This is a genomic window from Micromonospora sp. NPDC005686, assembly GCF_042871665.1.
In the GTDB taxonomy this organism is placed as follows: Bacteria; Actinomycetota; Actinomycetes; order Mycobacteriales; family Micromonosporaceae; genus Micromonospora.
Genome location: NZ_JBIAIY010000004.1, coordinates 288,482 through 342,654, shown reverse-complemented (window position 1 = coordinate 342,654; position 54,173 = coordinate 288,482). Strand labels below are relative to the sequence as shown.

Sequence of the window (54,173 nt, the reverse complement as noted above, 5' to 3'; positions counted from 1 at the left end):
GCGACCACTCGTCCGCGTCGTCGATCGGCGGCGGCGGCGTGTCGTACGACCGGCGCCAGAGCATGAACTGCTCCTCGCCGTACTCGTCGAGGGTCTGCTTCTTGTTCTTGCCCTGCAGGGCGCCGTAGTGACGCTCGTTGAGCCGCCACGACCGGCGCACCGCGATCCAGTGCCGGTCGGCGGCGTTCAGCGCCAGCTCGGCGGTGCGGATCGCCCGGCGCAGCAGGCTCGTGTGCACCACGTCCGGCAGCAGGTCGTGCTCGCGCAGCAGCTCGCCGCCGCGCCGCGCCTCGGTCTCCCCCTTGGCGGTCAGGTCGACATCGACCCAGCCGGTGAAGAGGTTCTTGGCGTTCCAGTCGCTCTCGCCGTGCCGCAGCAGGACCAGCGTCCCGACGGTGGGCCCCTCGCTCGCAGTCATGCCGATCATCCTGCCGTACTCGGGCGAGGGGCACGCGGCGACCTGTGGTGACGACCACCACGTGGAAACCCGGTGACCTCACCTCCGGCCCAGCACTAGGTTGTAAGGCATCTTACAGAGGTCGGTCATTACCAATCGGGGGCGTCGGGATGCGGACGGTACGGGGCTGGTTCCAGGACACGGCGGGTGGCCTGCCACGGACGTTCTGGTACCTCTGGGCCGGCTCGCTGATCAACCGCCTCGGCTCGTTCGTGCTGATCTTCCTGGCCATCTACCTGACCCAGGAACGCGGCTTCTCCGCCTCCCAGGCCGGCCTGGTGATCGGCCTCTGGGGTGCCGGTGGCGCGGTCGGCACCACAGTCGGCGGCACCCTGACCGACCGCTGGGGCCGGCGGCCCACACTGCTCACCGCGCACGTCGGCGCGGCCGGCATGATGGTCACGCTGGGCTTCGCCCGCCCGCTGTGGGCGGTGGCGGTGGGCGCGCTGCTGCTCGGCACGTTCGCCGAGGCGGCCCGCCCGGCGTTCGGCGCGATGATGGTCGACGTGGTGCCGGACAAGGACCGGCTGCGCGCCTTCTCGCTGAACTACTGGGCCATCAACCTCGGATTCGCCTGCGCCGCGGTGCTCGCCGGCTTCACCGCCCAGGGCAGCTATCTGCTGTTGTTCCTGGTCAACGCAACCACCACGCTGGTGACAGCGCTGATCATCTTCGCCAAGGTCGGCGAGACCCGCGGGCCGGTCACCGTGCTCCCGACCAAGGGGATGAACGCGCCGGCCGGCGCGCTGCGCACCATCCTCGCCGACCGGGTGTTCCTCGGCTTCGTCGCGCTCAACCTGCTCGCCGCGCTCGTCTTCCTCCAGCACATCTCGATGCTGCCGATCGCGATGGGCGACTCCGGGCTCAGCCCGGCCACGTACGGCTCGGTGATCGCGCTCAACGGCGTGCTCATCGTGTTCGGCCAGTTGTTCGTACCCCGGCTCATCAAGGGCCGCAGCCGCTCGCACGTGCTGGCGCTCGCGGCGCTCGTGATGGGTGCCGGGTTCGGGCTCACCGCGTTCGCCGACACGGTCTGGCTCTACGGCCTGACCGTGCTGATCTGGACCGTCGGCGAGATGCTCAACTCGCCGTCGAACGCCACCCTGATCGCGGAACTGTCCCCGGCCGCGCTGCGCGGCCGCTACCAGGGCGTCTTCTCGCTGTCCTGGCAGCTCGCCGGCGCCGCCGCGCCGATCCTCGGCGGCCTGGTCCGCGAGAACGCCGGCAACAGCGCGCTCTGGCTCGGCTGCGCCGGCATCGGCGTCGTGGCGGCGGTCGCCCACCTCGTCTCCGGCCCGGCCCGGGAACGCCGCGCGGTAGCGCTGCGCGCCGTGGGCACGCCGGTCGCGCCGGTCAGCGTCACCGCCCCGGCGCCCGAGGCGGCCGAGGCCGCGGCGACCGGACCCGCCGAGCCGGTCCGCGCCGGTTCCTGAGTACGCCCCGACGCGACCGCCCCGAGGCGGATGGATACGGTACGGGAAGGAACCGTAAGGAAACGTTCCTGGAGGAACGTGTGCCCGGCCTGCGGCGGTGGTGGGACGACACAGCCTGGAACACCTCGGCGAGCGGCACTGGCGGGTGGTGGGCGCGCTGGGCCTGCTGGCCGCCGCCGGGCACCTGCTCGCCGGGCCGGGCCGGGAACGGCGTGTCGCCGCGCTACGGGCGGCGGCTGCGGAGCCGGTCGGCGTCACCGACTGAACGGGCTCGGGGAGACAACGGCAGAGCGCCCACCCCGACCTCCGTCGAGATGGGCGCTCCTACCGTACGCCCGGCGGCGGCGGGCGACACTCACCCCCGTAAGCGTCGCCCGCTCGCGCCGCCGGTTCCACGGGTGGCACCGTCCCCCAACGGTGTGCTCCACCCGATCTTCGCATCTCGCCTGCGCGGACCTGATCGATCCACCGCTCCCCCGAACGGAAACAAGCGTGACGCGGTGCAATAAAGTTAGTTCGCCCGGATTCCGGATTCAACCCAGATCGCTGTCTTGCCCGTCACAGCGCCCTGTCGGAAACCCGCCTGACCCTGTTGTCGTCCCTGGAGTGGCAAACACGGCGTTCCCGTCCGCCATTCCCGTAAACCTCAGCCGTCCTCGCGATTCGGGTTCTCGGTCCGGAAGAAGTTGCTCTGCCGGCCGTCCCGCATCTGCTCCTGATAGATCAGGTTCAGCCGCCGCAGGTCGAACGTGCGGAACCAGTCGTCCCAGCTGATCTCGCGGATCCGGCTGCTCTCCCGGTAACCGGGGATGTTGAACGTGAGCACCCCGGGCCGGCCCTCGCGCTCGGTACCGGGGATGGTGGCGGGCTTCGCGCCCCGCGCCCGCGCCCAGCGCTGGATCACCTCGTGGTTGCGGGTGACCAGGCTCCGGCCCGGACGCTCCGGCCGGTCCGCGAGCGACGTGATGAGCTGCGACGATCCGATCGACCGGCTGGACGCCGGGCCACGGGTCGGCGCTGCCTGCGCCCGGGCGGACGACGCCTTCCGAGCCGGAGCCGCCTTCGCCCGCGACGGAGCCGCCTTCGCCCGAGCGGGCGCGGCCTTCGCACGGGAGGATGCGGCAGTGGCGCGGCCGGGTGCCGCCTTCGCGCGGGACGGGGCAGCCTTCGCGCGGGACGTCGTCGCCCGCGACGAGGTCGCCTTGGCCCGTGCCGGGGTCGCCTTGGCCCGGGCGGGTGCCGCCTTGCGCGTACCTGACGCCTTGGCCCTGGCACCCGTGGCGCGTGCGGCCGGCGCGGCCTTGGCCGGCGACGTGGCGCCCCGGCGGGCCGACGTGGTCCGCTTCGCCGCAGTGGTCTTCTTGGCGGCGGTGCTCTTGCGGGTCGCCGACGGCCGGCCGGCCGGGCCGGTGCTCCGCCGGGAGGCGCCGCCCTCCCCGCGCATGGTCCGCGCCAGGGTCTTCACCAGTTCCGGCTTCCGCAGCGCGGAGATCCCGGAGACCCCGCGCCGCTTGAGCTGGCTGCGGAGGTCGTCGACCTTCATCCGGGAGATCGCCGACTCCGACACCCTCGGGGTGTTCGGCGTCTGATTGCCGGTTTGCCGCTTGGTCCGGGTCGCAGTCGTGCCGCGACCTGAGCTGTTGCGCTGAGCCATGGGACACGCTCCTCGACAGTCCGTCCTCGGCCCGCGGTGGGTCCCAGTGCTCCGCACCGCGCGGGGCGGCATACCCGTCAGGAGGGCTCCGAACCTCCGGCGGACGAACCGGCAGTCGCGGAGGGCTCGAAGAGGTGCGCGAACGCGGCCAGGTTCGCCGTCGACTCGCCGCGCTTGACCCGCCACTCCCACTCCCGGCGGATGGCGGTGCCGAAGCCGATCTCCAGCATGCTGTCGAACGACTCGTCGGCGTACGTCAGCACGGAACCGAGCAGCCGGTCCAGCTCGTCGGCGTCGACCCCGGCCAGGTTGACCCGCCCGGTCAGGTAGACGTCGCCGACCGAGTCGATGGAGAACGAGACGCCGTACATGCGGGCGTTGCGCTGGAGCAGCCAGGCCCACAGCTCCTCGCGGCGCTCGTCGGGCTGGCGCATCACGAACGCCTCGACCCGCAGCGCGTGCTCACCCACGATCAGGTTGCAGATCGTCTTGAGCTTGTGCGTGCCGGGCAGCGTCACCGCGTACGACGCCTCGCCCGTGGACTCCCACTCCAGCTCACGCTCCGCGCAGACGGACTCGATCAGCGCGGCGACCTCACTCCTGCGACTCATCGCACCCACTCTACGACCGGCGGACCGGGGCCGCCCGGTGGCCGGCGGGTCACCAGGAGCACAGCAGGGCCGGGTCGCCGCACCGCCGCGCCAGCCGGGCCCGGTGCTCGGTGATCGCCTCCCCGTAGACCGCGAGCAGGCCGGAGGCGGTGCGCTGCCAGGAGAAGTCCCGGGCGTGCCGTTCGGCGCCCCGGCCCAGCGCGGCACGGCGTACCGAATCGGGCAGCAGGCGGGCCAGCGCCCGGGCCCAGTCGACCGGGTCGTGCCCGTCGATGAGCACGCCGCTGACGCCGTCGCGCACCGCGGTGACCAGGCCGCCCACGGCGGCGGCCAGCACCGGCGTGCCGCACGCCTGGGCCTCCAGCGCGACCAGCCCGAACGATTCGTTGTGCGACGGCACCGCGACCAGGTCGGCGGCACGGTAGAGGGCGGGCAGGTCCGCGCCGGTCTGCGGCGGGAGGAAACGCACCCGGTCGGCGATGCCGAGCGCGTGCGCCAGTTCGATCAGGGCGGTGGGCCGGTCCAGGCCGCTGCCGCTCGGCCCGCCGCAGATCACCACGGTCAGCTCGTCGGCCAGCGCCGGGTCCCGCTCGCGCAACGCGGCGGCGGCGCGGACCAGCACGTCCGGCGCCTTGAGTGGCTGGATCCGGCCGACGAACGCGACCACGTACCCGTCGGTCGGCAGGCCGAGCCGGCGGCGCGCGGCCCGGGTCGCGGCGTCCCGGTCGCCGGTCGCGGGGCGGAACCGGTCCAGGTCGACGCCGGGCTCCACGACCGCCACCCGGTCCGGGGCGGCCGCGTACCGGTCGAGCAGGTCGCGCGCCTCCACCCGGGTGTTGGCGACCAGCCGGTCCGCCTCGGTGACCACCTGTTCCTCGCCGATCACCCGCGCCTTCGGCTCGGGACGGTCCCCGGCGGCGAGGCGGGCGTTCTTGACCTTGGCCAGGGTGTGCGCGGTGTGCACCAGCGGTACGCCCCAGCGCTCCTTGGCCAGCCAGCCGACCTGCCCGGAGAGCCAGTAGTGCGAGTGGATCAGGTCGTAGTGGCCCGGCGGGCGGGCGGCCTCGGCCCGCAGCACCCCGGCGGTGAAGGCGCAGAGCTGACCCGGCAGCTCCTCCTTGGTCAGCCCTTCCAGCGGCCCGGCGGTGACGTGCCGGACGGACACGCCGGGCACCACCTCGACCACCGGGGGCAGGTCACCGGCGGTGGCCCGGGTGAAGATCTCCACCTCGACGTCGGCCTCGGCCAGCCGCCGGGCCACCTCCAGGATGTAGACGTTCATGCCGCCCGCGTCGCCCGTGCCGGGCTGGTGCAGCGGCGACGTGTGCACCGACAGGGTGGCGATACGGCGGGGCCGCGGCCACGGAAGGGCACCTCGCTGACGACCGACACCGGTGTGCAAATCCGCCACGTCCGCTCCCTCTGTCACGGTTGATGCCGTCCCGCACGACCGGCGCTTCTCGGTCAACCCGTGTGCCGGATGTCATCTTCCCCATCGGGGTACGGAAATGCTTTCCGCCGGGTCCCGGGCGTGACGGACCTCATCCCCCGGCCCGGCCCGGCGACGGGAGACAATGACCGGATGACTTCAGTCGCCATCGTCACCGGGGCGTCCAGCGGCATCGGCGCGGCCACCGCCCGCCGGCTCGCCGCCGAGGGTTTCCATGTGCTGGCCGCCGCCCGGCGTACCGACCGGCTGGCCGCGCTGGTCGCCGAGATCGAGGCGGCCGGCGGCGCGGCTACAGCGGTGGCCTGCGACGTGACCTCGGACGAGTCGGTGGCCGGCCTGGCCGCCGCCGCCGAGGCCGCGCCCGGGCCGGTCACGCTGCTGGTGAACAACGCCGGCGGCGCGCGCGGCCTGGACCCGGTCGAGTCCGCCGACGTGGACGACTGGCAATGGATGTACGACGTGAACGTGCTCGGCACGCTGCGCGTCACCAAGGCGCTGCTCCCGGCGCTGGAGCGCTCCGGCACCGGCACGGTCGTCATCGTCAGCTCCACCGCCGGGCACGTGGTCTACGAGGGCGGCGGCGGCTACACGGCCGCCAAGCACGCGCAGACCGCGATCGCCGGCACGCTCCGGCTGGAACTGTGCGGCCGGCCGGTCCGGGTGGTCGAGATCGACCCCGGCATGGTGAAGACCGAGGAGTTCGGCCTGGTCCGCTTCGGCGGCGACGCCGACCGGGCCGAGGCGGTGTACGCCGGAGTCGCCGAGCCGCTCGTGGCCGACGACGTGGCCGACTGCGTCGCCTGGTGCGCGACCCGCCCCCACCACGTCAACATCGACCGGCTCGTGGTCCGCCCGCTGGCTCAGGCCGCGCAGCACAAGGTGCACCGGACGTCGTGAAGCGCGAGGAGTGAGCCGGTCTTGCGAGCCCCGCAGTCGCTGACCCGGAGGCACTGATGGAGCGTCCGCTCGGCGTGGCCACCCGGGGCACCACCAACCCCAACCGGCTCCGGCGGGTGGACAACTGGATCGTCGAGACCTGCGGCGACGCGCTGCGCGCCGCCGCCGACCCGCTCGTGGTGGACCTGGGCTACGGCGCCACCCCGGTCACCCCGGTCGAGTTGCGGGCCCGTCTCGCGGCCGGGGTCCGCGCCGACGTGCGGGTGGTCGGCCTGGAGATCGATCCGGTACGCGTCGCCGACGCCCGTCCCGCCGCCGACCCACCGGGGCTGACGTTCGCCCGGGGCGGCTTCGAGCTGGCCGGACTGCGTCCCGCGCTGGTCCGGGCGTTCAACGTCCTGCGTCAGTACGACGAGAGCGAGGTGGCCGACGCCTGGCGTACCGTCACCGGGCGGCTCGCGCCAGGCGGGCTGCTGGTCGAGGGCACCTGCGACGAGCTGGGGCGGCTCGGCTCGTGGGTGCTGCTGGACGCCGGCGGCCCGCGCACGCTCACCCTGTCGGCGAAACCGGCCACGCTGGAGAGCCCGGCGACGCTCGCCGAGCGGCTGCCCAAGGCGCTGATCCACCGCAACGTGCCGGGTGAACGCATCCACGACCTGATCGAGGCGCTGGAACACGCCTGGCGCTCGGCCGCCGGTTACGCCCCGTTCGGCCCTCGCCAGCGCTGGCTGCGTACGGCCGCGGCGGTGAAGGAGGCGGGCTGGCCGATCCAGGACACCCCCCGCACCTGGCGTCACGGCTACCTGACCCTCCCCTGGCCCGCCGTATCCCCCCGCTGACGTTGATCTTGCACTTGCTGCCCCGGCAAAGCGGGCGAATCATCCGCGCCGAGGGCCGAAAGCGCAAGATCGCCGGGGTGGTGGGTGAGCGGGTCAGATTGTGCAGTTTATGAGGACTGGTTCGGGGTGCAGGGGCACGCCGAAGCGGGACTGCACGCCGTCGCGGATTTCCCGGGCCAGCGCCACCAGCGCGGCAGTGCTTGCGGTGCCGGAGCGGTTGGTGAGCGCCAGCGTGTGCTTGCTGGAGATGGCGACGCCCTCCGGGCCCGCGTACCCCTTGCCGAACCCGGCCTTGTCGATCAGCCACGCCGCGCTGAGCTTCACCGTGCCGTCGGCGCCCGGCCAGTGCGGCGGCTGCCCCAGGTCGGCGGCACGTTCCCGTACCTGCTCGAACGCCTCAAGCGGCAGCACCGGGTTGGTGAAGAACGAGCCCACCGACCAGGTGTCCGGGTCGGCCGGGTCGAGCACCATGCCCTTGCCGGCGCGCAGCTCGCGCACGGTGGCCCGGGCGTCGGCGAGCGGCACCCGGTCGCCCACCTCGACGCCGAGCGCCCGGGCCAGTTCGGCGTAGCGGACCGGGCCGGAGAGCGGGGACCGGGTGAGCCGGAAGTCGACGGTGAGCACCACCCAGCGGTCGCTGTACTTGAAGATGCTGCCCCGATAGGCGAACCCGCAGTCCGCCGCGGCGATCCGCACCACCTCGCGGCGAGTGCGGTCGTACGCCTCGACGGCGACGATCGTCTCGGCGACCTCCTGGCCGTAGGCGCCGACGTTCTGGATCGGGGTGGCGCCGGCCGACCCGGGGATGCCGGAGAGGCACTCCAGCCCGGACCAGCCGCGTTCGACGGTGGCGGCGACGAGGTCGTCCCACGGCTCGCCGGCTTGCACACGTACCGTGACGGTGTCGCCGTCCTCGGCGACGGTCTGGAACCCCCGGGAGCGGACGAGCACGACGGTGCCGGGGAAGCCCTGATCGCCGATCACGACGTTGCTGCCGCCCGCCAGGACCAGCACCGCCTGTTCACGGGCTTCCGCTTCCTGCACCTTCAGTACGATCTGGGCGGCATCCCCGGCGACCTCAAGCCGCCCGGCGGGGCCGCCGAGCCGGAGCGTGGTGTAGCGCGCCAGGGTGGCCGGATCGGTCGGGTCGCCGGCAGTCGCCGGTTCGGCGTAGACGTCTGACACGCCTTTCACCCTAGGCTGAGGGGTAGCCGGAGCACCCACTGGTGGCCCGGTCACCCCCGGGAGGATGGCGATGAGCAGACTGCACCACACGAAGGACTTCTGGATCGGCGCGCTGCGCGCGGAGGGCCCCGCCTTCGCCACGGCGGTGACGGAGGCTCCGCCCGAGACACCCGTGCTGTCCTGTCCCGGCTGGACGGTCACCGACCTCGCTCATCACCTGACCCGCGCTTACCTGTGGGTGGGCACCGTGCTGACCGCCGGCGGGACGACCCGCCCGGAGCGGCACGACCCGGAGCCGCCCGCGGGCCTGACCGCGGCGCAGTGGTACACGCGGGAGTACGAGCGGGTCAGCGCGCTGCTGGAGGCGACGGATCCGGAGGCGCCGGCCTGGAACTTCGCGCCCCAGCCGAAGAAGGCGGCCTTCTGGCCGCGCCGGGTCGCGCACGAGACCGCCGTGCACCGCTGGGACGCCCAGCTCGCGATCGGTGCGGGTGATCCGATCGAGGCGAAGCTCGCGGCCGACGGGGTGAGCGAGGTGCTGGACACCTGGCTGCCGGCGGGACGGCGCGTGCAGCCCGGGCAGTGGCACGGCGTGGTGCATCTCAGCGCGACCGACGCCGCGCAGGAGTGGTACCTGCGGTTGCGGGGCGAGGGGGTCGCGCTGCTGGACACCGCGACGATCCTCGACCACGACGACCACCGGGCGCGGGCGCAGGTGTCCGGCACGGCGAGCGATCTGCTGCTGGCGTTGATGGGCCGGATCAGCTTCGACGCGCTGGACGTGGCGGGTGATCCCGCCCTGCTGGGCGGCCTGCGGGCCGGCTGACGAGGGGCACCCGGCGGAGAGGGGCGGCGACCGCCCCTCTCCTTCTTTTTCACAACCGCTGAGAGCGCTCTCTTGACAAGGTCCACGGGGCTCCCCCACGCTGTCGTGAGAGCGCTCTCTTGGTTCCGGAACCGCCCTCCACCACCCGATACGACGACCCGAGAGGTCAGGACAGCCATGCTCACCTTCACGCGCCGCCGCCTGGCGGCGGTGGCCCTGGTCGCCGCCACCGCGTTGCTCGGCACCACCGCCTGCGGCGGCGACGACGACGCCGCCGCCGACGGGCCGATAACGCTCACCGTCGATGTCTTCGGCCAGTTCGGTTACGCCGATCTCTACCAGGAGTACATGGCCAGCCACTCCGGCGTGAAGATCGTCGAGCGCGGCACCGGCGGCAACCTCGACGAGTACTCGCCGAAGCTCACCCAGTGGCTCGCCGCGGGCAAGGGCGCCGGTGACGTGGTCGCCATCGAGGAGGGCCTGCTCGTCGAGTACAAGGCCAACCCGCAGAACTTCGTCAACCTGCTCGACCACGGCGCGGCCGACCTGAAGGGCAACTTCCTCGACTGGAAGTGGAACCAGGGGCTCACCGCCGACGGCAAGCAGCTCATCGGCCTCGGCACCGACGTCGGCGGCATGGCCATGTGCTATCGCAAGGACCTGTTCGCCAAGGCCGGCCTGCCCACCGACCGGGAGGCGGTGTCCAAGCTCTGGCCCACCTGGCAGGACTACATCAAGGTCGGCGAGCAGTTCACCGCGAAGAAGACGGGTGCGGCGTTCCTGGACGCCGCGACGAACACGTTCAACACCATCCTGCTCCAGACCGCCGGTAACAGCAGCGGCTACAGCTACTACGACACCGGCAACAACCTGGTCGTGGGCGGCAACCCGGCGGTGAAGCAGGCGTACGACACCACGATGGACATCATCGACTCCGGGCTCTCCGGCAAGTACGGCTCCTGGTCCGAGGAGTGGGTGTCGGCGTTCAAGCAGTCGAAGTTCGCCACCATCGCCTGCCCGGCCTGGATGACCGGCGTCATCGAGGGCAACGCGGGTGCCGCCGCCAAGGGCAAGTGGGACATCGCCCAGATCCCCGGCAACGGCGGCAACTGGGGCGGCTCGTTCCTCGCCGTGCCGAAGCAGAGCAAGCACCAGGCCGAGGCGATCGAGCTGGCCAAGTTCCTGACCAGCGCCAAGGGTCAGATCGGCGCGTTCAAGGCGAAGGGTCCCCTGCCCTCTTCGCCGCAGGCGCTGGAGGACCCGGCGATCGTCGACTCGAAGAACGCCTACTTCTCCGAGGCGCCCGTCGGCAAGATCTTCGCCACCGGCGCCAAGAGCCTGAAGCCGGTCTACATGGGACCGAAGAACCAGGCCGTACGCACCGAGGTGGAGAACGCCGTCCGCAGCGTGGAGCTGGGCAAGCGCTCCCCGGAGCAGGGCTGGACCGACGCGGTCGCCAACGCCGAGAAGGCCGCCGCCAAGTAACCCGAGCAGCGCGTGCGGGCGGCCACCCGGCCACGGGGGCCGCCCGCACGGCGGAAAGGAGTCCCGGGTCATGGCCGTCCAGCTCGACGCCCGCCCGCCGGTCGCACCGGCACCCCGACCCACCCGTCCCGGCCTGGGCAACCGGCTCAGCCGGCTCGACACCAAGTACTCGCCGTACCTGTTCGTCGCCCCGTTCTTCCTGCTGTTCGGCGTCTTCGGGGCCTATCCACTGGCATACACGTTCTGGGTCTCGCTGCACGACTGGGACCTGCTCGGCGCCGAACACCCGTTCATCGGCTTCGACAACTACACCCAACTGCTCGCCGACACGGACTTCTGGCACTCGGTGGTGAACACGCTGGGCATCTTCGTGATCTCCACGGTCCCCCAGTTGCTCGCCGCGCTCTGGCTGGCCAACCTGCTCAACCGGCAGTTGCGGGCCCGTACGACCTGGCGGATGGCGGTGCTGATCCCGAACGTCACCTCGACCGCCGCCGTGGCGATCGTGTTCGCGGTGCTGTTCGGCCGCGAGTTCGGCATGATCAACTGGCTGCTCGACCACATCGGGATCAACGCGATCGACTGGAAGGCGAACCGGTTCGCCGCCTGGATCGCCATCTCGACAATGGTCGACTGGCGCTGGACCGGCTACAACGCGCTGATCTTCCTGGCCGCCATGCAGGCCATCCCCCGCGACCTGTACGAGTCGGCGGCGATCGACGGCGCCGGCCGGGCCCGGCAGTTCTGGTCCATCACCGTGCCGCTGCTCAAGCCGACGATCATCTTCGCGGTCATCATCTCCACCATCGGCGGCCTCCAGCTCTTCACCGAGCCGCGCATGTTCAACTCCGGCACCAACGCGATCCGCGGCGGGCCGCTGCGGGAGTCCCAGACGGTGACCATGTACATGTTCGAGAACGCCTTCGCGCCGCACTACAACTTCGGCTACGGCTCGGCCGTCGCCTGGCTGCTGTTCGCGTTGATCGCCGTGGTCGCGGCGATAAACGTCCTGCTCCTGCGCCGGCTCGGCGGCGGCTCCCGCAAGGAGGTCTCCCGATGACCCGCCTCTGGTCGGCAAGCCGGCTCACCTATCTGGCGCTGATGCTCTCGGCCGTCCTGTCGATCTTCCCGATCTACTGGATGTTCGTGGTCGCCAGCCGCACCAGCGACACGATGGGACAGGTGCCGCCGCCGCTCACGCCCGGCGGCAACCTCGGCGCCAACATCGCCCGGCTGTTCGACAACACCGACGCGTACTTCCTGACCGGTCTGATCAACTCGGCGATCGTGGCCACCACCGTGACGATCTCGGTGGTGTTCTTCTCCACCCTGGCCGGGTTCGCGTTCGCCAAGCTGCGCTTCCGTGGCCGCAACGCGCTGCTGCTGGTCATCGTCGCCACCATGATGGTGCCCACCCAGCTCGGCGTGATCCCGCTCTACCTGCTGATGACGAAGCTGAACTGGAACGACCGGCTGCCCGCCGTCATCGTGCCGGCGCTGGTCACCGGCTTCGGCGTGTTCATGATGCGCCAGTACGCCGGCCAGGCGGTCAGCACCGAACTGATCGAGGCGGCCCGGATGGACGGCTGCAACACGGTGCGGATCTACTGGAACGTGGTGCTGCCCGCGCTGCGCCCGGCCGCCGCCGTACTCGGCCTGCTCACGTTCATGACCACCTGGAACGACTTCCTGTGGCCGTACGCGGTGCTCAACGACCCGGAGAACCCGACCGTGCAACTGTCGCTGCGGGCCCTCTCCGACGGCTACTACCAGGACATGTCGCAGGTGTTCACCGGCACGGCCATCGCCACGCTGCCGCTGCTGCTGGTATTCATCGTTTTCGGCCGCCAGATCATCGGCGGAATCATGGAAGGTGCGGTCAAGGCGTGAGCGCGAACAGCGAGCTGCGATTCCCGGACGGCTTCGTCTGGGGGGCGGCCACCGCCGCGTACCAGATCGAGGGCGCCGCCCGCGACGACGGCCGCGGCCCGTCGATCTGGGACACCTTCAGCCGCACGCCCGGCGCGGTGCACGCCGGCCACACCGGCGACGTGGCCTGCGACCACTACCACAGGTACGCCGAGGACGTCGCGCTGATGGCCGATCTGGGGCTGCGCGCGTACCGGTTCTCGGTGTCCTGGCCGCGCGTGCGACCCGACGGCACCGGCCCGGTCGAGCCGCGCGGGCTGGACTTCTACGACCGGCTCACCGACACGCTGCTGGACGCCGGCATCGACCCGATCGTCACGCTCTACCACTGGGACCTGCCGCAGGCGTTGGAGGACCGGGGCGGCTGGACCGTCCGGGAGACCGCCGAACACTTCGTCGAGTACGCGCTGGCCGTGCACGGCCGCCTCGGCGACCGCATCCGCACCTGGACCACACTCAACGAACCGTGGTGCTCGGCCTACCTCGGGTACGGCTGCGGGCTGCACGCCCCGGGCCGGCGCGACGCCGGGGACGCCTTCCGGGCCGTACACCATCTGCTGCTCGGCCACGGCCTGGCGGCGCGGGCGTTGCGCGCGGCCGGCGCACAGACCCTCGGGATCACGCTCAACCTGGCCGACGTGCAACCCGCCGACCCCGCCAGCGCGGCCGACGCCGAGGCGGTACGACTGGTGGACGGCCTGCACAACCGGATCTTCCTGGACCCGCTGACCGGCGGCGGCTACCCGGAGGACATGCGGGCGCACCTGAGCCGGTTCACCACGCCGGACTTCATCCGCGACGGCGACGAGAAGGCGATCGCCGCGCCGCTGGACCTGCTCGGCCTGAACTACTACGCGCCGACCTATGTGGCCGGGCGGGCCGACGGCGCGGGCAGCGAGGTGTACCCGGGCACCGCCGGGGCGGTCGAGGTCCTCCCGGCGGCCGGACCGCTCACCGACATGGGTTGGGCGATCGAACCCGACGGGCTCACCCGGCTGCTGGAACGGGTGGCCGCCGACCACCCCGGGCTACCGCTAATGATCACCGAGAATGGCGGGGCGTTCCCGGACACCGACCGCGACGAACAGGGCCGGGTGGCCGACGCCGACCGGACCGCATACCTCGACGGGCACCTGCGTGCCGCGCACCGGGCCCTCGCCCGCGGAGTGGACCTGCGCGGCTATCTCGTATGGTCGTTGCTGGACAACTTCGAATGGGCCGAGGGTTACCGGAAGCGGTTCGGGATCGTCCACGTCGACTACCTGACCCAGCGGCGCACACCCAAGCGCAGCGCACGCTGGTACCAGGAGGTGATCGCCCGGAACGGGCTGTGACGAAATGGTGGGAACGGGGATGACGACGGCACAACGGCCGACCCTGGAGGCGGTGGCCCGGCGGGCCGGCGTGTCCCGGGCCACGGTCTCCCGGGTGGTGAACGGCTCGACCACGGTGGCCGAGCCGATCCGGCTGGCGGTGCGCCGCGCGGTCGAGGAACTCGGGTACGTCCCGAACCTGGCCGCGCGCAGCCTGGTCACCCAGCGGACCGACTCGGTGGCGCTGGTGCTGCCCGAGGCGGCCACCCGGGTCTTCTCCGACGACCAGGTCTTCCCGGGCATCATCCGGGGCGCGGCGCAGGAGTTGGAGGCGGCGGACAAGCAGCTCGTGCTGATGCTCGCCGGCTCACCGGCGGGGCACGACCGGGTCGAGCGGTACACCACCGGCCGGCACGTCGACGGGGTGCTGTTCGCCTCGCTGCACGGCGAGGACCCGCTGCCCGGCCGGCTGGCCCGCCTCGGCATCCCGGTGGTGTGCAGCGGACGGCCGCTGGACGGCGCCGAGGTGCCGTACGTCGATGTGGACCACGAGGGCGGGGTCAGCGCGGCGGTGCAACACCTGGTCTCGGTCGGGCGACGGCGGATCGCCACCATCGCCGGGCCGCAGGACATGGTCGCCGGCATCGAGCGGCTGATCGGCTACCGCGCCGCGCTCGCCGCCGCCGGGCTGCCCGAGCTGGTCGCGTACGGCGACTTCACCCGCGAGTCCGGCACCGCGGCGATGCGTGAGCTGCTCGCCGCCGACCCGCAGCTGGACGCCGTGTTCGCCGCCTCCGACCTGATGGCGCACGCCGCGCTGCGCACGTTGCGGGAGGCCGGCCGGCGGGTGCCCGACGACGTGGCGGTGATCGGGTTCGACGACATCGAGACGGCCGCGTACACCGAGCCGCCGCTGACCACGGTGCGCCAGCCGATAGTGGAACTGGGCCGATCGATGACCCGGCAGCTGCTGCGGATGGCGGCGGGCGAGCGGATCGAGCCGGCGCTGCTGCTCCCGACCGAACTGGTGCGGCGCGAGTCCGCGTAAGGAGGGGCCCCCTGTTAACGCATTCCGCATAACAGGGAGCCTTTTTCATCCTGCGTAGCGGTCCGCTTCGACGTGGTGCAGGGGCGAGGATGGCCTGCGTGATCGCGGTGGCTCGGCGGGGGCAGCAGCGCGGCTTGGCTAGGATTTTCCAGGTTTTGACGGTGGCGTTGGCGCGTTCACCGCGGGCGCGGATACGCGCGTGTGAGCGGTTGACCGCTTTCTGCCGACGGGACAGTTTCGGCCGGTGGCGGTGGCGTTTGAACGGGGTCCTGATGCTGCCGCGGGCGCCTTGGTATGCCTTGTCGGCGAAGGTCATCACGTTGGCGCTGCTCAGCGTGTCGATGATCTGGTGGGTGCGGGCAGCGGTCAGGTCATGGGTGGAACCGGGCAGGGCTGCGGACACCCGGATCAGCCGACCTGCTGGGTCGGCGATGACCTGCAGGTTCACGCCGTGGCGCCGGTGTTTCCCGGAGTAGTAGGGCTTCTGGTCGGTGACCCGGTCGACCGGGATCAGGGTGCCGTCGAGGATTGCGTACGCCAGAACGCGGATCCTGGCCATCGCGGTGTTCAGGTCATCGGCGGTCGCGGCGAGCAGGTCGACGGCCTCGCGCACGTACCGCCAGGCGGTGGCGATGCTGATCTGGAACCCCCAGGCCAGACGGGCGTAGGTGTCGCCGTTGCGCAGATGGGCCAGGGCGAGCAGGGCCTGCCGGCCGGGATCGAGGCGACGCCATCGTGATCGGTGCTGGTCGCGGTGGCGGCGGATGAGGTCGGAGAGGTGGTTCAGGGTTCGGGTGGACAGCGGAATCGCGGCAGGGTAAGACAGCACAGCGAGGCTCCCGGTTGGGGCATCGGATCTTGGTCGACTGCTGTCTTACCGGGAGCCTCGCCCCATGTCCACATCAGACCAAAGCCTTCCGCGACCTGCATCGCCACGATGAAAATGCCTCAAGGTAGACGTGAACCAATTGCAAGGAAGAGTAGCAGATCAGGAATCAGCGGATTCGCTGGTGAATGTCGGCCTACCAGAGCAGTTGGGTACGAGATTTTTCTCAGCGCGATCCACCGACGACTCATCACCAAAGGAGAAGGCACCCGGGAGCGCGGACGATCCGAGGTCATAGAAGTGGACGACATGTTTTCCCTCGGACCAGGACCGAATGCGGGGATCATCCTCCTCGACGGAGCCACAGGCACCGTCCACTCATGGATGGAGGGGACGCGCAAGGCTCATCAACAGCAAGCTGGACATATTCGTCGAATTCCTCCGCCGCATCCAGCTTGAGATCAACTCATTCGAGGAACAGGGCGGGCCCGAAGAAGAGCGAACAGATGGGTACGTGCAGCGCCTGCTGCGAGAAATCCAAGAGGTCGATCCGGAACCGTTTCCGCAGGCACGGAGCTCTTGGGAAACAATCTTGAAGGCCATCTTCGTGTAACCCGAGGCTTGCCTACAGGACGCTCGGCCTACACGTCGATCCTGCGGCGAAGATCGGTGGGGTACAGCGAGCCGGCTTCCAAGGGCATCTTCCTCGGTGAGGCCTACGTGAAACCCATGACGCCCACACCCGATTCTGAGCCGCTGCCGACGCTGGCATTGGACCTCTACATCCCTCCGTACGTTGCGAATGCGGGCATCAGGGGCGTCGGAACCGCCACGTTCAGGCTCGCCATCGAACACTTTACGACCGAGCACCGGGCCGTGGCCGACGATCGTTTACCCTTGGCCGATACGCCTCGAAGGAGCTCGGCCGCGGGCCCATCTCGGACAACCTCAGGGCATATGTCACCACCCGGCGGGACACCGCAACCCAGAGAAGGCAGCAATGGCGATTTGGACCTATCGGCGCGCGACGGAGATCCAGGCTTTCGATGGAAACCATCGATTTATATTCCGACTCAACCTGGCCGAGCCACTCTGGCCAGCGGTGCGTGACCGCCTGCGCGACACCCCTCTACTCCCTGAGTCGAGCAGGGGCAGCTGCTCCGATCAGATAATTGACGAGACCGGCATGGAAGCGCTTCTGGTCACGCTGGAACCGCTGTTGATTCAGTATCGCGACCGCAGCCTGTCGCGCGGGCGGCGCGGCACCTTTCGGAAGATCGCCGTCGTCGTTTCAGGTACGCAGTTGTGGCTCGATCCGAGAAGCTCGGAGGACGTCGAACTGCAACGATTGAACGCGCTGGTCGTTGCTATCCGTGAAACCGCCAAGTCGGCACCACCGCTGCACGCCCTCGTCATGCCGAACCTGGATGCCATCGCCTTCCGCCTTGCCACCATATTGCGAAACGATGTGACTGAGGCGACGCGAGATGATCTGCGGTCGCTGCTGCGGCAACGCCTCGACGAACTGCACAGTAGCGCCGATCACGAGGATGTCAGGAAATCTCGCGCCCGCGACATTGAACTCGCCCGCAGCCAGGCTGCCGTCGACGACACCGTCGCCTTCCTCGCGCAATGGCGCTTGATCGATGAGTCGCCGACTGGCGCCATCAGCGCGGCAGATAAGCTCCGCCACATTCTGATCTGAGATCAGCTCCTGAACTGTTGTCCGGCTTCGATTAGACCTTGGCCTGCTTGAGCCAAGCCTCCACTTCTTACCTGCGTCGTTGCCGGCGTTTCTTCTGTCACGCAGCGGTAGTCCACACCCGATCCTTGCCTTGATTTTGGGGATCTGGAACACCTTGGTATTTCTGTATTAGACCTGCTGAGAGAAGAGATCTCTCGTCCACCGGAAGATGAGCATTGTGCTGCGTTGGAGGCCCGTGCCGAGGCGCTGGCGAACCTGCGCGACGCCGAGCCCGACCACGAGCGTTCGGTCTGGACACAGAGATCAGCCTTCCCCATGGCTCAGGTGCGGCTTCTGCGCAGCAACTCCTCGATCAGGTCGACGAACCCCTTTGCGCGGTCGAGTGATTCATCGTCGATCGCGTCCGTGCCCCATGCCCGTTCCTTGTCTGCTTCTGCCTCCAAGCTCTCGAAAATGTCCGTGAAATACTCGTGCAGGACAGTTAACAAGGAACTTCCGAGGGAAATGAGGGCGGATCTGACATCCAGCGAGGCGGGGACGCGGTAAGTCACGCCGGGGACTCCGTGGACCGTATGGCGGCCGGCCGCGAGTTCACTCATCCGGTAGCAGACCAGGACGTCGCCGTGCCGGGCTTCCCTCCTGGTCAGGAAGGCCAGCGGAAACAGGTCCGAGTCGCGACGGAAGAGTTCCTTCTCGATGCTGTCCGACCCGGTCGGTTCGCGCGGTATCTCGATGCTGCCCGGACGTGGGATCAGTCGCCACGGCTGGATGGGGAATCGGATGGATGGCGCGCGTGTCCTGAGTTCGGAGTCGGCGATGATGAAGATCTCATCGGGCAGGTCGACGCCGTAGCATTGACGCAGGGCTTCGCCAGGGGGGGCACCCTGATCGTAAAGCATTTGTGCCTGTGTGGCGATGGCGGTGTAGGTGTCACGTCGTTCGGCTGCCATGGTTATTGTCCCGGGTCCTCGGCAATGATCTGGTCAGGATGGAACTCAACTTGCTCCAGGTTTCTTGGGACCTTGCTGAGGCGACCTACTTGGCGTACGTGGTGCGTAGGTCCCCGCCTCCGCCCGGCTTGTCCTGGGCGAGCCGGGCAAAGGAGTGGTCGATGATTCCACGGTTGGAAGGCTGTGAGATCTTCGGCTGCGTACCAGGAGAGGCCTTCCGAGCCCTTTGCGATCCGGTCCTTGCCATTCTCGGCGGTGGCGTGTCTGGTGCCCTTTGCCGGCCGTGGCGCGGACACTTCAGTCGTTGCCGCTCTCAACAATGTGGAGTGTCATCCGGCCGCCGCGGTGAGCGCCACCGGCGGGAGCAAGGGCAGCCTCGAGCTCGGCACGGCTGACCACCTGGCCTTGGACTTCTGGATCGCCGACTTGGTGGAGCTCGCTTCCGAATCGGAAGCCGTGCAGACGGTCCACGCCGGTTTGGCCGAGTGTGGCATCGATGTCGAGGCCGCCTGTACAAGGCCAACCCGGCGATCGTCTGTCGTGGATTGAGAGTGGGTTGCGAAAAGCATCACCGGTCCCACGGCGGAACCGGATTCTTCCAGTTGGTGCAAAGCCCTCTCTCGCTGCACTGATCGAGGACGTGATCGACCTGCGGTAGATCTTCCGGAAGATCTAGTTCGCCCAGGTCCAAGACGGTCATTCCCTGGAAAGCCGGGATGCTCAGTGCGCGTAAGGTTTGACCAAGATTGAGCGAGGCTTCGTCGATCTGAGTGCCGTAAGGGGTGCCGGCGATGACGAGCACGCGCTCGCGTGTCCGTTCCCAGGCGTCATCTTCGTCCTCGAAGGTAATGTCGTAGGCATAGCTTCCATGCGGGCCGGGAGAATGTGTTCCAGCGTCCTCGGGATCTGCTTTCAGGTCAGTTTGAACCTCGACGGCCCAGGTTAGTGTCAGTCGATCCTGCCAGTTGGCGGCGTGTGGATAATCCGAAAAGTATGTAGTCCTGTGCCGGTTGACGCACCAGTCGGTGACCTGCGTGTCGGGATGCGCGAGATCGGCCAGGAAATGAGTCATGCAGTCTGCGCTTCCTTCGTGCAGTTGAGTTAATCCAGCCGTTGTGACATAGAATCTGCAGTGCAGATTGCCCTGTACTGTTTCCCACTGAGGAAACCACAGTTTGAAGCTGAGTGGGCCGAGGTCCGGCGTCGTCGCGTCGGAGTTGGATTTCGCGGTCATGGTAGATCTCCCGGTCCTCTCGCTGGTGGTCGATGGCTGGCCGTCCACGATTGCTTGACATATCCGCCAGGTGTGGACTGTGGGTGCGCGTTCCTGGGCAGAGATTCCAGTTGGATCCCGGGTGAGGGCCGGCTGGGTTCCAGCTCGATCTTTCGGCGTTCAACTTGCCTCTGAGCCATTTTCATCGTGGCGGTGCAGGTAACGGGCGGTGTGGGAGGCCGGTGTCTATGCAGGGACGAGGCTCCCGGTAAGACAGCAATCGGCCAAGATCAGATGCCTCAACCGGGAGCCTCGCTGTGCTGTCTTACCCTGCCGCGATTCCGTTGTCCACCCGCAGCCTGAACCACCTCGCCCGCCCTCATCCGAACCCGCCGCCAGCAGCGACGGTCCCGGTGGCGACGCCTCGACCCCGGCCGGCAAGCCCTGCTCGCCCTGGCCCACCTGCGCAACGGCGACACCCTGACCTGCCTGGCCACCGGATTCGAGATCAGCGTCACGACCGCCTGGCGTGATGTCCGCGAGGCCATCGACCTGCCCGCCGCGACCGCCGGCGACCTGGCCACGGCCATGACCAGGATCCGGCTGCTCGCCTACGCAATCCTCGACGGCACCCTGATCCCGATCGACCGGGTCGCCAACCAGAAGCCGTACTACTCCGGAAAACACAAACGTCACGGAGTCAACGTGCAGGTCATCGCCGACGCAGCCGGGCGTCTCGTCTGGGCCTCGGCCGCGCTGCCCGCCTCGACGCACGACCTGAACGCCGCCCGCACCCACGGCATCATCGACGCCCTGACCAACGCCGACGTGATGACCTTCGCGGACAAGGGCTATCAAGGCGCCCGCGGCAGCGCGCGCACCCCGTTCAAGCGACGCCGCTTCCGGCCGAAGCTGTCACGCCGGCAGAAGGCCGTCAACCGCGCCCACACGAAGATCCGCGCCCGCGGCGAACGCGCCATCGCCACACTGGAAGACCTGGAAAATCCTGACAAAGCTGCGCTGCTGCCCACGCCGAGCGAGCGGCATCGTGCGGGCCATCCTCGTCCTGCACCACGTCGAAGCCAACCGATACGCAGGATGAAAATGGCTCAGGGGGCCCCTCTTAACCACCCGCCGCGCGTTAACCGGTCGCGGAGCGGCCGACGCGAGGGCTAGGGTCCGCCGGATGAGTGAAGCCACGATCCGTCCCGCCCGTGCCCAGGACGCGCCCGCCGCGGTGGCGTTGCGTGCGCTCGTCTATCCGTACCTGGTGCGCGGCGTCGTGTCGACCCGCCGCATGATCGCCGAACCGCCGCCCGGTGAGGGCTGGGCCGGCTGGGTCGCCGAGGCGGACGGGCAGATCGTCGGCTGGGTGTCGGCGTTCCGCAACACGCAGACCTCCACACCGGGCGTGGGTGAGATCGCCCTGCTGCACGTGCATCCGGAGCACCGCCGCCAAGGCGCCGGCACCGCGCTGTTCGACACCGCGCTCGGTCACCTGCGGACCCTCGGGACCACCCAGGTGCTCATCCACGCGCGTACCGAGTCGCTGCCGTTCGCGCAACGGCACGGCTTCACCCCCAGCCGGGAAATGCGCTACTCCGCGCTGGACCTGGACCCCGCCCCGCCGATGCCCGAACCGCCGCCGGGCGTACGGCTGCGGGCGATCGCCGGGCTCGACGCGCACCAGGTGCACCGGGTCGACGCGGAGGCGTCCCGGGACGAGCCGGGGGACGTGCCGACGGACTCCCTCGACTTCGAGCTGTGGCGGCACGAGTGCTGGGACAACCCGGGGCTGGACCGCAAGGCCAGCACGGTCGCCGAGGTGGGCGGCGAACTCGTGGCGTTGAGCCTGGTGAAGCGGGACGGGGACCGGATGTGGTCGGACTTCACCGGCACCCTGCCCGCCTACCGAGGGCGAGGGCTGGCCCGGCTGACCAAGCAGGCCGCACTGCACGTCGCCGCGCGGCGTGGGGTGCGGACCGCGTACACCTCCAACGACGAGGCGAACGCGCCGATGCTGGCGATCAACGAGCGGCTCGGCTACCGGCCGGTGGACAGCCAGTGGTCGTGCCGGCGCACGCTCACCTGAGCCCGGCGGCCACCCGCACCGCCGTGGCGTACGTGTCGGCGCCGAACAGCACCAGCCGGGCCTCGGTGACGTGCGCCGGCGTGGCCGCGTGCAGCACGGTGAGCGCCTGCGCCACCGCGTCCTCGACCGGCCAGCCGTAGATCCCGGCGGAGATCAGCGGGAACGCGATCCCGGTCGCGCCCAGCCCGTCGGCGACGCGCAGGCCGTTGGCGTAGCAGTCGCGCAGCAGCGCGGACCGGTCCTCGCGCGGCGAGAAGACCGGGCCGACAGTGTGCACCACCCAGCGGGCGGGCAGGTTGCCGGCGGTGGTGGCGACGGCCTGGCCGGTGGGCAGCCCGCGCCCGTAGCGGGAGGCGCGCAACGCCCGGCACTCCTCCAGGATCGCCGGACCGCCGCGCCGGTGGATCGCTCCGTCCACTCCCCCGCCGCCGAGCAGCGACGAATTGGCGGCGTTGACTATCGCGTCGACCTGCTGCGCGGTGATGTCCCCCTCGATCAGCACGGTGTCCATGTCAGCTCTCCTCGATCGGCTGGCCGAGCGAGCGGCGGGCCAGCAGGGCGGCCCCGGCGACGGCGGCCGGCATGACCAGCACCGCGCCGAGCGGGATCAGGAAACACAGGAAGACCGCCACCCCGAACCCCAGCGCGGTCGCCCGGTCGGCGCGCAGCCGCACCCGCCGGTCCGGCAGCCGCATCCCCCGCCGGTAGAACGGCGCGCCGACCAGCTCCAGCGCCAGGAGCCAGCCGCCCACCAGGGCGCCGACCACCGGCACCACCGTCTGCCCCACCACCGGGATGAAACCGGCCGCGAACAGCGGTACGCCGATCAGCGCGGACAGCGCCACCAGGCGCAGCGAGTCGGCGAGGCTGCGTCGCAGCGAGGACCAGAACGGCACGTCCACCGCACCGGGGGTGCCGCCGAGCCGGTCCTCGACCCGCTCCGAGATGGCCTCGTAGAACGGGTCACCGATGACCAGCGTGACGGCGGTGAACGTGAGCACCCCGACCAGCCCGGCGACCCCGACCACCGCCAGCCCGGCGGCGCCCCGCAGCAGGCCGCGCCAGGGCGACGACCAGTCGTCGGCGAACGGGGTCAGCCAGCCCGCCAGGTCGTCGACGAAGTAGAGCAGCGTGGCGAACAGGGCGACGTAGAGCGCGCCGGTGATCAGCGCCGGGATCACGCCGAGCAGCATCAGCTTCGGGCTGCGGACGTACATGCCGAAGCCGCGCAGCAGCAGCCCGGCGCCGCCGAGGAAGCGGGTGGCCGCGCCGGTGACGGGCGCGACGGTACGGGAGGCGTTCACGACGGCACAGCCTAATCTGCCGGTGCACCACAATGGGCCTGTGCGTGCGTCCCGGCTGATCTCGCTTGTGCTGCTGCTCCAGTCCCGGGAGACGATGACCGCCGCCGAGCTGGCCCGCGAGCTGGAAGTCTCCGAGCGCACCGTCTACCGCGACGTGCTGGCGCTCTCCGCCGCCGGTGTCCCGGTGTACGCCGACCGGGGCCGGGCCGGCGGCTACCGGCTGCTGGGCGGCTACCGGACCCGGTTGACCGGGTTGAGCCGGGACGAGGCCGAGGCGCTGTTCCTGGCCGGGCTGCCCGGTCCGGCCGGGGACATGGGGCTTGCCGACTCGGTGGCCGCCGCCGAGCTGAAGGTGCTCGCCGCGCTGCCGCCGAGCCTGCGGGACGCGCCCGCGCGCACCGGGCAGCGGTTCCACCTGGATGTGCCCGGCTGGTTCCGGGAGACCGCGCCGCCGCCGGCACTGGCCGAGTTGGCCCGGGCGGTCTGGCGGGACCGGATGGTCGAGCTGCGCTACCGGCGCGGGGACCGGGAGGTGACCCGCACGCTGGCGCCGTACGGGCTGGTGCTGAAGAACGGGGTCTGGTACCTGGTCGGCCGGGTCGGCGACGCCTGGCGGACGTACCGGGCGGACCGGGTGGTGGCGGTCGAGGTGAGCGCCGACGGCTTCGACCGGGACGAGGGTTTCGACCTCGGGGCGTACTGGCGGGGGCAGGCCGGCGCGTTTCTGCGGGAGCTGCTGCGGGAGCGGGTGACGGTGCGGCTCGGCCCGGCCGGGCTGCGGGCGCTGCAGCGCCTGGTGGACGCGCCGTTCGTCTACACCGAGGCCGTCGACGCGGCCGGGCCGCCGGACGAGCAGGGGCGGCTGGTGCTGCGACTGCCGGTCGAGTCGGTGGACGTGGCGTACAGCCAGTTGCTGGCGCTCGGCCCGGAGGTGGAGGTGCTGGCGCCGCCGCAGCTGCGGGCTCGCTTCGCCGAGGCGGCCCGCCGCGCGGCGGCGCTCTACACCGAACCGTCGAAGGACGCCGGTCAGCGGTAGCCGGCGTCGTCGGCCGGTTTGCCCGGCTTGACCACCTCCTCGTAGTAGCGGGCCCAGTGCGGGCGGGTGCCGTCGATGTCGGTGAAGCCGTACACCTGGGCCAGGCCGCCGCTGTCGAGGGACTGCCCGTTCCAGCGGGCCCGGTCCGGGTCGGCGGCCAGAGCGGCGACCGCGCGCCCGACGAACGCCGGCGTCTCCGACATGACGAAGTGCGGCTCGGTCTTCGCGCCGTCGCGCCAGGTGGCCTCGGTGACGCCGTAGTGTTCGAGCATCGCCTCCGAGCGCAGCCAGCCGGGCGTGAGCGCGACAGCTGTGCAGCCGTGCGGGGCCAACTCGTGCGCCTGGCTGAAGCCGAGCCGGTTCACCGACACCTTCGCCAGGTCGTAGAAGACCGACAGGCGGTACTCGCTGTCGTTGTGCTCCTTGGTGCCGTCGCCGACCTCGACGACCAGCCCGCCCGGGTTGCGGATCAGCAGCGGCAGCGCGAAGTGGCTGGTGATGATGTGCGTGTCGACTGCCAGCCGCAGCGTGCGGAACCCGGCGTCGAGCGGCTGCTCCCAGACCGGCTTCTCCCAGGTGATCAGCGGGTCCGCGCCCCAGACGTCGTTCACGAGCACGTCGAGGCGGCCCTGCTCGGCGTCGATCCGCTCGACCAGGGCGCGTACCTGTTCGGGGTCGAGGTGGTCGACCGCGACGGCGATCCCGGTGCCCCCGGCGGCGGTGACCAGCTCGGCGGTCTCCTCGATGGTCTCCGGCCGGTCCATCTCGGAGCGGCGCTCCCGGGTAGTGCGGCCGGTGGCGTAGACGGTGGCTCCGGCGGCGCCGAGCTGCACGGCGATCTGCCGGCCGGCGCCCCGGGTCGCGCCCGCGACGAGCGCGACAGTTCCGGTCAGTGGTGAGTTCATGGGATCACCGTGTAACAGATACCTGACAGCGGAAGTCCGGTTTCCCGGGAGACCCGGATGGGCGATCATCACCGGTATGCACCTGCTGCTGTCCGGGATCGTCGGCTCGGTCGCGTACGGGCTGGCCGGTCCCGGCTCGGACACCGACCGGCTCGGCGTGTTCGCCGCGCCCACGGTCGCGTTCCACGGCCTGCGCCCGCCCCGCGAGTCGGTCGTGACCACCGAGCCGGACGTCACCCTGCACGAGGCCCGCAAGTACGCGCTGCTGGCGCTGAGCGGCAACCCGACAGCCACCGAGCTGATGTGGCTGCCCGACGACTGCTACGAGACGCGTACCGCATTCGGCGAGGAGCTGATCGCCATCCGGTCGGCGTTCCTCAGCGCGCCCCGGGTCCGCGACGCCTACCTCGGGTACGCCGCGCAGCAGTTCCGCAGGCTCGCCGCCACCCCGACGGACACCGGTGGGCGACGGCGCTCGGCGAAGCACGCCCGGCACCTGGCCCGGCTGCTGCACCAGGGCCGGGCGCTGTACGCCACGGGCGTGCTGGAGATCCGCCTCGCCGACCCGGACTGGTTCCGCGCGTTCGGCGAACGGGTCGCCGGAGGCGCGCTGGACGATGCGCAGGCCCTGGTGGCGGACGCCGAGGCCGAGTTCGACCGGATCCGCTCGCCGCTGCCGGAGCGCCCGGACGAGAAGACAGTGGAACGCTGGCTGCTCGCCGTCCGGGCCGCTCACCTGCCGCGGTGACCGGACGGGTCAGTCCGCCAGGCGCACGCGTACCCGGCGGTTGGCCCGCCCCTTGCTCTCCACCTTGACCACCTGGACCTTGCCGATCTGGGCGGTGGAGGCGACGTGCGTGCCGCCGTCGGCCTGCACGTCCAGCCCGACGATGTCGACGATCCGCACCTCCTGCTCCTCCGGCGGGATCAGGTTCGACTGGGTACGGATGATGTCCGGCAGCGCGAGCGCCTCGGCGCGCGGCAGCACCCGCACGGCGACCGACCGGTCGGCGGCCACCTCGGCGTTCACCAGCTCCTCGATGCGGGCCTTGAAGTCCGGCGGCACCTCGGGCAGGTTGAAGTCCATCCGGGCCTCGCCCGGCTCCATGTTGCCGCCGGTGACGAGCGCGCCGAAGTCACGGAACACCACGCCGCAGAGCACGTGCAGCCCGGAGTGGGTACGCATCAGCATGGTCCGGCGGGCGTCCTCCACCGCGCCGGTGACCTCGGTGCCGACCGGCGGCACCGGGTCGCCCTCGGCCGGGATCAGCCACAGGTCGTCGCCCTTGCGGGTGCCGACGATGCGGGTCTGTACGCCCTGCCAGAGCAGCACCCCGTGATCCGGCGGCTGCCCGCCGCCACCGGGGTAGAACGCGGACCGGTCCAGCACGATGCCCTGCTCGGGATCGGCCGCCAGCACCCGGCACGTCCACTCGCGCAGGGTCGGGTCGGCGAGGTCGAGCCGGTGCGTACGGCCGTGGTGTGTGACGCCCATGGACGGCGACGTTACCCGTTCAGGAACTCCGAGACGCGCCCCCGCAGGTCGGCGCGTTCGGTCCAGAGCACACCGGGCCGGTCGTACACGTGCAGTGTGGCGTTGGGCAGCGCGGCGGCCAGCCGTTCGGCGACGGCGACCGGGTGCAGGTCGTCGTCGGCGGCGGCGATGACCAGCGCCGGCGCGGTGACCGCGGCGAGCGACCCGGCGTCGTCGAGCGGGGCCTGCCCGGGCAGGTCGGCCAGACCCGGCGCGAGCCCGTCGCGCAGCAACTGGTCGAGCCGCTGCCGCAGATAGGCCCAGCCGGCGGGCGTGTTGCGCACCGACGGCGGCAGTTCCAGCGACACCACGTCGGCGAGCGCCGAGGCGTCACCCTCGGCCACCGCGTCGAGCAGGCCGGTGAGCCGGGCCCGCGCCACCTCGCCACGCGGCGTGTCCAGCACGGCGGGCAGGAAGAAGACGAGCCGCTCGAAGCGTTCCGGGCTCTCGGCGAGCAGCCGGCAGAGCGCGCCCGCTCCGAGGCTGGCGCCGAACGCCCTGGTCGCGCCGCCCAGGTCCGAGATCGCACGCAGGTCACGAGCGAGATCCAGATAGCTCCACGGGCCGGGCGGGGAGTCGGAGCGGCCGTGCCCACGGAACTGGAAGAAGATGCGCCGACCGGCGACGCCGCTGCCGAACGGACGGGTGGTGGCGATGCCGTTGCCCAGCCCGTGCGCGAACACGGTGACCGGCTCACCGGTGCCGGTGACCAGGCGCTCCAGGCTCACGCCGTGCGGCGTCGCGACCAGCTCCGTCTCCGGCTCCGGCAGCGCGGGCCGCCCGGTCCGGGGCGCGCCGGGACCCGGCCCCCAGGTGCGGGGACCGCCGTCCGGCGGCGGGGGCCAGCGGAAACCTCTCACCAGGACCCTCGGCCGTCGTGCAGGTCCCGCAGGCCGGGCCGCACGTCGAGCAGGTAGATGAGACCGGCCGCGATACCGATCAGTCCGAAGAGGCTGATCGGGCCGAAGCCGAGCAGGGTCAACAGCAGGCAGACCGCCAGGATGGCGACCCAGCCGCCCTTGGGCAGCGTGCCGATCGCGGCGAATCCGTCGCCGCGCTGGGTGACCGCGTGCACCAGCGCCACTCCCTGAACGACCAGGGCGAAGACGAGCAGGATCAGCTGGATCACGTCTTGGACTGCGAACGCGAAAATCGGCGCGGCGATGGCCATGGGGGCAAGCTTATGCCGAGACCCCGGAAACGTCCGACAAGACGTTGTCCGGGGTCCCGCTGGTGCGACGGATCACTCGGCGGCCGGGCGGGTCCGCTTCGTGGTCTTCGGCAGCTTCGCCGCCGGGGTGGCCGGCTTCGCGGCGGTCGTCTTGGTGGCGGCCTTGGTCGCGGTCGCCTTGGTGGCGCGGGTCCGCTTCACCGCGGCCGGCTTGGCGGCCACCGCCTCGGCCACCTCAGCCGGGCTGGGCACCTCGGCCGGCGCGGTGGCGGCCGGCTTCGGGGCCACGTCGGCCTTGCCGGCGGTGTCGGCCTTGCCGGCGGTGTCGGCCTTCGTCGCGGCGTCGGCCTTCACGGCCACGTCGATGCCGGTGGCCTCGGTGGCCTCGATGTCGGCGTTCACCGTGTCGGCGGCCTCCAGCACCCCGGCGCCGACGACCCGCTCGCCGCGGGCGACCAGCTCGGCGTACGCGGCCAGGGCGCGCTCCTGCGCGGCGTACGCACCGGCCACCACGACGGCGGCGTTGCGGGTGGCGGCCTCGCGCAGCTTCTCGATGTGCGCCGCCTCGCGCAGCTTCTCCAGGTTGGCGGCCCCGCGGAGCTGGTCGAGGTCGGTCGCGACGGCCCGCTCGCGCAGCCCGGTGGCGGTCTCGTTGGCCGTCTTCAGCGTCTCGGTGGCCTTCTGGCGCAGCTCGAAGCCGGTGACGACGGCCTTGCCGCCGAGGTCGGCGACGACCCGGGTGCCGAGGCCGCTGACCACGGTGGGCAGCTTGCGCAGCTGTTCCAGGGCCAGCTCACCGGCGCCGGCGGCGGCGTAGAGGGGTGCGGGGATGCGGTTGGTCTTCGGCTGGGTGGTCATGACTGCTCCTCTTCGGCCGCACCGGCGGCCTTCCGGGCCGCCCGGCGGGCGGTCGTGTGCTCAGGGGCGGCGGTGGTCGGGGCCGGCGCGGCGCCCGCTTCGGTGACGGCCACCGATTCGAGGACCGCCTCGGTCGGGGTGCCCGCCGGCGTGACCAGACCGGTGGCGGCCGCCGCGACCGTCGCCGGGGCCTCCGGCGCGCTGGCCGCCTCGGTGTTCGCGGCCGCCTCCGTCGCGGTGGCCTTCTCGCCCGGCTCGGCCGTGGTGGCCGCCTCGGACGCCGTAACCGCCTCGGACGCCGTGGCCGCCTCGGTCGCCTCGGCCAGGCGGGCGTTCTCGCGCCGGAACGTCTCGTAGATCTGGGTGAGCGACTGCTTCTGCGCCATGGTCAGCTCGGGGTCGACGGCGATCGCCGCGAGCACACCCTGGCCCTCCTTGTCGTCGAGCAGCCCGGCGCGCAGGTACATCGCCGGGGTGGAGACACGAAGCGCGCTGGCGAGCTGCTGGAGCACCTCAGCACTCGGCTTGCGCAGCCCGCGCTCGATCTGGCTCAGGTAGGGATTGCTGACGCCGGCCTGCTCGGCGAGCTGACGCAGTGAGATCTTCGCGTTGCGCCGCAGGTCGCGAATGAACCCGCCGACATCGGGAAGGTCCTTGCTGGTGGCCATGACTCAACGCTAGCTCGCGCTGCTAACTGCTGCAAGCAAAACGCTAGCCAGAGTTAGCAGGGTCACCAGAGGCGGGTTGCGGGGCCCATGTCCGGTCCGTACCGTTCTCATCCGTGACCAAGATCGATATCAACGGCGCCCAGCTCGCGTACGACGAGAGCGGCAGCGGCACCGCCGTGGTGCTGCTGCACGCCGGCATCGCCGACCGGCGGATGTGGCGCGAGCAGGTCCCGGCGCTCGCTCAGCGGCACCGGGCGCTCGCCCTGGACCTGCGCGGCTACGGCGAGTCGGAGCTGCCGCCCGCGCCGTTCGCCCACCACGACGACGTGATCGGACTGCTCGATGCGCTGGGCATCGAGCGGGCCGCGCTCGTCGGCTGCTCGTTCGGCGGCCGGGTCGCCGTGGACGCCGCGCTCGCCCACCCGGAGCGGGTTTCGGCGCTGGCCCTGTTCGGCGCCGCGATCTCCGGCCATGAGTGGTCCGAGGAGACCGAGCAGCTCTGGGAGGAGCTGGTCGGGGACGTGGACCCGGAGGACCTCACCGCCACCGCCGCCGGGGAGGTGCGCTTCTGGGTGGTCGGCCCGACCCGCCGCCCGGAGGACGTCGGCCCGGAGCTGATCCGGTTCGCCGAGGAGATGGACCGCCGGGCGCTCGCCGCCGAGCAGGCGCTGAGCGCGATCGAGGTGGGCGAGCTGGACCCGCCGGCCATCGACCGGCTGGGCGAGCTGCGCGCACCGGTGCTGGCCGCCGCCGGCGCGGACGACCTGGCCGACATCCGCCGCCTGGCCGACCGCATCGCCGACGAGACCCCGAACGGTGTACGCCTCCCCGACGTGGCGAACACGGCCCACCTGCTCCCCCTGGAGCGCCCCGCCGAGGCGAACGCCGCCCTCCTGTCCTTCCTCCCCTGACCGTGGTTCCTGCGCGCGATCGCGCACTTGTGGCCCTCGGCTCGTCCGGAATGGGCAGTCTGCCGGGGCGATAAGTGCAAGATCGCCGCAGCCGAGGGTCACCAGGCGTGGCGGATGGCTCCTACCGGGAGGCCGCCGCCCAACAAGGGTGGCTCGGCGTACTCGGTGAGGATGGGGGCGCGCACGTTCAGGCGGGCCAGGGCGGACACCAGGACGGGTGTGCGAGCTCTCGCGGCGCCGTCGTCGATCTTCAGGGCGACGGCGCCGACCCCCGGGACCGCCGCCGCGATCACGCCCTCCGCGCCGATCTTGGCGAGCAGACCGGGTACGCCGCGCATCAGCCGGGTGTCCTCCGCCCGGGTGCCGCCGACCAGCTCCGGGTACGCCCGCATGGCGTCCGCCACCGTCCGCTCCACGGTGCCCGGCTCGGCGCTGACCAGCCGCAGGAATGCCCGCGCCAGCCCGGTCAGCGAGACGGCGAGCACCGGCGCGCCGCAGCCGTCCACCCCGACCGCCGCCGCCCGCTCGCCGGTGAATTCCTCGATGGTGGCGGTCAGGCCCCGCTGGAGCGGATGCTCGGGCCGCCAGTAGCCGTCCAGCGGCCAGCCGGCGGCCAGACACGTGCGCAGCATGCCGGCGTGCTTGCCGGAGCAGTTCATCAGCACCCGGGCCGGACCGCCGCCGGCCCGCAGCACCGCCTCCCGGGCGGCCTCGCCGAACGGCAGGTCCGGCGGGTTGTGCAACGCGTCCTCGGTCAGGCCGGCGTCGCGCAGCAGCGCGGTCACCCGCTCGACGTGGAACTCCTCACCGGCGTGGCTGGCCGTGACGAGCGCCACGTCGGCCGGATCGGTGAGCGGCAGCCCGGCCCGGAGCATCCCGATCGCCTGCATCGGCTTGCTCGACGAGCGGGGGAAGATCGGCGAGGTGACGTCGCCGGCGCCGGCGACCGGCTCACCGGCGGCGTCGAGCACCACCACGGAACCCCGGTGGACGCCCTCCACGAAGCCGGACCGGACCACCTCGGCGAGCGGCACGCCGCCCTCGTACGTCTTTCCCACGTAATGGACCGTACCGACGGAACGGGCCCGGTGGGCGGCGGGGTGACCTGCGACGTCGTCCAGGGCGGTACAGGGCCGTCGGCCGCTGCGCCGCTTACCGGGCGGCGGCCGGGACGCCGAGCAGCGTGCGGACCTCGGCAGTGGTCAGCGGGGGCCGCTGGGCGAGCTGGGCGAAGCCCACCGCCCGCGCGACGAGCTGCATGTTGGACTCCACCGGGCGACCCTTGGCGTACGTGACCGTGTCCTCCATGCCGACGCGCAGGTGACCGCCGGTCGACAGCGAGGCGAGCATCACCGGGATGGTGCTGCGCCCGATGCCGGTGGCCGAGAACGTGGTGCCCTCGGGCAGGTCGCGCAGCATCTGCTGGGCCGCCACGAGCGTCGCCGTGGTGCCCGGCATGCCGCCCGGCACGCCCATCACGAAGTCGACGTGCACGTGCCCGCCGTGCGGCAGGCCGTACTTGCCGAGCAGCCGCTGCAACGCGGTGAGGTGGCCCAGGTCGAAGATCTCGTACTCGGGGACGACGCCGCGCTCCTGCATCCGGGTGTGCAGGTCGACGATGAACTCCCACCGGTTGAGGAACACGTCGTCGCCGAAGTTGACGGTGCCCATGGTGCAGGAGGCCATGTCCGGCCCGGCGTCGAGCACCGCCAGCCGGGCGGCCTCCGGGTCGGTCACCGCGCCCCCGGAGGAGAGCTGCACGATCAGGTCGGTGCTCTCCCGCAGCGCCGCCACCGTGTCGCGCAGCCGCCCCTGGTCGAGCGTGGGCCGCGCGTCGTCGTCGCGGATGTGGACGTGGATCACGGCGGCGCCGAGCGCCTCGCACTCCTTGGCGGTCAGCAGCAGCTCGTCGAGCGTCACCGGCAGCGCCGGCACCTCCGCCTTCGCCGACTCCGCGCCGGTGGGGGCAACCGTGATCAACGTCCCTGTCGTCATGCCCCGGATCCTAGACCGGCCTCCGACGCCGGGTCGACCGGAGGATTTCCGGTGCGAGCCGCGTCAAGAAGGGACCCTTCCTCCACCGGAGGCGTTGAGAAGGGACCCTTCCTTACGCGTCGATCGCGGCGGCGCTCTCGCCGACGAGCAGGCGGGCGTCGTCGGGCGTGTTGCGCTTCAGGACGGCGAGCGCCACCTGACCCAGCTCGAAGTGCTGCACGGCGGTGCCCACGAAGCCGACGGTCCGGCCGTCGAGCGTCACCGGCGTACCGGCCACCGGCGGCTGATCGCTCGCCACGCCGTCCAGGTGCAGCAGGACGAGCCGGCGGGGCGGCTTGCCCAGGTTGTGCACCCGGGCCACCGTCTCCTGCCCCCGGTAGCAGCCCTTGTCGAGGTGCACGGCCGGGGCGATCAGGTCCACCTCGGCCGGGATCGTCCGGTGGTCGGTGTCCACGCCGGCCCGGGCCCGCTTGGCGGCCACCCGCATCGCCTCGTACGCCCACAGCCCGGCCACCGGCACCCCGGCGCCCCGCAGCTCGGCGACCACCTCGTCCATCGCGGCCCGGGGCACCAGCAGGTCGACGCCGAGCGCCACCCGCCGGGCCCAGCCGCCAGCGGGGAGCGGCTTGACGTCGTACACCACCGAGGGCCGCGCGGGCAGCTCGCCGGAACGGAACTTCGGACCCGGCACCGCGACCACGTCGGGTCCGGCCAGCCCGGTGACGCCGAGCGTGTCCAGCGCGCCGGACGCCTCCGGCCCGACCAGCGACAGCAGCGCGTGCTCGGCGGTGGCGTCGCGCGGGTCGACCCGGCTGAAGAACCGCATCTTCTCCAGGTATGACAGCAGGCCCTCAGTCATCCCCGGCTCGGTGTCCAGCCAGGTGGTCTCGCCGTCGTCGGCGACCATCGCGTGCTGTTCGACGTGCCCGTGCGGGGAGAGCACCAGCAGCTCGGTGCCCTGCCACCGCGCCAACGCGGCCAGGTGCTGGCTGGTCAGCGTGTGCAGCCAGCTGATCCGCTCCTCGCCCGGCACCGCGACCACGCCCCGGTGCGAGCGGTCGACCAGCCCCACGCCGGTGGCCAGGAGGCGCTGCTCGCGCATCGGGTCGCCGTAGTGGGCGGCCACCGGGCCGACGCCGGCCGCCCGGTGGGCCGGCTCCGGCTGGTCCCGGGTCTTGTCGTCGATGGCGTCGGTGGTCACCGCGCCGGCGATGTCGATCATGTGCGTTCCCCGTTCTGTGCGCAGCGGCCGCAGACCCCGAAGAGCGCGACATGCCCGATGTCGACCTGGAACCCGCGCTGCTCGGCCAACTGGTCGGCGAGCGGGCGGAACATCTCGGGAGAGATCTCGTCGATCGCCCCGCACTCCCGGCACACCAGGTGCACGTGCTGGTGCTCACCCGCCGCGTGGTAGGTCGGCGAACCGTGCGACAGGTGCGTGTGCGTCACCAGGCCGAGCCGTTCCAGCAGCTCCAGCGTCCGGTAGATGGTGGTGATGTTGACTCCGGCCGCCACCTCGCGGACCGCGGTGTGCACCTGCTCCGGGGTGGCGTGCCCCAGATCCAGGACGGCCTGGAGCACCAGCTGCCGCTGCGCCGTCAGCCGCAGCCCGCGTGAGCGGAGCATTTCCGCGAGGGAGGATTCGGACACCCTTCGATCATAGTTCGGCCGCCGCGCCGGCCGGTCCGCCGCCGGGGTACGCCATTTACGCTGCGCCGGTGGAGGCGACACGGGTGGCGGTGCTCGGCCGAGGGCTCGTACCGGCGGGTGAGCCGGTGCTGCGCGGCGACGACCGGGGCGTACTGCACGGCGACGGCCTGTTCGAGACGCTGCACCTGCGCGACGGGCGGCCGTGGCTGCTGGAGCCGCACCTGACCCGGCTGCGGGCCGGCGCGTCGGTGATCGACCTGCCGCTGCCTCCGGACGCCGCGCTGGCCGAGCTGCTGGACGCGGTGTGCGCCGGCTGGCCCGCGCAGGCCGAGGGCGCGTTGCGGCTGGTCTGCACGCGAGGGCCGGAGGGTGGCGGGCCGCCGACGGTGTACGCCACGCTCGGCGAGGTGCCCGCGTTGGCCCGGGCGGCCCGGCGCGACGGGGTGACGGTGGCCACGCTGCCGCTCGGGGTGGCCGCCCGGTCCCGCCCGGAGCTGGGGTGGCTGCCGAGCGGCGTGAAGTCCACCTCGTACGCGCTGAGCACCGCCGCCCGCCGGTGGGCGCAACGGACCGGCGTGGACGACGTGCTCTGGGTCTCGACCGACGGTTACGTGCTGGAGGGGCCCACCGCCAACGTGGTGTGGCTGAGCGGCGGCCGTCTCCTCACGGCGCCTGCGGCACAGACCGGAATCCTGCCCGGCGTGACCGCCCACCACCTGCTGAAACGCGCGGCCGAACTGGGCCTGGCGGCCGGCGAGCACCTGCCCACGGTGCCCGACCTGCACGCCGCCGAGGCCATCTGGCTGACCAGCTCCCTACGCGGCCCGGTCGAGGTGACCACCCTGGACGGAACCCCCCGCCCCAGGCACCACCTGACCCCCCGCATCCAGACCCTCCTGCACTTCCCCCCACCCCGTTGATCATGAAGTTGGCGGCGCCGGCTGCCTGATATGTCGCCGCCAACTTCATGATCGCCGGGATCAGCGGCGAGGTGGGTCAGCCGGCCACCCGGGTCAGGCGGGCGGAGAGGTGCGGGCTCAGGGGGTGGCCCACGGCGGCCATCTCCTGGGCGTACAGCAGGGCGCCCTCCACGATGCCGAACAGGCGGGCACCGGCGGTGACCTCCTTCGCGGTGGCGGTACGCACGACCGCGTCGGTGGAGAACTCGATCTGGGTGCCCTTGCGCTTGCCGATGTGCAGCTCCATCACGCCGGTCGGCACGGTCATCAACGCCTCCAGCTCGTCGGTGACCCGCTCACCGTCGAGCACCGGACGCCACCAGCCCACCTCGCGGCCGGCGGGGCGGACCGGGCGGCTCTGCTCGTCCAGGAGCCAGGCCCGCGACTCGTAGAACAGGAACGGCCGGCCGTCGTGGCTGATCCGGATCTCCTGCGCGTAGTCGAAGTCCTCGATCGTCGGGAACCCACCCCGGCCCCGGCCCCGCCACACCCCGACGTACGGCAGCAGCCCGTCCAGGCTCGGGTGCAGCTTCGGGCCGACGCGCAGGTCGTGGCTCTCCTCGTACGGGTACGGGTCGACCGGCGGCGCGTTCAACCACGGCGGCTGAAGCGGATTCTCACTGTTCACAGCGCCATCCTCGTTCGCGACTGCGGGGCTCGCAAAACCGGCTCACTCCTCGCGCTCACCATCTACCTCTACCGATTCGCACTGCGACATAGACCAGGCCGCCGGCGAGGGCGCCCAAGCCGGCGACCAGCAGGCTGACGAACCCGATCTCGGTAACCATCCGGACCATCCTATGCTGGCGGCATGGCGCGCACTCTCGTCGTCAAGGCCACCGCCGGCGCGGACTCCCCGGAACGCTGCGCCCAGGCGTTCACAGTCGCCTCCACCGCAGCCGCGGCCGGGGTGGAGGTGTCGCTCTGGCTCACCGGTGAGTCCACCTGGTTCGCGCTCCCCGGGCGGGCGGAGACGTTCGAGCTGCCGCACTCCGCGCCGCTCGGTGAACTGCTGCACGTCGTCCTGGCCACCGGCCGGGTGACCGCCTGCACCCAGTGCGCGGCCCGGCGGGACATCGGCCCGGGCGACGTCATCCCCGGCGTACGCATAGCCGGAGCAGCGGTTTTCGTCGAGGAGGCGATGGCCGAGGGCGCGCAGGCGCTTGTCTACTGAGCCACCAGCCAGGTTGTCCACTCTGCCCGGTGGGCTGATCCTGACCCGACATGTCCGGATTGCGCCTACGATGCGAATGTGAGTGAGGCGATCCAACGGTTCTTCGCGTCGATGCCGGCGCGCGCCGCGGCAGTGCTCAACAGCCCGATCGGCGGCACGCTCCAGATCAATCTGGCCGACGGCAACCGCACCGAGCACTGGTACGTGACGCTGAGCCCTGGATCAGCCCAGGTCAGCCGGGAGGAGCAACGGCCGGCCGACGGCGTGCTGACCCTCTCCACCGAGCTGTTCGAGAAGCTGGTCACCGGCCGTGAGGACGGCATGGCAGCGGTGCTGCGCAACGAGGCCACGTTCAGCGGGCACGTCGTGCTGTTCCTCGCGTTCCGCCGCTTCCTGCCGGCCCGGCCCGACGCACGGGATCCGCGGGACACCGCCCGCGAACACGTCCGGCGGCCGGCGTGAAGGACCGGGTCAGCATTCTCGACGGCAACACGTTCCTGGTCAGCGACGATCGCGGCAACATCGAGCCGTCGTACGACTTCCCCACCGGGCTCTTCTCCTTCGACACCCGGTTCCTCTCCACCTGGTTCCTCACCCTCGACGGGCAACGCCTGCACGCGCTCTCCATCGACGACTCGCTGTCGTACAAGTCGCGCTTCTTCCTGGTCCCCGGCGAGCCGACGCACTATCTGGACGCGGACGTCTCGGTGATCCGCGCCCGCGCGATCGGCGGCAGCCTCGACGAGCAACTGACCCTGCTCAATCACTCCGAGCGGGAGAAGGAGTTCCGGCTCCGGCTGGAGATCGGCTCCGACTTCGCCGACCTCTTCGAGATCAAGCACAAGCGGGACAAGAAGGGGCGCACCACACCCACCGCGGAGGAGAACGCGCTGCGGCTGACCTACCGCAGGCAGGCGTTCCACCGCGAGACGCTGGTGACGAGCAGCGCGCCGGCCGACGTCGACGCGAACGGGATGACGTTCCGGATCCGGGTCGGCCCGCACAGCGAGTGGACCGCCAGGCTGCACATCGACACGGTCATCTACGGCGCCCGGGGCCAGGACATCCGGGCCGCTCTGCCGCTTGGCGGCCGGCGTACGGCCGACGACATCGACGCGGAACAGAGCGCCCTGATCAGCCGCGCGCCGAAGCTGGGCTGCGACTGCGAGCCGCTGGCCGGGGCGTACCGGCGCAGCCTCAACGACCTGGCCGCCCTCCGGTACGAGTCGATCACGCTCGGCGTCCGGCTGCTCGCCGCCGGCCTGCCCTGGTTCATGACGCTGTTCGGCCGGGACAGCATCTTCACCTCGCTGCAGGTGCTGCCGTTCCTGCCGGAGCTGGTCAAACCCACGATCGTCATGCTCGCCGGCCTGCAGGGCAGCCGGGTCGACGACTTCCGGGACGAGGAGCCCGGCAAGATCCTGCACGAGCTGCGCTACGGCGAGACCGCCGGCTTCGAGGAGCAGCCGCACTCGCCGTACTACGGCGCCGCCGACACCACAGCGCTGTTCGTGATCCTGCTCGACGAGTACGAGCGGTGGACCGGTGACGCCGAGCTGGTGCGCCAACTGGAACACGAGACGCGTGCGGCGTTGAGCTGGCTGGACACGTACGGCGACCTGCTCGGCACCGGCTACGTCTGGTACATGTCCCGCAACCCGGCGACCGGGCTGCCGAACCAGTGCTGGAAGGACTCGCCGGAGGGCGTCTCCTACGCCGACGGGCAGATGCCCGAGTTCCCCCGGGCCACGTGCGAACTTCAGGGGTACGCGTACGACGCGAAGCTGCGCGGCGCCCGCATGGCCCGCATTCACTGGAACGACCCGGCGTACGCCGACCGGCTGGAACGCGAGGCGGCGGCGCTGAAGGAACGGTTCAACCGCGACTTCTGGATCCCGGACCGGGAGTACTACGCGCTGGCGCTCGACCCGCAGGGCCGCCAGGTGGACGCGCTCACCTCCAACATCGGCCACCTGCTGTGGAGCGGCATCGTCGACGAGGCCCGAGCCCCGGCGATCGCCGCCCACCTGCTCGGCCCGCGCCTGTTCTCCGGGTGGGGCGTGCGCACGCTCGCCGACGGGCAGGGCCGGTACAACCCGGTCGGCTACCACGTCGGCACGGTGTGGCCGTTCGACAACTCGATCATCGCCTGGGGCCTGTGGCGGTACGGCTTCCGGCAGGAGGCCGGCCGGATCTGCGACGCCCTGCTCAGCGCCTCGCGCTACTTCGACGGGCGGCTGCCCGAGGTGTTCGCCGGCTACGCGCGCGACCTCACCGAGTACCCGGTGGAGTACCCCACCGCGTGCAGCCCGCAGGCGTGGTCCGCCGGCACGCCGCTGCTGCTGCTACGGGTGATCCTGGGCCTGGAACCGCAGGGCGAGCACCTGATCATCGACCCGGCCGTACCGCCGGGGATGGGCCGGGTGGAACTGCTCGACATCCCGGGACGCTGGGGCCGGGTGGACGCGCTCGGCCGCAGCCGGGAGCCGCACGAGGAACCCGCGCCGCCGCCGCTCACGCTGCCCGGACAGTGACGTCAGACCGGGCAGGGCGTGGTCACCGCCACCCGGACCCGCTCGCCGGCCCGCTGCGCCAGCACCGCCGGGTCGCCCGGACGCGCGTATCCGTCGGCCGAGTCCACGACCGGCGCGGCGCCGTCGCCGAACGCGACGGCCAGCGGCTGGTCGGCCGGCGCGGCCGCCTCGGACCGGACCGTGCGGGCGGTCCCGCCGCCCGGGCAGGGCGCGGCCAGCACCTGGACCGGGCCGGTCGCGCCGCCCCACCGGCCCAGCGCCGCGGCCAGCACGGCCGACTCGGCGGCGGCGTCGGCGGACAGGGCCCGGTAACCGGATCCCACCGGGCGGCAGCCGGTGTCGGCGGTGAGCAGCACCCGGCCCGGGCCACCGGCCCGGCCCTCGACAACGACGAACTCGCCCGCGTCGGCGCGCAGGAGCGGCTCGCCGTCGAGCGTCGACACCCCGGCCCGCCACTGCGCCGGCAGCCGGTCGGCGATGCCGCGTAGCACCGCGCGTACGTCGTCGCCGCCGATCGCCACCTCGACGCCGCGCTCCAGCGTGGCGCCGTCGTCGAGCGGCGTGATCCGGCAGCCGCGTTCCAGCCGGTCCGACAGGAGCGCCGGTACGCCCGCACCGCCCACCGCGGCGGTCAGCTCGCCGATCGCCCGGTCCACCACCGGGCCGGCCTGGTCCAGCGACCGCTGTTCCTTGACCGTCGGCGGGTCGGTGCGCACCGACCACCAGGTCAGGCCGGCCAGCAGCACTGCCCACGCCACAGTGGCAACCACCGGCCAGCGCAGCCGGCGTCGCCCGCCCGGTCCGGGGCCGGGCGGGGTGGGCGGGGCGTAGCCCGTCTCGACGGCAGTCACCCGGCAATGGTGTCACGTACCGGCGAGCTGCCTGGCCGCGCCTCGGCGCTCTGGAACGGCTCGTGGCCCGCCACCCCGGTGGGGCGGCGGGCCACGATCAGAGCGTGGGTCAGGCGGCGACCGAGACGGTCACCTCGTTGATCCCGCGGGTCGCGGACACGGCGGTGTCGCCGTTGCCGTGGCGGGACAGCGCGCGCAGCGTCCAGGAGCCCGGCGCGGCGAAGAACCGGAACTGCCCGGCCGCCGACGTCACCACCTCGGCGGTGAACTCGCCCGTCGAGTCGAGCAGACGCACGTACGCGCCCGGCACGACCTCACCGGACTCGGCCAGCACGCGGCCGGTGATGACGGTCTCCTTCTCCAGGTCCAGGCTGGCCGGGAGCGGAGCGGACTGGTCCGGCGCGGCGCAGCCGGCGGCAGCGGTCGAGGCGGCGGAGGCGGCGGTCATCAGGCCTCCCCCGGCTCGTCGCCGAGCGCCACCGGCACGCCGACGAGCGAGCCGTACTCGGTCCAGGAGCCGTCGTAGTTCTTCACGTTGCGATGCCCGAGCAGCTCCTGGAGCACGAACCAGCTGTGCGAGGAGCGCTCGCCGATCCGGCAGTACGCGATCGTCTCCTTGCCGTCGTCCAGCCCGGCGTCGGCGTAGATCTTGCGCAGCTCGTCGTCGGACTTGAACGTGCCGTCCTCGTTGGCCGCCTTGGACCACGGGACGCTGATCGCGGTCGGGATGTGACCGGCCCGCTGCGCCTGCTCCTGCGGCAGGTGGGCGGGGGCGAGCAGCCGGCCCGCGAACTCGTCGGGGCTGCGCACGTCGACCAGGTTCTTGGTGCCGATCGCGTCGACCACCTCGTCGCGGAACGCGCGGATCGAGGTGTCCGGCTCCTGCGCGACGTACTGCGTCTTCGGCCGCTCCACCGCGTCGGTGACGAGCGGACGGGCGTCCAGCTCCCACTTCTTGCGGCCGCCGTCGAGCAGCTTCACGTCGCGGTGGCCGTACAGCTTGAAGTACCAGTACGCGTACGCGGCGAACCAGTTGTTGTTGCCGCCGTACAGGATCACGGTGTCGTCGTTGGCGATGCCCCGGTCGGACAGCAGCGCCTCGAACTGGCTCTTGTTGACGAAATCCCGGCGGATCTGGTCCTGCAGGTCGGTGCGCCAGTCGAGCTTGACGGCGCCGGCGATGTGCCCGGTGTCGTAGGCCGAGGTGTCCTCGTCGACCTCGACGAAGACGACGCCCGGGGCGCCGAGGTTCTTCTCGGCCCACTCGGCCGAGACCAGTGCGGTGTCGCGACTCATCAGATCACTCCCTGGTGAGGATGGTTGGTGAGCCTACGCGTGGAGATCGAAGTCTGTGGCTGTCGCACCACGCGCGGGACCCAGAGCTAGGAACGGATCACGGGTACGTGCGACGGCGCCGCTGCCGGGCGTTGAGGGGAGGTTCGTGGACCCTTGGGGCCGCCGTTCAGGCGGCCGGAGACAGCCCCGCCGTCAGATGACGGGGCGACACAGGCAGGTGGCCACGCGGCACAGGTCGACCGCGCGCCGTTTGGTGAGGTGGGTCCCCATGGGCAGGGAGATTACCAGCCCACGCAACAGGTGCCACCAGGCCGACCAGCATCCGGGACGACTGACCGCCTGGTCAGCAGGCCGAATCGACGGTGGGCCGGCTCTCAGCCGGCGGAGTTGAGGGCAGGCCGGCTCTCAGCCGGCGGAGTTGATCTGCAGGCCGGCTTTCAGCCGGCGGAGTTGATCGGCACGTTCGCCGCGTCCGCCGTGACCACCAGGCCCTCCGGCTTCGGCTCCACCTTGCGCAGGTTGAGCTGGAACGGCAGCTCCGGCAGCGGCACGTCGATCGAGATGCCCTGCGCGTACCGGGTCAGCGCGGCCCGGGCCAGCGGCAGGTTCGGCAGGCCCTCGGCGGTGAGGTCGTTGAACCGCAGCGCCACCTTGTTGCCGGCCACCGTGACGTCGGCGGTGCCGTTGACGGTGAGCTTGATGCCCAGGACGTCGACCGGGGCGGTCACGGCGAGCTTGCCGTTGCGCTCGCCCAGCGTCAGGCCGGGCCGGTCCAGCAGCTTGGCCAGGCTCTCGTAGGTGATGGTGCCCCGCCCGTCCACGCTCTCGGCCACCACGTCGCCCCGGCCGGATCGCAGCGTGTCCAGCGACGCGGTCACGTTGCGCGCGTCCACGTCCAGCTTCGGCACCTCCACCGCGTCGCCCTGCACGTTGCCGCGCACGTCGGTGAGCTGGATCGAGATGCGCTCGTACCGGCCGTCGAGCACCTGGGTGAGGAACGGGAAACCGGCCACTTCGACCTGCGGCGCGGAGGACTGCGCGTCCTGCTTGGCGACCTCCTGCCGGACCTGGTCGGCGATGGCACGCTCGGCCACCCCGGCGGCGACCCGGTCGGCGACGACGAGCAGCCCGGCCAGCACCAACAGCAGGACGAGGAAGCCGATCAGCACCTTCCGGCCCCGTCGCCGGGGTCGGCCCTCCGCCGGATACGCCTCTGCCACGCCGCCTCCTGTCCTCGCCGCCGTCACCGCGCTCGCGGCGCAACCGTACTTACCCGCGGCGAATCCTCCCCAACCGCGTCAGAGGAACAGCACGCACATGGCGTACGCGGCGGGCGCGGCCAGCGCGAACCCGCCCAGCGGCCCCTGCATGTGCCGGGCCACCCACATCGTCGGCGGTTCGCCGGCCATCAGCCGGCCCGCCTCGGCGTACCCCACCGCGAGGTCCGCCAGGACGGCGGTGGCCGCGCTGACCACCCCGACCAGGGCGGCGCTGGTCGGGGTGAAGCCGACCAGGTAGCTGCCGAGCACGGCGCTGGTGAGGGTGCCGATCATGGCGCCGGCGACCACGCCGGCCGCGCCGCGCGGCACCTGCGGGGCGAGCCGGGGCCACGGCGCGACCGCGTCGGTGAGCCGGGCGACGAGCAACGCCACCCCGGCGGCGGTGAGGCAGACCGTGATCGCCTGGGTGCCCTTGGGGATCCGGCTGAGCACGATGAGCGTGGCGAAGGCGACCACGCCCACCACGATGAGCAGCGTGCCGCCGAGCGAGTCGGTCACCCGGACCCGGTCCACCCGCCGCACGAGCTGGCCCAGCACGCCGAGCAGGAAGCCGCCGGCGGCGGCGTAGCCGAGCGGGGCCAGGCCGGCGAGGTCCGACTGCACGGCGGCGACGTCGGCGATCACGGCGGTGCCGGCGCTGACGAGCGCGACGACGAGCAGCGCGGGCGGTCGCATGGCCATCGTCCAGGCCAGCACGAACAGCAGTTGGACGCCGAAGATGATCACCGCGAACGGCAGCCGGTGCCCCGGGCCCGCGGTCTGCGCGCCGAGCACCAGGCCGACGCCGAGCAGCGCGGCGAAGCCGGCCACGGTGAGCGCGAGAGGGCGGCGGACGGGGACCGGCGGCACCTCCTCCTCGGGCTCCTCCTCGGGCTCGTCGTCGGGACGCCGGCTGGGGCCGCCCTTGCGCAGCCGGCGCGGGCCCTTGCGTTCCGGCCGGCCGCCCTCCTCGTCGGCGGGGCCGGTACGCGGCGCGGGCGGGTAGACACGGGCGGGGCCGGACGGCCCGGCGGACGGGTCGTCGGCCCACGGTTCACGACCGGTGTCGCGCGAGGTGGAGGGAGACACGCCCCGATCGTGCCAGACCCGGGCGGCTCGGCAGAGGTCCCGGTTTCGGCGACGTTAAAACCTGCGGCGCGATCAAGGGCAGAAAGGGCAAACGGTAAATCGCGCGAAGGTGACGGCCGGTCCATCGGTTACGCTCAGGCCGTTACCCGCCCGTCGACGACGCCGGGACCCACGCAAGTTCACAGTGCCGCCCGCACCCCCGGGCGTGTTGCTGGTCGCGCGCGGCCGAGAGGCCGCCGGGACGGAGGTGATCGTGGAGCTCCTGCTGCTCGTGACCGCGCGGGCCGGTGAGCCGTCGGCGGTGTTGCCGGCACTCGACCTGCTGCCGCATTCGGTTCGCACCGCACCCCGCGACGTCCGCACGCTGGTGTCCGGCCCGACACCGGACGCCGTCCTGGTGGACGCCCGCTCCGAACTGAGCGAGGCGCGGGCCACCTGCCGGATGCTGCACGCCACCGGGCTCGGCGTACCGCTGGTCGCGGTCGTCACCGAGGCCGGGCTGATCGCGCTGAACGCGGACTGGGGCGTCGACGACGTGATCCTGGCCGGTGCCGGGCCGGCCGAGGTGGAGGCCCGGCTGCGGCTGGCGGTCGGCCGCCTCAGCAACGCCACCGCCGGCGCCGGGGGCTCGATCCGGGCCGGCGAGCTCAACATCGACCCGGACACGTACGCCGCCAAGCTGAAGGGCCGGCCGCTCGACCTCACGTACAAGGAGTTCGAGCTGTTGAAGTTCCTGGCCCAGCACCCCGGGCGGGTGTTCACCCGGGACCAGTTGCTGCGCGAGGTCTGGGGCTACGACTACTTCGGCGGCACCCGGACGGTGGACGTCCACGTGCGGCGGCTGCGCGCCAAGCTCGGCTCGGAGTACGAGTCGATGATCGGCACCGTCCGCCAGGTGGGCTACAAGTTCGTCGTCCCGCCGTCGCGCTCACTGCCGGAGTCGGAGCCCGCCCCGCTGCCGGTCTGACCGCCCACGCCCCACCCCACTAGAGGGCACTTTTCTCATACGCCCTTTTTGCCCGACCAGTCAGCCATATCCTGGCTGCCGGAATTGTCGGGCTAAGGGGGGCGGTGCGTGCGGTGAACACGGGGGCGACGAACGGCCGGTGCCGCTGATGCGGGGCTCGACGCTGCGCGCCGCCGGGCTCGTGACCGTCGTACTGGCCGGCCTGCTCGGCTCGGCGTTCGCGCTGGGCCGCAGCCTGGTGCCGGAACCGCACCGTTCCGACACCGGAGTCGCCACCACGCTCAACGGCCCGAGCTACGGCGACCAACCCCCCAGCACCGGCCTCCCGGGCGGTACGGCCAGCGCCCGGCCGAGCCCCGACGCCGCGCCGGACGAGCCCGGCGGCGACGGCCCGTACGGCTCCCTGATCACTACCGGCTCGTCCCGCGTCGCGCTGACCTTCGACGACGGCCCCGACCCCCGCTGGACCCCGCAGGTGCTCGCGCTACTGGCCCGGTACGGCGCAAAGGCGACGTTCTGCGTCGTGGGCGAGAACGCCGAGGCCCACCCGGACCTGGTCCGGTCGATCGCGGCCGAGGGACACACGCTGTGCAACCACTCCTGGAGCCACGACGTCAACCTGGGCAGGCGATCCCCGGCGACGATCCGGGCCGACCTGCTGCGCACCAGGGACGCGATAGTGGCCGCCGCGCCGGACGCGCGGATCGCGTACTACCGCCAGCCCGGCGGGGCCTGGACGCCCTCCGTCATGTCGGCCTGCGCCGATCTGGGGCTCACCCCACTGCACTGGAGCGTGGACCCGTCGGACTGGAAGGCGCCGGGCGCCACCACCATCGAGGCGACGGTCCGCTCGCAGATGGGGCCCGGCGCGATAGTGCTCATGCACGACGCGGGCGGGGACCGGTCCGGCACCGTCAGCGCGCTGCAGGACCTCCTGCCCGAACTGCTGGCCCGGTTCGAGTTGGAGCCGCTGCCCGCCGGCCGGCCGTGACGAGCGCCACTGATCGCCGTCGTCGTGCGCCGCGAACCACGGCCCGCCGCCCGCTACCGTGACTCAGATGAGCAGCACCGACCCGACGAGTGGTCCGGCGGCCGATCGGATCGACCGGGCGGACCGGCTGACGCCGGACGAGGTCGCCGAGGTGCTGGCGCTGGCCCGCGCCGCCGGTGACGCCGACGGCGCCGACCCGCTCGACGAGCACGTGCTGCTGCGGATGCGCGACCCCGAGGCGCCCGCCGTGCACCTCACCGCCCGGACCGCCGACGGCACCCTCACCGGGTACGCGCACCTCGACACCACCGCACCGGCCGACGGAGTCGGCGTGGAGATGGTGGTGCATCCGGCGTACCGGCGGCGGGGCGCCGGGCGGGCGCTGGCCCGTGGCGTGGTGGCCGCCGCGTCCCGACCGCTGCGCGCCTGGGCGCACGGCGACCACCCGTCGGCCGCCGCGCTGGCGGTCGACCTGGGCTTCTCCCGGGCGCGGGTGCTCTGGCAGATGCGCCGCCCGCTCACCGCCGAGTTGCCGGCGCCGGTCGTGCCGGACGGCGTGACGCTGCGCGCGTTCCGTCCCGGCGCGGACGACGAGGCCTGGCTGGCGGTGAACAACGCCGCCTTCGCCCAGCACCCCGAGCAGGGCAAGTGGACGCTCGACGACCTGCGCGTACGCATCGCCGAGCCGTGGTTCGATCCGGCCGGTTTCCTGCTCGCCGTCGACTCCGCCACCGGGCGGCTGCTCGGCTTCCACTGGACCAAGGTGCACGAGCGGCCGGGCTCGGCCCGCATCGGCGAGGTGTACGTGCTCGGCGTGGACCCGTCCGCGCACCGGGGCGGGCTCGGCCGGGTGCTCACCGCCGCCGGCCTGACGCATCTGCGCGACGAGCGCGGGCTGGACCGGGTGATGCTCTACGTGGACGAGAGCAACGCCGCGGCTGTCGCGCTCTACGAGCGGCTGGGCTTCGCCCGCTGGTCCGCGCACGTCAACTACCAGCTCGGCTGAGCGCTCGCCTGCCCCGGAAAATCGCCACAGGCGATGCCGGGCCGCTGGTTCACGACATGGACAACCCTCCCTCAGCGGACGGCCATCTCGTCGGCTGAACGTGTTCACCGTGCGTTCACTTGCGTCCGGCGAACCGTCCACCTGGCCCTCCTACCTTTCGTGTCAGCCGGTCAGCGCCGGCCCCCGGCACTCCGGGCGACCTGACCAAAGACGTGAAGGGACACCCTGAAGTGAAGCTCCAGCGGCACGGCGCCATCGCCTGTCTCGCTCTTACCGCGGTTCTCGGGCTCAGCGCCTGCGGCTCGGACAACAACGAGCCGGCCGGCGCCTCCGGTTCCACCGCCGCGGTGGACTGCGCCACGGGCACGCTGAACGCGCAGGGCTCCTCCGCCCAGAAGAACGCCATGGCCGAGTGGATCAAGGCCTACCAGCAGAAGTGCGCCGGCTCGACGATCAACTACGAGCCCAGCGGCTCGGGCGCCGGCATCCAGGCGTTCATCGCCGGCACCGCCGACTTCGCCGGCTCGGACTCCGCCCTCAAGCCGGAGGAGCAGCCGCAGGCCGACGCCAAGTGCACCGGCGGCCAGGCGCTCAACCTACCGATGGTGATCGGCCCGGTCGCCGTGGTCTACAACGTCAGCGGCGCGAACAACCTCCAGTTCAGCCCGGCCACCCTGGCGAAGATCTTCGCCGGCAAGGTGACCAGGTGGGACGACGCGGCCATCAAGGCCGACAACCCGGACGCCACGCTACCGTCGACAGCGATCCAGGCGGTGCATCGCTCCGACGAGTCGGGCACCACCGACAACTTCACCACGTACCTCTCGAAGACCGCCGAGGCGGACTGGACGCTCGGCAACTCCAAGGCGTGGAAGGCCCCGGGCGGCGTCGGCGCGGCCAAGTCCGACGGTGTGGCCAGCAAGGTCAAGAGCACCGACGGCACCATCAGCTACGTCGAGTGGTCGTACGCCGAGAACTCCGATCTGAAGATGGCGAAGATCAAGAACGGTAACGGCGAGTTCGTCGAGCTGACCGGTGACTCGGCCGGCAAGACCATCGCCGGCGCCAGGTTCGAGGGTCAGGGCAACGACCTGAAGATGTCGATCGACTACAACACCAAGGAGGCCGGGGCGTACCCGATCGTCCTGGCGACCTACGAGATCGTCTGCGGCAAGGGCCTCGCCGCCGACAAGCTGCCGCTGGTCAAGGGCCTGCTCGGCCACGCCGCCAGCGCCGAGGGGCAGAAGGAGCTCGTCGAGCTGGGCTACGCGCCGCTGCCCGAGACCGTCCGCACCAAGGTCGAGGCCGCGGTCGAGAGCCTCTCCTGACGCGCCGACCGACACCTCCTCAACGCGAAGCGAGCGAGCAGATGGGTGACACCCCTCAGCGCTCGGCCGGCGCCGGCACCGGCGGGAACCTCGTGGCCACGAGCCACGAGCGACCCACCGGTGCCTCGGCGCGTGTGGCCGAGCGCCCCGGCAACCCGGGCCGCCCCGACGGTGGCCTCGGCGGCGGCGGCGCCCTCCCCCGGGCCCGCGCCTTCGGCGCGGAACGGGCGTTCCGCGGCCTGACCCTGGCCGCCGGCACCACGGTCCTGGTGGTCATCGCGGCCATCGCGATCTTCCTGGTCGCCAGGGCCGTCCCGGCGCTGCGGGCGAACACCGAGTCGTTCTGGACGTTCGAGGGCTGGTTCCCGAACGACAACCCGCCGCAGTTCGGCATCGGCGCGCTCGCCTTCGGCACCGTCCTGAGCTCGCTGCTGGCGCTGCTCATGGCCGTTCCGGTCGCGCTGGGCATCGCCCTGTACCTGTCGCACTACGCGCCCCGGCGCCTCGGCAACGGCCTGGGCTTCCTGATCGACCTGCTGGCCGCCGTGCCGAGCGTCGTGTTCGGCCTGTGGGGCCGGGACTACCTCGCCCAGCCGGTCGCCGACCTGTCCGCCTGGCTGAACAGGTACTTCGGCTGGATCCCGATCTTCGGCGACGGCCCGTACGGCAACTCGATCCTGCTCGGCTCCGTGGTGCTCGCCATCATGGTGCTGCCGATCATCACCTCGCTGTCCCGCGAGGTGTTCCGGCAGACCCCGACCGCCAACGAGGAGGCAGCGCTCGCGCTCGGCGCCACCCGCTGGGAGATGATCCGCACCGCCGTCCTGCCGTACGGGCGGCCCGGCGTCATCGCCGCGGTGATGCTCGGCCTGGGCCGGGCGCTGGGCGAGACCATCGCGCTGGCGCTCACGCTCGGCTCCACGTACGCCATCTCGTTCAACATCCTGCAGAGCGGCGGCAACTCGATCGCCGCCAACATCGCCAACCGGTTCGCCGAGGCGAACGACACCGGCCGCGGCGCGCTGATCGCCTCCGGCCTGGTGCTGTTCGCGATCACGCTGATCGTCAACATCACCGCGCGGGCGATCATCTACCGGCGGCGCGAGTTCACGGAGTCGGCCGCATGACCACCACCCTCGCCCCCCGCCGCCCGCGCCCGCCGGCCCAGCCGGCCACGCTGCGGGCGAGGCGGCTTCCCGCGTACGCCGCTCCGGCCATCGCCGTCGCGGCGCTGCTGCTCGCGGCGGGCATCGTGTACGGCGCCGGCATCGGCGGCCCGGTCCTGGTCGTGGTGGTCGGCGCGCTGCTCTACCTGGCCGGTCTCTTCGTCGCGGCGAACGCGGTGGAGGGCCGCCGGTCGGCCCGCAACCGGACCTGGAGCACGCTGATCCACTCCGCGTTCGTGCTCGCGGTGCTGCCGCTGGCCTCGGTGGTCTGGACGCTGGTGAGCAAGGGCTCCGAACGGCTGGACGCCAACTTCTTCGGCACCTCGATGAACAACATCGGGTCGCGGGACGCCAACGGCGGCGCGTACCACGCGATCGTCGGCACGTTGCAGCAGGTCGGCATCGCCACAGTGATCACGGTGCCGCTCGGCGTGCTCTGCGCGATCTACATCGTCGAGTACGGCCGGGGCCGGTTCGCGTTCACCATCCGCTTCTTCGTGGACGTGATGACCGGCATCCCGTCGATCGTCACCGGCCTGTTCGTGCTGGCCTTCTGGGTGCTGATCGTCTCGCCGTGGTTCAACGACGGCCGGCCCGGCTTCTCCGGCTTCGCCGCCGCGCTGGCGCTGAGCGTGCTGATGCTGCCCACAGTGGTCCGCTCCACCGAGGAGATGCTCCGGCTGGTGCCGGCGCCGCTGCGCGAGGGCGCGTACGCGCTGGGTGTGCCGAAGTGGAAGACCATCCTGCGGGTCGTGCTGCCGACCGCGCTGCCCGGCATCGTCACCGGCATCATGCTCGCCATCGCGCGGGCCGCCGGCGAGACGGCGCCGGTGCTGCTCGTCGCCGGCGGCGGCGCGGCGATCAATTTCAACCCGTTCGAGAACAACCAGTCGTCGCTGGCCCTCTTCGTCTACCAGCAGGCCGGCGAGGCGTCGAGGTACTCGCCGGCACGGGCGTGGACGGCGGCGCTGACCCTGGTCGCCCTCGTCCTCGTCCTCACCGTGGCGGCGAAGCTGCTGTCCCGCCGCAACCGGCTCGGCCGATGAACCCCGGAGGTACCGCCACCATGGCCAAGCGCATCGAAGCCACGAACGTGACCGCCTACTACGGCGGGTTCAAGGCGATCGAGAACATCAACCTGACCGTCGAACCGAAGACCGTCACCGCCCTGATCGGGCCGTCCGGCTGCGGCAAGTCCACCTTCCTGCGGTCGATCAACCGGATGCACGAGGTGCTGCCCGGCGCCCGGGTCGAGGGCAACCTCACCATCGACGACCAGGACATCTACGACCGGGACGTGGACGTCACGGCGGTCCGCCGCATGATCGGCATGGTCTTCCAGCGGCCGAACCCGTTTCCCACCATGAGCATCTTCGAGAACGTGGTGGCGGGGCTGCGCCTGAACGGCGTACGGCGCAAGCCGATCCTGGAGGAGGCGGCCGAGAAGGCGCTGCGCTCGGCGAACCTGTGGGACGAGGTGAAGGACCGCCTCGCCAAGCCCGGCGCGGGACTGTCCGGCGGTCAGCAGCAGCGGCTCTGCATCGCCCGCACCATCGCCGTCGAACCACAGGTGGTGCTGATGGACGAGCCCTGCTCGGCGCTGGACCCGATCTCGACGCTGGCCATCGAGGACCTGATGTTCCAGCTCAAGGACAAGTTCACCATCATCATCGTCACGCACAACATGCAGCAGGCCGCCCGGGTGTCGGACCGGACCGCCTTCTTCTCCATCGAGAAGACCGGCGATCCGGGCCGCCTGATCGAGTACGACAACACCCAGAAGATCTTCAGCAACCCGGCCCGGAAGAAGACCGAGGACTACATCACCGGCCGCTTCGGCTGAGCGGTGCGGCGAAGAACTGCCGCAGGTCGGCCACGAGCAGGTCGGGCACCTGGTGGGCCGCGAAGTGCCCGCCCCGGTCGTACGTGCGCCAGGAGACGATGTTCTTGTGGTCGCGCTCGGCGAGCGTGCGGATCGACTGGAAGTCCCAGGCGAAGTTGGCGAGACCGAGCGGCACCGTGGTCGGCTCCGGCATGTCCGTTCCCCGTCCGTTCACCTTCTGCGTCGGGTGCACCACCTCTGCGTCCTCGTAGTAGTAGCGGGCCGCCGAGGCGGCCGTGTTCGTCAGCCAGTACACGGTCGTGTGGGTGAGCACGTGGTCGACGTCGATCTGATCCCCCATCAGCTGGCCCAGCCAGCCGAGCAGGCCCACCGGCGAGTCCGCCAGCGCGTGCGCCACGTTCTGCGGCGCGGTCGAGTGCAGCTTGTCGTAGCCACCCTGCCGCTGCACGAAGAACTCGGCGAACGCCACCTTGCCGCGCTCCTCCTCGGTGAGCGCGGCCAGCTCGGCCGGATCGCCGGACGGCAGGGAGAAGATCTGCGTGACGTGCACACCGAGCACGTGCTCCGGGTCGGCCCGGCCCACCTCGGGCGACACGAAAGCGCCGAGGTCGTTGCCGGCCGCGCCGTACCGGTCGTAGCCGAGGCGGCGCATCAGCTCGGCCCAGGCCCGGGCGACCCGGTAGCGGTTCCAGCCGCGCTCCCGGGTCGGCCCGGAGAAGCCGAACCCCGGCACCGACGGGATGACCAGGTCGAAGGCGTCGGCCGGGTCGCCACCGTGCGCCCGCGGATCGGTCAGCGGACCGATCACGTCCAGCCACTCGGCGACGGTGCCCGGCCAGCCGTGGGTGAGGATCAGCGGGGTGGCGCCGGGCTCGGGCGAGCGGACGTGCAGGAAGTGGATCCGCTGCCCGTCGATCTCGGTGGTGAACTGTGGGTACGCGTTCAGCCGCGCCTCCCACTCCCGCCAGTCGTAGGTGGTGCGCCAGCGCTCGGCCAGGCGCCGTACCCAGCTCAGCGGAACGCCGTACTCCCAGCCGGGCGCGACCGGGCCGGCGGGGGCGGCCGGTTCGGGGTCGGGGGGTAGTTCCTCGGCCCAGCGGGTCCGTGCGAGCCGGTCGGCGAGGTCGTCCAGGTCGGCCTGCGGGACATCGATGCGGAACGGGACGATCGCTGTGTTGTCTGCCATGCCCAGGAACGTAGGAGCCAATTAGGAATATTCCGTTCCTAATGAACTGGCAGGATTCGAGAAATGTTGGAGACCTCCGCACGGCTGCTGCGCCTGCTGTCGCTGTTGCAGACCCCGCGTGACTGGACTGGCGCCGAACTGGCCGAGCGCCTCGCGGTGAGCACCCGGACCGTGCGCAACGACGTGGAGCGGCTACGCGAGCTGGGCTATCCCGTACACGGCACGCGGGGCGCGGTCGGCGGCTACCGGCTGGGCGCCGGTGCGGCCCTGCCCCCGCTGCTCCTCGACGACGAGGAGGCGGTGGCGGTGGCGGTCGGGCTGCGCACGGCCGCGGGCGGCAGCGTGGCCGGCATCGAGGAGACATCCCTGCGGGCGCTGGCCAAGCTGGAGCAGGTGCTACCCCACCGTCTGCGCCGGCGCGTCGCCGCCCTGCACACCCACACCATCCGGGTGCCGCACGACCAGCCCGGCCCGACCGTGGACGCCGGGACCCTCAGCCTGATCGGGGCCGCCTGCCGAGACCGGGAGCGGCTGCGGTTCGACTACGTCCGGCACGACGGGACCGCCGATCGGCGGGACGTCGAGCCGTACCGGCTGGTGAACTGGGGCCGGCGCTGGTACCTCGTGGCCTTCGACCCGGCGCGGGACGACTGGCGCACGTTCAGGGTGGACCGGCTCACCCCGCGTACCCCGACCGGCCCCCGGTTCGCGGCGCGCGAGTTGCCCGGGGACGTGGTGGACCGGGTCCGGATCAATCCGGCCGTCGGCACTGTCGAGCCGGCCGGCGACAGCGCCTGTCTCCTGCACACCGGCGCCGACCGGCTGGAGACCATCGCGGTCTGGCTCGGCCTGCTCGACCTCGACTTCACCGTCGAGGACCCGCCCGAACTGGCCGCTCTCCTACGTACCATCGCGGCCCGCTACCTCCGCGCCGCCGGCTGACCGTCAGGACAGACGGAAGCGGGGCGCCTCCACGTCGGAGAGGTCGAGGTGCGGCATGACGGGGACGCCGGGGTCACGCTTCGCCGCCGCGCCGGCCACACCGCCCAGGTCGCCGGCGGCGGCCACCTCGGCCAGCGTGACCATTGTGGGCGGCAGCATGGTCAGCTCGCCGGCCTCCGCCCGGGCCAGGGCGTCCGCCGGGCGCAGCCACAGTGTGTGGTCGGCCTCCCCGGAGACGTCCCGGGTCCGCTGCCCCTCGGGCAGCAGGGCGACGAAGAAGTACGTGTCGAAGCGGCGCGGCTCGAACTCCGGGGTGATCCACCGGCTCCACGGCAGCAGCAGGTCGGATCGGAGCGTGAGGCCCCGCCCGGCCAGCAGGTCCGCGAAGCCGACCCGCCGTCCCTCCAGATCCTGCCGGGCCGTCTCCCAGTCGTCGCCGCTCACGTCGCCGACCACAGTGTCCGGGTCGGGGCCGGCGAGCAGCACGCCCGCCTCCTCGAAGACCTCGCGGGCAGCGGCGCACACCACCGCCTGCGCCGCGGCCGGGTCGAGCCGGAGCCGCTCCCCCCACGCCGCCGGGTCCGGGCCGGCCCAGTCGAGGTGCGTCTCCGAGTCGGAGCGGTCCACCCCGCCGCCCGGGAAGGCGTACATGCCACCGAAGGTCATGGCCGCGACCCGGCGGATCATGTAGACCTCGAACCCGTCGCCGGCCGGGCGGAGCAGCAGCACTGTGGCGGCGACCCGGGGCACGGCCGGTACGGCGCCCTCGGCCCGGAACCGGCGGGCGTGCTCCACCAGGGCGGGGGGTGCGGCGAAGCCGTCGATCGTCATGCGCCGAGCCTAGTTCCCGCCCAGCAGTCCGGTCGGCGACGGTTCCCGTCGGCGCACGGGACACACGTGCTCCGAGCGCGGGCTGCCTGGTCACGATGCGTAGTTCTCTCCGTCCGCCCAGGGGCACCCTTCCGCGCCCTTTGCTCTGCAGCCGAATCCGCAATGGCAACCCTCCGTGTGCGGTGCGCATGAGGCTGCAGAGCAAAGGGGACGGAAGGGCATCGACCCAGCCGCGAGGGATCGTGGGTTTATGTCCGTTAGATTGCCTTTGGGTGCCCCGTCCTGGCGAACAGAGAAGCAATCGCCGTCACGCTGCGCCATCTTCACGTTCCGTGTTCGATCGACGTGACATGAGCCGTTCGGGAGCAGCGTCAGAAGCCGCAGGAAGCGCGGGGCAGCGGCCGCCGGTCGTGCCTGGCAGGGTGGTGACAGTGATCGACGACTTCGCGAAGGAATACCTGCACAACGGCCTGCGTCAGATCCGCGAGGCGGTGCTGTGGAAGGTCGACGGGCTGTCCGAGTACGACGTGCGCCGCCCTCTGACCGCGTCCGGCACCAACCTGCTCGGCCTCGTCAAGCACCTGTCGTTCGTCGAGGCCCGGTACTTCGGCGAGGTGTTCGGCAGGCCGTTCCCGGAGCCCCTGCCCCGGTGGGACGAACCGGATCCGGACGGTACCGACATGTGGGTGAGCGAGCGCGAGGCCCGCGAAGAGGTGATCGGCCGCTACCGGCGGGCATGGGAGCACGCGGACGCGACGATCGACGCCCTTGCCATCGACGCCCCCGGCCACGTGCCGTGGTGGCCC

59 protein-coding genes and 2 pseudogenes (2 of these 61 running past the window's edge) are annotated in these 54,173 nt (G+C 71.7%); 31 read left to right on the top strand and 30 right to left on the bottom strand.

Translation table 11 applies throughout. The features are described 5' to 3' along the window. Window positions 1-418, bottom strand: partial view of a phosphoglyceromutase gene (locus tag ACFYON_RS12085; RefSeq protein WP_354868460.1) — the 5' portion only. The gene continues 350 nt to the left of window position 1, outside the view; the window shows 418 of its 768 coding nt (coding positions 1-418); it begins with the start codon at window positions 416-418; its stop codon lies beyond the left edge, outside the window. Between the two features lie 149 nt (window positions 419-567). Here ACFYON_RS12085 and ACFYON_RS12080 point away from each other — a divergent pair, with 149 nt between their 5' ends. Together ACFYON_RS12080 and ACFYON_RS12075 are read left to right on the top strand one after the other, a co-directional pair. Further along, window positions 568-1,890, top strand: coding sequence for an MFS transporter (locus ACFYON_RS12080; RefSeq protein WP_355015051.1), 1,323 nt, complete (start codon window positions 568-570; stop codon window positions 1,888-1,890). Between the two features lie 97 nt (window positions 1,891-1,987). Continuing rightward, a complete protein-coding gene (locus tag ACFYON_RS12075) occupies window positions 1,988-2,155 on the top strand; it encodes a hypothetical protein (RefSeq protein ID WP_355015052.1) in 168 nt (55 codons plus the stop codon). 381 nt (window positions 2,156-2,536) lie between these two features. Here ACFYON_RS12075 and ACFYON_RS12070 read toward each other — a convergent pair whose 3' ends face one another. The 3 genes from ACFYON_RS12070 to mshA all read right to left on the bottom strand — a co-directional run bounded on the left by ACFYON_RS12070 (window position 2,537) and on the right by mshA (window position 5,566). Beyond that, on the bottom strand, window positions 2,537-3,433 hold the full coding sequence (locus ACFYON_RS12070; protein ID WP_355015053.1) for a hypothetical protein: 897 nt from the start codon (window positions 3,431-3,433) through the stop codon (window positions 2,537-2,539). Between the two features lie 188 nt (window positions 3,434-3,621). Next, window positions 3,622-4,155, bottom strand: a complete 534-nt coding sequence (locus ACFYON_RS12065; RefSeq protein ID WP_354868468.1) for a YbjN domain-containing protein — start codon at window positions 4,153-4,155, stop codon at window positions 3,622-3,624. Window positions 4,156-4,204: 49 nt separating this feature from the next. Beyond that, on the bottom strand, window positions 4,205-5,566 hold the full coding sequence (mshA, locus tag ACFYON_RS12060; protein WP_355015054.1) for a D-inositol-3-phosphate glycosyltransferase: 1,362 nt from the start codon (window positions 5,564-5,566) through the stop codon (window positions 4,205-4,207). Window positions 5,567-5,737: 171 nt separating this feature from the next. Between mshA and ACFYON_RS12055 the strand changes: the two genes are divergently transcribed. Both ACFYON_RS12055 and ACFYON_RS12050 read left to right on the top strand, forming a co-directional pair. After that, entirely contained in the window at window positions 5,738-6,502 is a 765-nt protein-coding gene (locus ACFYON_RS12055) for an SDR family oxidoreductase (protein WP_354868473.1), read from the top strand. A gap of 56 nt (window positions 6,503-6,558) precedes the next feature. Then, window positions 6,559-7,341, top strand: a complete 783-nt coding sequence (locus ACFYON_RS12050) for a class I SAM-dependent methyltransferase (RefSeq protein ID WP_354868475.1) — start codon at window positions 6,559-6,561, stop codon at window positions 7,339-7,341. A 93-nt stretch (window positions 7,342-7,434) separates the two neighbouring features. On the opposite strand, the gene ACFYON_RS12045 is transcribed toward ACFYON_RS12050, so the two are convergent. Further along, window positions 7,435-8,526 carry a UDP-N-acetylmuramate dehydrogenase gene (locus ACFYON_RS12045; protein ID WP_354868478.1) on the bottom strand — a complete coding sequence of 364 codons (1,092 nt, stop codon included), beginning with the start codon at window positions 8,524-8,526 and terminating at the stop codon, window positions 7,435-7,437. A gap of 70 nt (window positions 8,527-8,596) precedes the next feature. Here ACFYON_RS12045 and ACFYON_RS12040 point away from each other — a divergent pair, with 70 nt between their 5' ends. The 6 genes from ACFYON_RS12040 (at window position 8,597) to ACFYON_RS12015 (ending at window position 15,127) form a co-directional block, all read left to right on the top strand. Then, window positions 8,597-9,352: a maleylpyruvate isomerase family mycothiol-dependent enzyme gene (locus tag ACFYON_RS12040; RefSeq protein WP_354868480.1), complete on the top strand. Its 756-nt coding sequence runs from the start codon at window positions 8,597-8,599 to the stop codon at window positions 9,350-9,352. A 177-nt stretch (window positions 9,353-9,529) separates the two neighbouring features. Further along, window positions 9,530-10,837 (top strand): extracellular solute-binding protein, encoded by a 1,308-nt coding sequence (locus tag ACFYON_RS12035; protein ID WP_354868482.1) that lies wholly within the window; start codon window positions 9,530-9,532, stop codon window positions 10,835-10,837. Window positions 10,838-10,907: 70 nt separating this feature from the next. Further along, on the top strand, window positions 10,908-11,897 hold the full coding sequence (locus tag ACFYON_RS12030) for a sugar ABC transporter permease (protein ID WP_354868484.1): 990 nt from the start codon (window positions 10,908-10,910) through the stop codon (window positions 11,895-11,897). Next, complete coding sequence (locus tag ACFYON_RS12025) at window positions 11,894-12,727, top strand: carbohydrate ABC transporter permease (RefSeq protein WP_355015055.1); 834 nt, start codon at window positions 11,894-11,896, stop codon at window positions 12,725-12,727. Before ACFYON_RS12030 ends, ACFYON_RS12025 begins: the two co-directional genes overlap by 4 nt. Beyond that, entirely contained in the window at window positions 12,724-14,100 is a 1,377-nt protein-coding gene (locus tag ACFYON_RS12020; RefSeq protein ID WP_354868489.1) for a GH1 family beta-glucosidase, read from the top strand. The genes ACFYON_RS12025 and ACFYON_RS12020 overlap by 4 nt, the downstream gene beginning before the upstream one ends. A 19-nt stretch (window positions 14,101-14,119) precedes the next feature. Further along, window positions 14,120-15,127: a LacI family DNA-binding transcriptional regulator gene (locus ACFYON_RS12015; protein ID WP_355015056.1), complete on the top strand. Its 1,008-nt coding sequence runs from the start codon at window positions 14,120-14,122 to the stop codon at window positions 15,125-15,127. Window positions 15,128-15,172: 45 nt separating this feature from the next. Here ACFYON_RS12015 and ACFYON_RS12010 read toward each other — a convergent pair. Further along, window positions 15,173-15,956: pseudogene (locus ACFYON_RS12010) on the bottom strand (transposase family protein). A 331-nt stretch (window positions 15,957-16,287) separates the two neighbouring features. Here ACFYON_RS12010 and ACFYON_RS12005 point away from each other — a divergent pair. Both ACFYON_RS12005 and ACFYON_RS12000 read left to right on the top strand, forming a co-directional pair. Further along, window positions 16,288-16,566, top strand: a complete 279-nt coding sequence (locus ACFYON_RS12005; protein WP_354868494.1) for an SUKH-4 family immunity protein — start codon at window positions 16,288-16,290, stop codon at window positions 16,564-16,566. A 387-nt stretch (window positions 16,567-16,953) separates the two neighbouring features. After that, window positions 16,954-17,658, top strand: coding sequence for a hypothetical protein (locus tag ACFYON_RS12000; protein WP_387257415.1), 705 nt, complete (start codon window positions 16,954-16,956; stop codon window positions 17,656-17,658). Window positions 17,659-17,978: 320 nt separating this feature from the next. Here the strand turns inward: ACFYON_RS12000 and ACFYON_RS11995 are convergent, their stop codons facing one another. Continuing rightward, the gene (locus ACFYON_RS11995; RefSeq protein ID WP_354868500.1) at window positions 17,979-18,608 is read right to left on the bottom strand and encodes a hypothetical protein; all 630 of its coding nucleotides are present in this window, start codon (window positions 18,606-18,608) and stop codon (window positions 17,979-17,981) included. A 255-nt stretch (window positions 18,609-18,863) separates the two neighbouring features. On the opposite strand from ACFYON_RS11995, the gene ACFYON_RS11990 reads away from it, so the two are divergent. Next, the gene (locus ACFYON_RS11990) at window positions 18,864-19,157 is read left to right on the top strand and encodes a hypothetical protein (protein ID WP_354868502.1); all 294 of its coding nucleotides are present in this window, start codon (window positions 18,864-18,866) and stop codon (window positions 19,155-19,157) included. Window positions 19,158-19,176: 19 nt separating this feature from the next. Here the strand turns inward: ACFYON_RS11990 and ACFYON_RS11985 are convergent, their stop codons facing one another. Next, window positions 19,177-19,842 (bottom strand): hypothetical protein, encoded by a 666-nt coding sequence (locus ACFYON_RS11985; protein WP_355015058.1) that lies wholly within the window; start codon window positions 19,840-19,842, stop codon window positions 19,177-19,179. 296 nt (window positions 19,843-20,138) lie between these two features. Here ACFYON_RS11985 and ACFYON_RS11980 point away from each other — a divergent pair. Both ACFYON_RS11980 and ACFYON_RS11975 read left to right on the top strand, forming a co-directional pair. Then, a pseudogene (locus ACFYON_RS11980) lies at window positions 20,139-20,923 on the top strand (transposase family protein). Window positions 20,924-21,007: 84 nt separating this feature from the next. Then, window positions 21,008-21,913, top strand: coding sequence for a GNAT family N-acetyltransferase (locus ACFYON_RS11975; RefSeq protein WP_355015059.1), 906 nt, complete (start codon window positions 21,008-21,010; stop codon window positions 21,911-21,913). On the opposite strand, the gene ACFYON_RS11970 is transcribed toward ACFYON_RS11975, so the two are convergent. Both ACFYON_RS11970 and ACFYON_RS11965 read right to left on the bottom strand, forming a co-directional pair. After that, on the bottom strand, window positions 21,906-22,424 hold the full coding sequence (locus tag ACFYON_RS11970) for an O-acetyl-ADP-ribose deacetylase (protein WP_354868510.1): 519 nt from the start codon (window positions 22,422-22,424) through the stop codon (window positions 21,906-21,908). The two genes, ACFYON_RS11975 and ACFYON_RS11970, sit on opposite strands and share 8 nt — an antisense overlap. A gap of 1 nt (window position 22,425) precedes the next feature. Further along, entirely contained in the window at window positions 22,426-23,217 is a 792-nt protein-coding gene (locus tag ACFYON_RS11965; RefSeq protein WP_354868513.1) for an EI24 domain-containing protein, read from the bottom strand. 40 nt (window positions 23,218-23,257) lie between these two features. Here ACFYON_RS11965 and ACFYON_RS11960 point away from each other — a divergent pair, with 40 nt between their 5' ends. Continuing rightward, window positions 23,258-24,253, top strand: coding sequence for a helix-turn-helix transcriptional regulator (locus ACFYON_RS11960; protein ID WP_387189784.1), 996 nt, complete (start codon window positions 23,258-23,260; stop codon window positions 24,251-24,253). Here ACFYON_RS11960 and ACFYON_RS11955 read toward each other — a convergent pair. After that, window positions 24,244-25,158 (bottom strand): SDR family oxidoreductase, encoded by a 915-nt coding sequence (locus ACFYON_RS11955; protein WP_184688879.1) that lies wholly within the window; start codon window positions 25,156-25,158, stop codon window positions 24,244-24,246. The two genes, ACFYON_RS11960 and ACFYON_RS11955, sit on opposite strands and share 10 nt — an antisense overlap. Before the next feature lie 76 nt (window positions 25,159-25,234). Here ACFYON_RS11955 and ACFYON_RS11950 point away from each other — a divergent pair, with 76 nt between their 5' ends. Next, window positions 25,235-25,906 (top strand): DNA polymerase beta superfamily protein, encoded by a 672-nt coding sequence (locus ACFYON_RS11950; protein WP_363927471.1) that lies wholly within the window; start codon window positions 25,235-25,237, stop codon window positions 25,904-25,906. Window positions 25,907-25,915: 9 nt separating this feature from the next. Here ACFYON_RS11950 and ACFYON_RS11945 read toward each other — a convergent pair whose 3' ends face one another. The 5 genes from ACFYON_RS11945 to ACFYON_RS11925 all read right to left on the bottom strand — a co-directional run bounded on the left by ACFYON_RS11945 (window position 25,916) and on the right by ACFYON_RS11925 (window position 29,389). Further along, entirely contained in the window at window positions 25,916-26,653 is a 738-nt protein-coding gene (locus ACFYON_RS11945; protein ID WP_184688883.1) for an alanyl-tRNA editing protein, read from the bottom strand. A gap of 11 nt (window positions 26,654-26,664) precedes the next feature. Beyond that, entirely contained in the window at window positions 26,665-27,552 is an 888-nt protein-coding gene (locus ACFYON_RS11940) for an alpha/beta fold hydrolase (protein WP_184688886.1), read from the bottom strand. After that, complete coding sequence (locus ACFYON_RS11935; protein WP_030504568.1) at window positions 27,549-27,863, bottom strand: DUF2516 family protein; 315 nt, start codon at window positions 27,861-27,863, stop codon at window positions 27,549-27,551. The genes ACFYON_RS11940 and ACFYON_RS11935 overlap by 4 nt, the downstream gene beginning before the upstream one ends. 72 nt (window positions 27,864-27,935) lie before the next feature. Further along, window positions 27,936-28,721 (bottom strand): hypothetical protein, encoded by a 786-nt coding sequence (locus tag ACFYON_RS11930; protein ID WP_355047189.1) that lies wholly within the window; start codon window positions 28,719-28,721, stop codon window positions 27,936-27,938. Then, window positions 28,718-29,389, bottom strand: a complete 672-nt coding sequence (locus ACFYON_RS11925; protein WP_355047188.1) for a helix-turn-helix transcriptional regulator — start codon at window positions 29,387-29,389, stop codon at window positions 28,718-28,720. The genes ACFYON_RS11930 and ACFYON_RS11925 overlap by 4 nt, the downstream gene beginning before the upstream one ends. A gap of 113 nt (window positions 29,390-29,502) precedes the next feature. Between ACFYON_RS11925 and ACFYON_RS11920 the strand changes: the two genes are divergently transcribed. Then, window positions 29,503-30,300 carry an alpha/beta hydrolase gene (locus ACFYON_RS11920; protein WP_354868534.1) on the top strand — a complete coding sequence of 266 codons (798 nt, stop codon included), beginning with the start codon at window positions 29,503-29,505 and terminating at the stop codon, window positions 30,298-30,300. 98 nt (window positions 30,301-30,398) lie between these two features. Here ACFYON_RS11920 and ACFYON_RS11915 read toward each other — a convergent pair whose 3' ends face one another. The 4 genes from ACFYON_RS11915 to ACFYON_RS11900 form a co-directional block, all read right to left on the bottom strand. Continuing rightward, complete coding sequence (locus ACFYON_RS11915; protein WP_354868536.1) at window positions 30,399-31,358, bottom strand: asparaginase; 960 nt, start codon at window positions 31,356-31,358, stop codon at window positions 30,399-30,401. Between the two features lie 94 nt (window positions 31,359-31,452). Beyond that, the gene (locus ACFYON_RS11910; RefSeq protein WP_354868539.1) at window positions 31,453-32,295 is read right to left on the bottom strand and encodes a 3-keto-5-aminohexanoate cleavage protein; all 843 of its coding nucleotides are present in this window, start codon (window positions 32,293-32,295) and stop codon (window positions 31,453-31,455) included. Window positions 32,296-32,407: 112 nt separating this feature from the next. Then, the gene (locus ACFYON_RS11905) at window positions 32,408-33,517 is read right to left on the bottom strand and encodes a folate-binding protein (RefSeq protein ID WP_354868541.1); all 1,110 of its coding nucleotides are present in this window, start codon (window positions 33,515-33,517) and stop codon (window positions 32,408-32,410) included. Next, window positions 33,514-33,921, bottom strand: a complete 408-nt coding sequence (locus ACFYON_RS11900) for a Fur family transcriptional regulator (RefSeq protein WP_354869155.1) — start codon at window positions 33,919-33,921, stop codon at window positions 33,514-33,516. Before ACFYON_RS11900 ends, ACFYON_RS11905 begins: the two co-directional genes overlap by 4 nt. 92 nt (window positions 33,922-34,013) lie before the next feature. Between ACFYON_RS11900 and ACFYON_RS11895 the strand changes: the two genes are divergently transcribed. Further along, window positions 34,014-34,865: an aminotransferase class IV gene (locus tag ACFYON_RS11895; RefSeq protein ID WP_354868543.1), complete on the top strand. Its 852-nt coding sequence runs from the start codon at window positions 34,014-34,016 to the stop codon at window positions 34,863-34,865. A 76-nt stretch (window positions 34,866-34,941) separates the two neighbouring features. Here ACFYON_RS11895 and ACFYON_RS11890 read toward each other — a convergent pair whose 3' ends face one another. Both ACFYON_RS11890 and mtfM read right to left on the bottom strand, forming a co-directional pair. Further along, the gene (locus tag ACFYON_RS11890) at window positions 34,942-35,532 is read right to left on the bottom strand and encodes an FABP family protein (RefSeq protein WP_354868545.1); all 591 of its coding nucleotides are present in this window, start codon (window positions 35,530-35,532) and stop codon (window positions 34,942-34,944) included. Between the two features lie 55 nt (window positions 35,533-35,587). Next, on the bottom strand, window positions 35,588-35,692 hold the full coding sequence (gene mtfM, locus ACFYON_RS11885) for a small membrane protein MtfM (protein ID WP_354868547.1): 105 nt from the start codon (window positions 35,690-35,692) through the stop codon (window positions 35,588-35,590). A 23-nt stretch (window positions 35,693-35,715) separates the two neighbouring features. On the opposite strand from mtfM, the gene ACFYON_RS11880 reads away from it, so the two are divergent. The 3 genes from ACFYON_RS11880 to ACFYON_RS11870 all read left to right on the top strand — a co-directional run bounded on the left by ACFYON_RS11880 (window position 35,716) and on the right by ACFYON_RS11870 (window position 38,612). Further along, window positions 35,716-36,078 (top strand): DsrE family protein, encoded by a 363-nt coding sequence (locus ACFYON_RS11880; protein WP_354868550.1) that lies wholly within the window; start codon window positions 35,716-35,718, stop codon window positions 36,076-36,078. A gap of 111 nt (window positions 36,079-36,189) precedes the next feature. Next, complete coding sequence (locus ACFYON_RS11875) at window positions 36,190-36,540, top strand: SCP2 sterol-binding domain-containing protein (RefSeq protein ID WP_387188165.1); 351 nt, start codon at window positions 36,190-36,192, stop codon at window positions 36,538-36,540. Then, window positions 36,537-38,612 carry a glycogen debranching N-terminal domain-containing protein gene (locus ACFYON_RS11870; RefSeq protein ID WP_354868556.1) on the top strand — a complete coding sequence of 692 codons (2,076 nt, stop codon included), beginning with the start codon at window positions 36,537-36,539 and terminating at the stop codon, window positions 38,610-38,612. Before ACFYON_RS11875 ends, ACFYON_RS11870 begins: the two co-directional genes overlap by 4 nt. 2 nt (window positions 38,613-38,614) lie before the next feature. Here ACFYON_RS11870 and ACFYON_RS11865 read toward each other — a convergent pair whose 3' ends face one another. The 6 genes from ACFYON_RS11865 to ACFYON_RS11840 form a co-directional block, all read right to left on the bottom strand. Next, entirely contained in the window at window positions 38,615-39,463 is an 849-nt protein-coding gene (locus ACFYON_RS11865; RefSeq protein WP_354868559.1) for a hypothetical protein, read from the bottom strand. A gap of 109 nt (window positions 39,464-39,572) precedes the next feature. Beyond that, entirely contained in the window at window positions 39,573-39,911 is a 339-nt protein-coding gene (locus ACFYON_RS11860; protein ID WP_354868562.1) for a DUF1416 domain-containing protein, read from the bottom strand. After that, window positions 39,911-40,759 carry a sulfurtransferase gene (locus ACFYON_RS11855; protein ID WP_354868564.1) on the bottom strand — a complete coding sequence of 283 codons (849 nt, stop codon included), beginning with the start codon at window positions 40,757-40,759 and terminating at the stop codon, window positions 39,911-39,913. The genes ACFYON_RS11860 and ACFYON_RS11855 overlap by 1 nt, the downstream gene beginning before the upstream one ends. A 192-nt stretch (window positions 40,760-40,951) precedes the next feature. Beyond that, window positions 40,952-41,029 (bottom strand): Ms5788A family Cys-rich leader peptide, encoded by a 78-nt coding sequence (locus ACFYON_RS11850; RefSeq protein ID WP_310503780.1) that lies wholly within the window; start codon window positions 41,027-41,029, stop codon window positions 40,952-40,954. Between the two features lie 167 nt (window positions 41,030-41,196). Beyond that, complete coding sequence (locus tag ACFYON_RS11845) at window positions 41,197-41,979, bottom strand: DUF2993 domain-containing protein (protein ID WP_354868567.1); 783 nt, start codon at window positions 41,977-41,979, stop codon at window positions 41,197-41,199. A 78-nt stretch (window positions 41,980-42,057) separates the two neighbouring features. After that, window positions 42,058-43,107, bottom strand: a complete 1,050-nt coding sequence (locus ACFYON_RS11840) for a hypothetical protein (protein ID WP_354868570.1) — start codon at window positions 43,105-43,107, stop codon at window positions 42,058-42,060. A 247-nt stretch (window positions 43,108-43,354) separates the two neighbouring features. On the opposite strand from ACFYON_RS11840, the gene ACFYON_RS11835 reads away from it, so the two are divergent. The 7 genes from ACFYON_RS11835 to pstB all read left to right on the top strand — a co-directional run bounded on the left by ACFYON_RS11835 (window position 43,355) and on the right by pstB (window position 50,408). After that, entirely contained in the window at window positions 43,355-44,074 is a 720-nt protein-coding gene (locus tag ACFYON_RS11835) for a response regulator transcription factor (RefSeq protein WP_176722767.1), read from the top strand. Window positions 44,075-44,222: 148 nt separating this feature from the next. Next, a complete protein-coding gene (locus ACFYON_RS11830; RefSeq protein WP_354869158.1) occupies window positions 44,223-45,065 on the top strand; it encodes a polysaccharide deacetylase family protein in 843 nt (280 codons plus the stop codon). Window positions 45,066-45,132: 67 nt separating this feature from the next. Then, a complete protein-coding gene (gene mshD, locus ACFYON_RS11825; protein ID WP_357710642.1) occupies window positions 45,133-46,071 on the top strand; it encodes a mycothiol synthase in 939 nt (312 codons plus the stop codon). Between the two features lie 230 nt (window positions 46,072-46,301). Further along, complete coding sequence (gene pstS / locus ACFYON_RS11820; protein ID WP_354868574.1) at window positions 46,302-47,399, top strand: phosphate ABC transporter substrate-binding protein PstS; 1,098 nt, start codon at window positions 46,302-46,304, stop codon at window positions 47,397-47,399. Between the two features lie 41 nt (window positions 47,400-47,440). Further along, a complete protein-coding gene (gene pstC / locus ACFYON_RS11815; RefSeq protein WP_354868577.1) occupies window positions 47,441-48,526 on the top strand; it encodes a phosphate ABC transporter permease subunit PstC in 1,086 nt (361 codons plus the stop codon). After that, complete coding sequence (gene pstA / locus ACFYON_RS11810; RefSeq protein ID WP_354868580.1) at window positions 48,523-49,611, top strand: phosphate ABC transporter permease PstA; 1,089 nt, start codon at window positions 48,523-48,525, stop codon at window positions 49,609-49,611. Before pstC ends, pstA begins: the two co-directional genes overlap by 4 nt. Window positions 49,612-49,631: 20 nt before the next feature. Then, complete coding sequence (gene pstB, locus ACFYON_RS11805) at window positions 49,632-50,408, top strand: phosphate ABC transporter ATP-binding protein PstB (protein WP_354868583.1); 777 nt, start codon at window positions 49,632-49,634, stop codon at window positions 50,406-50,408. Here the strand turns inward: pstB and ACFYON_RS11800 are convergent. Continuing rightward, window positions 50,389-51,594 (bottom strand): epoxide hydrolase family protein, encoded by a 1,206-nt coding sequence (locus tag ACFYON_RS11800; protein WP_354868586.1) that lies wholly within the window; start codon window positions 51,592-51,594, stop codon window positions 50,389-50,391. The genes pstB and ACFYON_RS11800 overlap by 20 nt on opposite strands. A 63-nt stretch (window positions 51,595-51,657) precedes the next feature. On the opposite strand from ACFYON_RS11800, the gene ACFYON_RS11795 reads away from it, so the two are divergent. Further along, entirely contained in the window at window positions 51,658-52,536 is an 879-nt protein-coding gene (locus tag ACFYON_RS11795) for a WYL domain-containing protein (RefSeq protein ID WP_354868589.1), read from the top strand. Window positions 52,537-52,539: 3 nt separating this feature from the next. Here ACFYON_RS11795 and ACFYON_RS11790 read toward each other — a convergent pair whose 3' ends face one another. Next, the gene (locus tag ACFYON_RS11790; protein WP_354868592.1) at window positions 52,540-53,367 is read right to left on the bottom strand and encodes an NUDIX hydrolase; all 828 of its coding nucleotides are present in this window, start codon (window positions 53,365-53,367) and stop codon (window positions 52,540-52,542) included. Between the two features lie 431 nt (window positions 53,368-53,798). Here ACFYON_RS11790 and ACFYON_RS11785 point away from each other — a divergent pair, with 431 nt between their 5' ends. Next, window positions 53,799-54,173: the 5' portion of a DinB family protein gene (locus tag ACFYON_RS11785; protein WP_354868594.1), read on the top strand. Its footprint extends 213 nt past the window's final position; 375 of the gene's 588 nt are visible here — the first part of the coding sequence; it begins with the start codon at window positions 53,799-53,801; its stop codon lies beyond the right edge, outside the window.

Bases quoted from the DNA above. Each gene is read 5' to 3' on its own strand.
- ACFYON_RS12080 (WP_355015051.1), top strand. From the start codon at position 568: ATGCGGACGGTACGGGGCTGGTTCCAGGACACGGCGGGTGGCCTGCCA.
- ACFYON_RS11930 (WP_355047189.1), bottom strand. From the start codon at position 28,721: ATGACCACCCAGCCGAAGACCAACCGCATCCCCGCACCCCTCTACGCC.
- ACFYON_RS11795 (WP_354868589.1), top strand. From the start codon at position 51,658: ATGTTGGAGACCTCCGCACGGCTGCTGCGCCTGCTGTCGCTGTTGCAG.
- ACFYON_RS11935 (WP_030504568.1), bottom strand. From the start codon at position 27,863: ATGGCCATCGCCGCGCCGATTTTCGCGTTCGCAGTCCAAGACGTGATC.
- ACFYON_RS12040 (WP_354868480.1), top strand. From the start codon at position 8,597: ATGAGCAGACTGCACCACACGAAGGACTTCTGGATCGGCGCGCTGCGC.
- pstC (WP_354868577.1), top strand. From the start codon at position 47,441: ATGGGTGACACCCCTCAGCGCTCGGCCGGCGCCGGCACCGGCGGGAAC.
- ACFYON_RS11910 (WP_354868539.1), bottom strand. From the start codon at position 32,295: ATGACGACAGGGACGTTGATCACGGTTGCCCCCACCGGCGCGGAGTCG.
- ACFYON_RS11985 (WP_355015058.1), bottom strand. From the start codon at position 19,842: ATGACCGCGAAATCCAACTCCGACGCGACGACGCCGGACCTCGGCCCA.
- ACFYON_RS11855 (WP_354868564.1), bottom strand. From the start codon at position 40,759: ATGAGTCGCGACACCGCACTGGTCTCGGCCGAGTGGGCCGAGAAGAAC.
- ACFYON_RS11800 (WP_354868586.1), bottom strand. From the start codon at position 51,594: ATGGCAGACAACACAGCGATCGTCCCGTTCCGCATCGATGTCCCGCAG.
- ACFYON_RS12025 (WP_355015055.1), top strand. From the start codon at position 11,894: ATGACCCGCCTCTGGTCGGCAAGCCGGCTCACCTATCTGGCGCTGATG.
- ACFYON_RS11925 (WP_355047188.1), bottom strand. From the start codon at position 29,389: ATGGCCACCAGCAAGGACCTTCCCGATGTCGGCGGGTTCATTCGCGAC.
- ACFYON_RS11950 (WP_363927471.1), top strand. From the start codon at position 25,235: ATGCACCTGCTGCTGTCCGGGATCGTCGGCTCGGTCGCGTACGGGCTG.
- ACFYON_RS11900 (WP_354869155.1), bottom strand. From the start codon at position 33,921: ATGCTCCGCTCACGCGGGCTGCGGCTGACGGCGCAGCGGCAGCTGGTG.
- ACFYON_RS11860 (WP_354868562.1), bottom strand. From the start codon at position 39,911: ATGACCGCCGCCTCCGCCGCCTCGACCGCTGCCGCCGGCTGCGCCGCG.
- mshD (WP_357710642.1), top strand. From the start codon at position 45,133: ATGAGCAGCACCGACCCGACGAGTGGTCCGGCGGCCGATCGGATCGAC.
- ACFYON_RS12070 (WP_355015053.1), bottom strand. From the start codon at position 3,433: ATGAAGGTCGACGACCTCCGCAGCCAGCTCAAGCGGCGCGGGGTCTCC.
- ACFYON_RS12000 (WP_387257415.1), top strand. From the start codon at position 16,954: ATGGCGATTTGGACCTATCGGCGCGCGACGGAGATCCAGGCTTTCGAT.
- ACFYON_RS12030 (WP_354868484.1), top strand. From the start codon at position 10,908: ATGGCCGTCCAGCTCGACGCCCGCCCGCCGGTCGCACCGGCACCCCGA.
- ACFYON_RS11875 (WP_387188165.1), top strand. From the start codon at position 36,190: ATGCCGGCGCGCGCCGCGGCAGTGCTCAACAGCCCGATCGGCGGCACG.
- pstB (WP_354868583.1), top strand. From the start codon at position 49,632: ATGGCCAAGCGCATCGAAGCCACGAACGTGACCGCCTACTACGGCGGG.
- ACFYON_RS12015 (WP_355015056.1), top strand. From the start codon at position 14,120: ATGACGACGGCACAACGGCCGACCCTGGAGGCGGTGGCCCGGCGGGCC.
- ACFYON_RS11790 (WP_354868592.1), bottom strand. From the start codon at position 53,367: ATGACGATCGACGGCTTCGCCGCACCCCCCGCCCTGGTGGAGCACGCC.
- pstA (WP_354868580.1), top strand. From the start codon at position 48,523: ATGACCACCACCCTCGCCCCCCGCCGCCCGCGCCCGCCGGCCCAGCCG.
- mtfM (WP_354868547.1), bottom strand. From the start codon at position 35,692: ATGGTTACCGAGATCGGGTTCGTCAGCCTGCTGGTCGCCGGCTTGGGC.
- ACFYON_RS12055 (WP_354868473.1), top strand. From the start codon at position 5,738: ATGACTTCAGTCGCCATCGTCACCGGGGCGTCCAGCGGCATCGGCGCG.
- ACFYON_RS11970 (WP_354868510.1), bottom strand. From the start codon at position 22,424: ATGGACACCGTGCTGATCGAGGGGGACATCACCGCGCAGCAGGTCGAC.
- ACFYON_RS11905 (WP_354868541.1), bottom strand. From the start codon at position 33,517: ATGATCGACATCGCCGGCGCGGTGACCACCGACGCCATCGACGACAAG.
- ACFYON_RS11995 (WP_354868500.1), bottom strand. From the start codon at position 18,608: ATGGCAGCCGAACGACGTGACACCTACACCGCCATCGCCACACAGGCA.
- ACFYON_RS12050 (WP_354868475.1), top strand. From the start codon at position 6,559: ATGGAGCGTCCGCTCGGCGTGGCCACCCGGGGCACCACCAACCCCAAC.
- ACFYON_RS12035 (WP_354868482.1), top strand. From the start codon at position 9,530: ATGCTCACCTTCACGCGCCGCCGCCTGGCGGCGGTGGCCCTGGTCGCC.
- ACFYON_RS11975 (WP_355015059.1), top strand. From the start codon at position 21,008: ATGAGTGAAGCCACGATCCGTCCCGCCCGTGCCCAGGACGCGCCCGCC.
- ACFYON_RS11955 (WP_184688879.1), bottom strand. From the start codon at position 25,158: ATGAACTCACCACTGACCGGAACTGTCGCGCTCGTCGCGGGCGCGACC.
- ACFYON_RS11850 (WP_310503780.1), bottom strand. From the start codon at position 41,029: ATGGGGACCCACCTCACCAAACGGCGCGCGGTCGACCTGTGCCGCGTG.
- ACFYON_RS11945 (WP_184688883.1), bottom strand. From the start codon at position 26,653: ATGGGCGTCACACACCACGGCCGTACGCACCGGCTCGACCTCGCCGAC.
- ACFYON_RS12005 (WP_354868494.1), top strand. From the start codon at position 16,288: ATGCGGGGATCATCCTCCTCGACGGAGCCACAGGCACCGTCCACTCAT.
- ACFYON_RS11830 (WP_354869158.1), top strand. From the start codon at position 44,223: ATGCGGGGCTCGACGCTGCGCGCCGCCGGGCTCGTGACCGTCGTACTG.
- ACFYON_RS11880 (WP_354868550.1), top strand. From the start codon at position 35,716: ATGGCGCGCACTCTCGTCGTCAAGGCCACCGCCGGCGCGGACTCCCCG.
- ACFYON_RS12065 (WP_354868468.1), bottom strand. From the start codon at position 4,155: ATGAGTCGCAGGAGTGAGGTCGCCGCGCTGATCGAGTCCGTCTGCGCG.